53 protein-coding genes (2 of these 53 only partly in view) are annotated in these 56,907 nt (G+C 73.8%); 24 read left to right on the top strand and 29 right to left on the bottom strand.

Annotated features, from left to right (window positions below; translation table 11 throughout):
* On the bottom strand, positions 1 to 564 hold the 5' portion of the coding sequence (locus WCD41_RS01390; protein WP_373695059.1) for a cytochrome P450. 6 nt of this gene lie to the left of the window's left edge; 564 of the gene's 570 nt are visible here — the first part of the coding sequence; its start codon is at positions 562 to 564; the stop codon falls past the left edge of the window.
* A 38-nt stretch (positions 565 to 602) separates the two neighbouring features.
* On the opposite strand from WCD41_RS01390, the gene WCD41_RS01385 reads away from it, so the two are divergent.
* The 3 genes from WCD41_RS01385 to WCD41_RS01375 all read left to right on the top strand — a co-directional run bounded on the left by WCD41_RS01385 (position 603) and on the right by WCD41_RS01375 (position 3,183).
* Positions 603 to 998: a hypothetical protein gene (locus WCD41_RS01385; protein ID WP_337711581.1), complete on the top strand. Its 396-nt coding sequence runs from the start codon at positions 603 to 605 to the stop codon at positions 996 to 998.
* Between the two features lie 134 nt (positions 999 to 1,132).
* Positions 1,133 to 1,744, top strand: coding sequence for a DUF3159 domain-containing protein (locus WCD41_RS01380; protein ID WP_337711580.1), 612 nt, complete (start codon positions 1,133 to 1,135; stop codon positions 1,742 to 1,744).
* An 11-nt stretch (positions 1,745 to 1,755) separates the two neighbouring features.
* A complete protein-coding gene (locus WCD41_RS01375; protein ID WP_337711579.1) occupies positions 1,756 to 3,183 on the top strand; it encodes a carotenoid oxygenase family protein in 1,428 nt (475 codons plus the stop codon).
* Between the two features lie 61 nt (positions 3,184 to 3,244).
* On the opposite strand, the gene katG is transcribed toward WCD41_RS01375, so the two are convergent.
* Positions 3,245 to 5,437 carry a catalase/peroxidase HPI gene (gene katG, locus WCD41_RS01370; protein WP_337712315.1) on the bottom strand — a complete coding sequence of 731 codons (2,193 nt, stop codon included), beginning with the start codon at positions 5,435 to 5,437 and terminating at the stop codon, positions 3,245 to 3,247.
* 325 nt (positions 5,438 to 5,762) lie between these two features.
* Between katG and WCD41_RS01365 the strand changes: the two genes are divergently transcribed.
* From WCD41_RS01365 to WCD41_RS01355, 3 genes are all read left to right on the top strand, one after another.
* The gene (locus tag WCD41_RS01365) at positions 5,763 to 7,331 is read left to right on the top strand and encodes an adenylate/guanylate cyclase domain-containing protein (protein ID WP_337711578.1); all 1,569 of its coding nucleotides are present in this window, start codon (positions 5,763 to 5,765) and stop codon (positions 7,329 to 7,331) included.
* 141 nt (positions 7,332 to 7,472) lie between these two features.
* Positions 7,473 to 8,741: a cytochrome P450 gene (locus WCD41_RS01360; RefSeq protein WP_337711577.1), complete on the top strand. Its 1,269-nt coding sequence runs from the start codon at positions 7,473 to 7,475 to the stop codon at positions 8,739 to 8,741.
* An 8-nt stretch (positions 8,742 to 8,749) separates the two neighbouring features.
* Positions 8,750 to 9,373, top strand: coding sequence for an acyl-CoA-like ligand-binding transcription factor (locus tag WCD41_RS01355; RefSeq protein WP_337711576.1), 624 nt, complete (start codon positions 8,750 to 8,752; stop codon positions 9,371 to 9,373).
* Positions 9,374 to 9,435: 62 nt separating this feature from the next.
* Here WCD41_RS01355 and WCD41_RS01350 read toward each other — a convergent pair whose 3' ends face one another.
* On the bottom strand, positions 9,436 to 9,825 hold the full coding sequence (locus WCD41_RS01350) for a tautomerase family protein (RefSeq protein WP_337711575.1): 390 nt from the start codon (positions 9,823 to 9,825) through the stop codon (positions 9,436 to 9,438).
* 54 nt (positions 9,826 to 9,879) lie between these two features.
* Between WCD41_RS01350 and WCD41_RS01345 the strand changes: the two genes are divergently transcribed.
* Positions 9,880 to 10,326 carry a winged helix-turn-helix transcriptional regulator gene (locus tag WCD41_RS01345; RefSeq protein WP_337711574.1) on the top strand — a complete coding sequence of 149 codons (447 nt, stop codon included), beginning with the start codon at positions 9,880 to 9,882 and terminating at the stop codon, positions 10,324 to 10,326.
* Between the two features lie 10 nt (positions 10,327 to 10,336).
* Here the strand turns inward: WCD41_RS01345 and WCD41_RS01340 are convergent, their stop codons facing one another.
* The gene (locus WCD41_RS01340; protein ID WP_337711573.1) at positions 10,337 to 12,097 is read right to left on the bottom strand and encodes a pyruvate dehydrogenase; all 1,761 of its coding nucleotides are present in this window, start codon (positions 12,095 to 12,097) and stop codon (positions 10,337 to 10,339) included.
* A 101-nt stretch (positions 12,098 to 12,198) separates the two neighbouring features.
* Here WCD41_RS01340 and WCD41_RS01335 point away from each other — a divergent pair, with 101 nt between their 5' ends.
* Positions 12,199 to 13,410: an alpha/beta hydrolase gene (locus WCD41_RS01335; protein ID WP_337711572.1), complete on the top strand. Its 1,212-nt coding sequence runs from the start codon at positions 12,199 to 12,201 to the stop codon at positions 13,408 to 13,410.
* On the opposite strand, the gene WCD41_RS01330 is transcribed toward WCD41_RS01335, so the two are convergent.
* Entirely contained in the window at positions 13,403 to 14,056 is a 654-nt protein-coding gene (locus WCD41_RS01330; protein WP_337711571.1) for a TetR/AcrR family transcriptional regulator, read from the bottom strand. The genes WCD41_RS01335 and WCD41_RS01330 overlap by 8 nt on opposite strands.
* 75 nt (positions 14,057 to 14,131) lie before the next feature.
* Here WCD41_RS01330 and WCD41_RS01325 point away from each other — a divergent pair, with 75 nt between their 5' ends.
* The 5 genes from WCD41_RS01325 to WCD41_RS01305 all read left to right on the top strand — a co-directional run bounded on the left by WCD41_RS01325 (position 14,132) and on the right by WCD41_RS01305 (position 19,259).
* On the top strand, positions 14,132 to 15,349 hold the full coding sequence (locus WCD41_RS01325; RefSeq protein WP_337711570.1) for a cytochrome P450: 1,218 nt from the start codon (positions 14,132 to 14,134) through the stop codon (positions 15,347 to 15,349).
* Between the two features lie 18 nt (positions 15,350 to 15,367).
* On the top strand, positions 15,368 to 15,994 hold the full coding sequence (locus WCD41_RS01320; RefSeq protein WP_337711569.1) for a hypothetical protein: 627 nt from the start codon (positions 15,368 to 15,370) through the stop codon (positions 15,992 to 15,994).
* Positions 15,991 to 17,457 carry a protein adenylyltransferase SelO gene (locus WCD41_RS01315; RefSeq protein ID WP_337711568.1) on the top strand — a complete coding sequence of 489 codons (1,467 nt, stop codon included), beginning with the start codon at positions 15,991 to 15,993 and terminating at the stop codon, positions 17,455 to 17,457. The genes WCD41_RS01320 and WCD41_RS01315 overlap by 4 nt, the downstream gene beginning before the upstream one ends.
* Positions 17,458 to 17,553: 96 nt before the next feature.
* A complete protein-coding gene (locus WCD41_RS01310) occupies positions 17,554 to 18,648 on the top strand; it encodes an LLM class flavin-dependent oxidoreductase (protein WP_337711567.1) in 1,095 nt (364 codons plus the stop codon).
* Entirely contained in the window at positions 18,648 to 19,259 is a 612-nt protein-coding gene (locus WCD41_RS01305) for an FMN reductase (RefSeq protein ID WP_337711566.1), read from the top strand. The genes WCD41_RS01310 and WCD41_RS01305 overlap by 1 nt, the downstream gene beginning before the upstream one ends.
* Here WCD41_RS01305 and WCD41_RS01300 read toward each other — a convergent pair.
* Positions 19,256 to 20,983: an MFS transporter gene (locus WCD41_RS01300; protein ID WP_373695058.1), complete on the bottom strand. Its 1,728-nt coding sequence runs from the start codon at positions 20,981 to 20,983 to the stop codon at positions 19,256 to 19,258. The two genes, WCD41_RS01305 and WCD41_RS01300, sit on opposite strands and share 4 nt — an antisense overlap.
* Positions 20,984 to 21,041: 58 nt before the next feature.
* Between WCD41_RS01300 and WCD41_RS01295 the strand changes: the two genes are divergently transcribed.
* Together WCD41_RS01295 and WCD41_RS01290 are read left to right on the top strand one after the other, a co-directional pair.
* A complete protein-coding gene (locus WCD41_RS01295; RefSeq protein WP_337711565.1) occupies positions 21,042 to 21,719 on the top strand; it encodes a TetR/AcrR family transcriptional regulator in 678 nt (225 codons plus the stop codon).
* Entirely contained in the window at positions 21,716 to 22,915 is a 1,200-nt protein-coding gene (locus WCD41_RS01290; protein WP_337711564.1) for a cytochrome P450, read from the top strand. Before WCD41_RS01295 ends, WCD41_RS01290 begins: the two co-directional genes overlap by 4 nt.
* Position 22,916: 1 nt before the next feature.
* Here WCD41_RS01290 and WCD41_RS01285 read toward each other — a convergent pair whose 3' ends face one another.
* Positions 22,917 to 23,684 carry an alpha/beta fold hydrolase gene (locus tag WCD41_RS01285; protein WP_337711563.1) on the bottom strand — a complete coding sequence of 256 codons (768 nt, stop codon included), beginning with the start codon at positions 23,682 to 23,684 and terminating at the stop codon, positions 22,917 to 22,919.
* A complete protein-coding gene (locus WCD41_RS01280; protein WP_337711562.1) occupies positions 23,681 to 24,058 on the bottom strand; it encodes a DUF1330 domain-containing protein in 378 nt (125 codons plus the stop codon). Before WCD41_RS01280 ends, WCD41_RS01285 begins: the two co-directional genes overlap by 4 nt.
* A 78-nt stretch (positions 24,059 to 24,136) precedes the next feature.
* Between WCD41_RS01280 and WCD41_RS01275 the strand changes: the two genes are divergently transcribed.
* The 4 genes from WCD41_RS01275 (at position 24,137) to WCD41_RS01260 (ending at position 27,954) form a co-directional block, all read left to right on the top strand.
* Positions 24,137 to 24,742, top strand: a complete 606-nt coding sequence (locus WCD41_RS01275) for a TetR/AcrR family transcriptional regulator (RefSeq protein WP_337711561.1) — start codon at positions 24,137 to 24,139, stop codon at positions 24,740 to 24,742.
* 54 nt (positions 24,743 to 24,796) lie between these two features.
* The gene (locus WCD41_RS01270) at positions 24,797 to 27,280 is read left to right on the top strand and encodes an HAD-IC family P-type ATPase (RefSeq protein WP_337711560.1); all 2,484 of its coding nucleotides are present in this window, start codon (positions 24,797 to 24,799) and stop codon (positions 27,278 to 27,280) included.
* 217 nt (positions 27,281 to 27,497) lie between these two features.
* Positions 27,498 to 27,686, top strand: a complete 189-nt coding sequence (locus WCD41_RS01265) for a hypothetical protein (protein ID WP_337711559.1) — start codon at positions 27,498 to 27,500, stop codon at positions 27,684 to 27,686.
* Entirely contained in the window at positions 27,670 to 27,954 is a 285-nt protein-coding gene (locus WCD41_RS01260) for a hypothetical protein (protein ID WP_337711558.1), read from the top strand. The genes WCD41_RS01265 and WCD41_RS01260 overlap by 17 nt, the downstream gene beginning before the upstream one ends.
* Before the next feature lie 27 nt (positions 27,955 to 27,981).
* Here WCD41_RS01260 and WCD41_RS01255 read toward each other — a convergent pair whose 3' ends face one another.
* Positions 27,982 to 30,147, bottom strand: coding sequence for a molybdopterin-containing oxidoreductase family protein (locus WCD41_RS01255; RefSeq protein WP_337711557.1), 2,166 nt, complete (start codon positions 30,145 to 30,147; stop codon positions 27,982 to 27,984).
* Positions 30,148 to 30,370: 223 nt separating this feature from the next.
* Here WCD41_RS01255 and WCD41_RS01250 point away from each other — a divergent pair, with 223 nt between their 5' ends.
* Together WCD41_RS01250 and WCD41_RS01245 are read left to right on the top strand one after the other, a co-directional pair.
* The gene (locus tag WCD41_RS01250) at positions 30,371 to 31,384 is read left to right on the top strand and encodes an AraC-like ligand-binding domain-containing protein (RefSeq protein ID WP_337711556.1); all 1,014 of its coding nucleotides are present in this window, start codon (positions 30,371 to 30,373) and stop codon (positions 31,382 to 31,384) included.
* Positions 31,385 to 31,505: 121 nt separating this feature from the next.
* Positions 31,506 to 31,847, top strand: a complete 342-nt coding sequence (locus WCD41_RS01245) for a hypothetical protein (protein ID WP_337711555.1) — start codon at positions 31,506 to 31,508, stop codon at positions 31,845 to 31,847.
* Between the two features lie 64 nt (positions 31,848 to 31,911).
* On the opposite strand, the gene WCD41_RS01240 is transcribed toward WCD41_RS01245, so the two are convergent.
* From WCD41_RS01240 to WCD41_RS01200, 9 genes are all read right to left on the bottom strand, one after another.
* Positions 31,912 to 33,516: a flavin-containing monooxygenase gene (locus tag WCD41_RS01240; RefSeq protein WP_337711554.1), complete on the bottom strand. Its 1,605-nt coding sequence runs from the start codon at positions 33,514 to 33,516 to the stop codon at positions 31,912 to 31,914.
* 23 nt (positions 33,517 to 33,539) lie between these two features.
* Positions 33,540 to 34,460: an alpha/beta hydrolase gene (locus WCD41_RS01235; RefSeq protein ID WP_337711553.1), complete on the bottom strand. Its 921-nt coding sequence runs from the start codon at positions 34,458 to 34,460 to the stop codon at positions 33,540 to 33,542.
* Positions 34,461 to 34,551: 91 nt separating this feature from the next.
* A complete protein-coding gene (locus WCD41_RS01230) occupies positions 34,552 to 35,367 on the bottom strand; it encodes a MaoC family dehydratase (RefSeq protein ID WP_337711552.1) in 816 nt (271 codons plus the stop codon).
* Positions 35,364 to 36,932, bottom strand: a complete 1,569-nt coding sequence (locus tag WCD41_RS01225) for a class I adenylate-forming enzyme family protein (protein WP_337711551.1) — start codon at positions 36,930 to 36,932, stop codon at positions 35,364 to 35,366. The genes WCD41_RS01230 and WCD41_RS01225 overlap by 4 nt, the downstream gene beginning before the upstream one ends.
* An 8-nt stretch (positions 36,933 to 36,940) precedes the next feature.
* The gene (locus WCD41_RS01220) at positions 36,941 to 38,170 is read right to left on the bottom strand and encodes a cytochrome P450 (RefSeq protein WP_337711550.1); all 1,230 of its coding nucleotides are present in this window, start codon (positions 38,168 to 38,170) and stop codon (positions 36,941 to 36,943) included.
* Complete coding sequence (locus WCD41_RS01215) at positions 38,167 to 39,111, bottom strand: LLM class flavin-dependent oxidoreductase (RefSeq protein ID WP_337711549.1); 945 nt, start codon at positions 39,109 to 39,111, stop codon at positions 38,167 to 38,169. Before WCD41_RS01215 ends, WCD41_RS01220 begins: the two co-directional genes overlap by 4 nt.
* A complete protein-coding gene (locus WCD41_RS01210) occupies positions 39,108 to 39,878 on the bottom strand; it encodes an ester cyclase (RefSeq protein ID WP_337711548.1) in 771 nt (256 codons plus the stop codon). The genes WCD41_RS01215 and WCD41_RS01210 overlap by 4 nt, the downstream gene beginning before the upstream one ends.
* Positions 39,878 to 40,657 (bottom strand): enoyl-CoA hydratase/isomerase family protein, encoded by a 780-nt coding sequence (locus WCD41_RS01205; protein ID WP_337711547.1) that lies wholly within the window; start codon positions 40,655 to 40,657, stop codon positions 39,878 to 39,880. Before WCD41_RS01205 ends, WCD41_RS01210 begins: the two co-directional genes overlap by 1 nt.
* Complete coding sequence (locus WCD41_RS01200) at positions 40,654 to 42,252, bottom strand: acyl-CoA carboxylase subunit beta (RefSeq protein ID WP_337711546.1); 1,599 nt, start codon at positions 42,250 to 42,252, stop codon at positions 40,654 to 40,656. The genes WCD41_RS01205 and WCD41_RS01200 overlap by 4 nt, the downstream gene beginning before the upstream one ends.
* Positions 42,253 to 42,339: 87 nt before the next feature.
* Here WCD41_RS01200 and WCD41_RS01195 point away from each other — a divergent pair, with 87 nt between their 5' ends.
* Positions 42,340 to 44,049, top strand: coding sequence for an acetyl/propionyl/methylcrotonyl-CoA carboxylase subunit alpha (locus WCD41_RS01195; RefSeq protein WP_337711545.1), 1,710 nt, complete (start codon positions 42,340 to 42,342; stop codon positions 44,047 to 44,049).
* A gap of 52 nt (positions 44,050 to 44,101) precedes the next feature.
* On the opposite strand, the gene WCD41_RS01190 is transcribed toward WCD41_RS01195, so the two are convergent.
* The 11 genes from WCD41_RS01190 to WCD41_RS01140 all read right to left on the bottom strand — a co-directional run bounded on the left by WCD41_RS01190 (position 44,102) and on the right by WCD41_RS01140 (position 54,521).
* A complete protein-coding gene (locus WCD41_RS01190) occupies positions 44,102 to 44,773 on the bottom strand; it encodes a TetR/AcrR family transcriptional regulator (RefSeq protein ID WP_337711544.1) in 672 nt (223 codons plus the stop codon).
* A gap of 65 nt (positions 44,774 to 44,838) precedes the next feature.
* Positions 44,839 to 46,380 (bottom strand): class I adenylate-forming enzyme family protein, encoded by a 1,542-nt coding sequence (locus WCD41_RS01185; RefSeq protein WP_337711543.1) that lies wholly within the window; start codon positions 46,378 to 46,380, stop codon positions 44,839 to 44,841.
* The gene (locus WCD41_RS01180) at positions 46,377 to 46,811 is read right to left on the bottom strand and encodes a nuclear transport factor 2 family protein (protein ID WP_337711542.1); all 435 of its coding nucleotides are present in this window, start codon (positions 46,809 to 46,811) and stop codon (positions 46,377 to 46,379) included. The genes WCD41_RS01185 and WCD41_RS01180 overlap by 4 nt, the downstream gene beginning before the upstream one ends.
* Positions 46,808 to 47,233, bottom strand: a complete 426-nt coding sequence (locus WCD41_RS01175; RefSeq protein ID WP_337711541.1) for a nuclear transport factor 2 family protein — start codon at positions 47,231 to 47,233, stop codon at positions 46,808 to 46,810. The genes WCD41_RS01180 and WCD41_RS01175 overlap by 4 nt, the downstream gene beginning before the upstream one ends.
* 13 nt (positions 47,234 to 47,246) lie before the next feature.
* Entirely contained in the window at positions 47,247 to 48,365 is a 1,119-nt protein-coding gene (locus WCD41_RS01170) for an NDMA-dependent alcohol dehydrogenase (RefSeq protein ID WP_337711540.1), read from the bottom strand.
* Between the two features lie 16 nt (positions 48,366 to 48,381).
* Entirely contained in the window at positions 48,382 to 49,215 is an 834-nt protein-coding gene (locus WCD41_RS01165) for a mycofactocin-coupled SDR family oxidoreductase (RefSeq protein WP_337711539.1), read from the bottom strand.
* Between the two features lies 1 nt (position 49,216).
* On the bottom strand, positions 49,217 to 50,797 hold the full coding sequence (locus WCD41_RS01160; RefSeq protein WP_337711538.1) for an AMP-binding protein: 1,581 nt from the start codon (positions 50,795 to 50,797) through the stop codon (positions 49,217 to 49,219).
* A gap of 7 nt (positions 50,798 to 50,804) precedes the next feature.
* Positions 50,805 to 51,215, bottom strand: coding sequence for a nuclear transport factor 2 family protein (locus WCD41_RS01155; protein ID WP_337711537.1), 411 nt, complete (start codon positions 51,213 to 51,215; stop codon positions 50,805 to 50,807).
* Positions 51,216 to 51,225: 10 nt separating this feature from the next.
* Complete coding sequence (locus WCD41_RS01150; RefSeq protein WP_337711536.1) at positions 51,226 to 52,440, bottom strand: cytochrome P450; 1,215 nt, start codon at positions 52,438 to 52,440, stop codon at positions 51,226 to 51,228.
* A gap of 179 nt (positions 52,441 to 52,619) precedes the next feature.
* Positions 52,620 to 53,513: a type IV toxin-antitoxin system AbiEi family antitoxin gene (locus tag WCD41_RS01145; RefSeq protein WP_337711535.1), complete on the bottom strand. Its 894-nt coding sequence runs from the start codon at positions 53,511 to 53,513 to the stop codon at positions 52,620 to 52,622.
* Between the two features lie 129 nt (positions 53,514 to 53,642).
* Positions 53,643 to 54,521, bottom strand: coding sequence for an LLM class flavin-dependent oxidoreductase (locus WCD41_RS01140; RefSeq protein WP_337711534.1), 879 nt, complete (start codon positions 54,519 to 54,521; stop codon positions 53,643 to 53,645).
* Positions 54,522 to 54,606: 85 nt separating this feature from the next.
* Between WCD41_RS01140 and WCD41_RS01135 the strand changes: the two genes are divergently transcribed.
* Positions 54,607 to 55,998 carry a phytoene desaturase family protein gene (locus tag WCD41_RS01135; RefSeq protein WP_337711533.1) on the top strand — a complete coding sequence of 464 codons (1,392 nt, stop codon included), beginning with the start codon at positions 54,607 to 54,609 and terminating at the stop codon, positions 55,996 to 55,998.
* Positions 55,998 to 56,907, top strand: the 5' portion of a protein-coding gene (locus WCD41_RS01130; RefSeq protein ID WP_337711532.1) for an LLM class flavin-dependent oxidoreductase. The gene runs 194 nt beyond the window's last position; the window shows 910 of its 1,104 coding nt (coding positions 1-910); the start codon lies at positions 55,998 to 56,000; its stop codon lies beyond the right edge, outside the window. The genes WCD41_RS01135 and WCD41_RS01130 overlap by 1 nt, the downstream gene beginning before the upstream one ends.

Below are 56,907 nucleotides of genomic sequence, written 5' to 3'. Positions count from 1 at the left end.
CCAGGCGACCGGCAGCGCGTGCACGCCGTAGACGATCATGTCGGTGCGCAGCGGGACCTCGGCCGCCGGCACCCTGAGGCGCAGGCCCGGCAGGCGGCGCAGCAGCTCGGTGAACCCGACGCGCATCTCGACGCGCGCGAGCTGCTGGCCGAGGCACTGGTGCACGCCGTGCCCGAACGCCAGGTGCGGGCTGCGCTCCCGCGCGACGTCGAGCCGTTCCGGCGCCGCCCAGTGCGCCGGATCGCGGTTGGGCTCGGGGAGCGCGAGCAGCACGGTCTCGCCGGCCGCGATGCGGGTGTCGCCGACGACCACGTCCTCGGTGGCCACGCGCGAGAGCCCGAGGTGCAGGATCGACAGGTAGCGCAGCAGCTCCTCGACCGCGGTGTCGATCAGCGCCGGGTCGTCGCGCAGCGCCGCGAGCTGGTCGGGGTGCTCGAGCAGCGCGAACGTCCCGAGGGCGAGCATGGTGGCCGTCGTCTCGTGGCCCGCGGTGATTGAGAAAGTCAGCCGACGCGGCGACGCGCCGAACTGGGTCTCGCCCCGAGGCGCCGTACCAGCAATCATGGGACGGCGACACGCCGTACCTGCGGGAGGGAGGGATCGTGCACGCCGACCTGCTGGCCCAACGCGTGGTGGAGCTGATCGAGAGCGCCGCGTTCCCCCACCTCGACCCCGCGTCGGTGATCGGCATGATCGCGCTGCTGCTCGCCGGCGCGGGCCTCGTGACGGTCCGGGACTACGCGCTGGGTGGGGGCGACCGGCTCCCGCTGCTCGTCGCCGAGCCGTTCCCGCGGGTCGAGGCGTCGATCGGGATCGTGCTCGCGACGCCCGCCGACACCCTGACGTCCCGGCTCGCCCGCTACGCCCAGCACCCCGCGGTCGACGGCCTCGTCGTCGTCGGCGCGGCCGCGAGCACCGTGCCCCTGCAGCGGGCGGTCGGCGGCGTGCCGCTGCGCATGGCGGTCGCGGCACCCCGCACCGTCGGCCCCACCTCCTGAGGTCGTCACTCGTTCGGTCCAACGCACCGGCGAGATCGTTACCCGAGGCGATGTCTTCCGGGCGACAAGAGCCTTGTCTCGCGCGTCTGCCGCTCCGATGATGACGGAGAGTCACACTTCCGGCAGGAGGCATCGTGCAGAAGGCCGCCATCTTCCTCGGGTTCGTGCCCTGGATCGTCTTCTCGGTCGTCGCGGGACCGAGCACGTGGATGTGGGCGGCGCTGGCCGCCTTCCTGTGCTCACTGGTGCTGGCGCTGCCGGACTGGCGCCGTAGCCGGTCGATCAGCATCCTCGACGCCGCGGCGCTGCTGTTCTTCGCCGTGCTCGTGGTGCTCGCGCTCGTGCTCGACCGCGCGACGCTGCAGCCGATCGAGGACCGCGCGCAGCTGATCTCGAGCATCGTCATCGCGATCGTCGCCCTCGGCTCGCTGGCCGCCGGCCGCCCGTTCACCGAGTTCTACGCGAAGAAGCAGGCGCCGCCGGAGGTCTGGAACACCCCGACCTTCACGAAGGTCAACCGCGTGCTCACCGGCCTGTGGGGCGGCGTGTTCGTCCTCAACGCGCTGTGCGACGTGGCGGTCGCCTACCTCGGCGCGAACACCGACGTCTTCAACTGGGTCGTGCCGATCGTGGCGATCGTCGTCGCCGTCAAGATCACCGGCTGGTACCCGGAGCACGCGGCGCAGCAGGCCCGTGCCGGGCGCGGTGCTCACGAAGCGCACGCCAACCCCGCCCAGCCGGCCTGAGGGAGCGTCCCGTGACCGCCACCCTGCCCGGCGCACCCCCGCCCGTCGACGCCGCGGGCAACCCGCACCTCTCCGGGGTGTTCGAGCCGGTGATCGACGAGATCGACGCCGGTGACCTCGAGGTCACCGGCGAGCTGCCGCCCGAGATGGACGGCATGTACGTCCGCAACGGCCCGAACCCGCGCTTCACCCCGCTCGGTTCCTACATCTACCCCCTCGAGGGCGACGGGATGGTGCACGGGCTCCGGGTCGCCGACGGCGGGGCCCGCTACGCGAACCGCTTCGTGCACACCCCGATGCTCGACGCGGAGATCGCCGCTGGCCAGGCGCTGTGGGGCGGGATGATGACCGGCTACACGCCGGACGCCGATGCGGTCGGCCCGAGCCTCGCGCACGTCGCCAAGGACCTCCCCGACATCAACGTCGTCCGCCACGGCGGGAGGCTCCTCGCCCTCGCGGAGGCGGCGCTGCCGTACGCGCTGACCCCGGAGCTCGCGACCATCGGCAAGGAGACGTTCGGCGGCACGATGCCCGCCGGGATGTGCGCCCACCCGAAGGTCGATCCGCGCACCGGCGAGATGATCATGTTCTGTTACGGGCTCGAGGCGCCGTACCTGACGTGGGCGGTGCTCGGCCCCGACGGCAGCACGCGCCGGCTCCCGACGCCGCTCCCGGACGTCGACCAGCCGGTGATGATCCACGACATGGCGATCACCGAGCGCTTCGTCGTGCTCGTGCTCGGGCCGCTGTACTTCGACATGGCCGCGGCGATGCGCGGCGGGTCGCTGCTCGCGTGGCGTCCCGAGGACGGCACCCGGATCGCGCTGATCCCGCGCGACGGCAGCCCGGTGCGGTGGGCGCACACCGAGGCGTTCTGGAGCTGGCACAGCGCGAACGCCTACGACGGTGACGACGGACGGGTCGTCCTGGACCTCGTCGCGTGGGCGTACCCGGGCGGTCTCACGCGGACCTCCGACCCCAACGTCGGCGGTATCTCGCGGGCGGAGATCGACCCGACGACGGGGACGATCTCGCGCCGGTTCCTCACCGACCCGCACGGCATGGAGTTCCCGCGCGTCGACGACCGCCGGATCGGCCGGCCGCACGGCGTCGTCGCGCTCGGGGCGAAGACGGGGCGCGTCGCGCTGCCGGCGGGCAACTTCGACGCGGTGCTCTGGCTCGACCCCGCGACGGAGCAGAGCGTCACCTGGGACGCCGGCGACCTCTCGGTGGGCGAGCCGTGCTTCGTGCCGAAGCCCGGGGTCGAGGACACCGCCGCGGGCTGGTGGGTCACCTTCGCGACCGACCGCACCGACCGCTCGAGCTGGTTCGTCGTGGTCGCCGCGGCCGATCCCGGCGCCGGGCCGATCGCCAGGGTGCGCATCCCGGTCCGCGTCCCGCTGGGGCTGCACGGCGCCTGGCTGCCGACCGAGGAGTAGCGCGCGCGGACAGCAGAACGCCCCGGCCGCGGTGTGCGGCCGGGGCGTTCTGCTCAGGTGATCAGTTCAGGTCGTAGCGGTCCAGCTGCATGACCTTGTCGAACGCCTTGGCGAAGTCGCGGACGAACTTCTCGGCGCCGTCCGAGGAGGCGTACACCTCGGCGATGGCGCGCAGCTCGGAGTTCGAGCCGAACACGAGGTCGTTGCGCGTCCCCGTCCAGCGGACCTCGCCGTCGGTGCCGCGGGCCTCGTAGATGCCGTCCTCCTCGGCCACCTTGGCCCACTGGGTGTTCCCGTCGAGCAGGTTGACGAAGAAGTCGTTCGTCAGCTGCCCGGGACGCTCGGTGAGCACGCCGTGCGTCGACCCGGCGGTGTTGGCGCCGAGCACGCGCAGGCCGCCCACGAGCACGGTCAGCTCCGGCGCCGAGAGGTTGAGCAGGTTCGCGCGGTCGACCAGCAGGTACTCGGCGGGGAGCTGGTGGCCCTTGCCGAGGTAGTTGCGGAAGCCGTCGGCCTTCGGCTCGAGGTGGGTGAACGAGTCGACGTCGGTCCACTCGAGCGAGGCGTCGGTGCGGCCCGGCGTGAACGGCACGGTCACGTCGTGGCCGGCGTCCTTCGCCGCCTTCTCCACCGCGGCGACCCCGCCGAGGACGATGAGGTCGGCCAGCGAGACCTTCGTGCCCGAGGCGTTGAACGCCTTCTGGACGTCCTCGAGGGTGGACAGCGTCCGGCGCAGCTCCTGCGGGTCGTTGACCTCCCAGTCGATCTGCGGGTCGAGGCGCACGCGGGCGCCGTTGGCGCCGCCGCGCTTGTCGCCGATGCGGAACGTCGACGCCGACGCCCACGCGGCCTTGACCAGCGCCGAGACGCTCGCGCCCGAGTCGAGGATCTGCTTCTTCAGGTCGGCGATCTCGGCGGAGCCGACGACCGGGCCCTCGTGCGCGGGCACCGGGTCCTGCCAGATCAGCGTCTCCTGCGGCACCCAGGGGCCGAGGTAGCGCTGGATCGGGCCCATGTCGCGGTGGGTCAGCTTGTACCAGGCGCGGGCGAACGCGTCGGCGAACTCGTCGGGGTTCTGGTGGAACCGCTGCGAGATCTCCTTGTAGACCGGGTCGACCTTCAGGGAGACGTCGGTGACGAGCATCGTCGGCTGGCGGGTGAGCTCACCGGTCTCCGGGTCCGGCACGGTGTTCGCGCCGCCGTTGTCGACCGGGCGGTACTGCCACGCACCGGCCGGCGACTTGTGGAGCTCCCACTCGTAGCCGAAGAGGTTGTCGAAGTAGCCGTTGCTCCACTGCACGGGCGTCGAGGTCCAGGTGACCTCGAGGCCGGAGGTGATGGTGTCGCGGCCCTTGCCCTTGCCGAACTTCTGGTGCCAGCCGAGGCCCTGCTCCTCGATGGAGGCGCCCTCCGGCTCCGGACCGACGTACTGGTCGGGGTCGGCGGCACCGTGGGTCTTGCCGAAGGTGTGGCCACCGGCGATGAGGGCGACGGTCTCCTCGTCGTTCATCGCCATCCGGCCGAAGGTCTCGCGGATGTCGCGGGCGGCGGCCAGCGGGTCGGGGTTGCCGTCCGGGCCCTCCGGGTTGACGTAGATCAGACCCATCTGCGAGGCACCGAGCGGCTGCTCGAGCTGGCGGTCGCCGGTGTAGCGCTGGTCGCCGCCGAGCCAGTAGTTCTCCGGGCCCCAGTAGGTCTCGTTGTCGGGCTCCCACACGTCGGGACGCCCGCCGGCGAAGCCGTAGGTGGCGAAGCCCATCGTCTCGAGGGACCGGTTGCCCGCCAGGATCAGCAGGTCGGCCCAGGAGATCTTGTTGCCCCACTTCTGCTTGACGGGCCAGAGCAGGCGGCGGGCCTTGTCCAGGTTGCCGTTGTCCGGCCAGCTGTTCAGCGGGGCGAAGCGCTGCAGGCCCATGCCCGCGCCGCCGCGGCCGTCGGCCAGGCGGTAGGTGCCGGCCGAGTGCCACGCGAGACGGATCATGAAGCCGCCGTAGTGGCCGAAGTCGGCGGGCCACCAGTCCTGCGAGGTGGTGAGGACGTGGTCGACGTCGGCGGCGAGCGCGTCCAGGTCGACGGTCTTGAACGCCGCGGCGTAGTCGAAGTCGTCGTCCATGGGGTTGGAGACGGCGGTGTGCGTGCGCAGGACGCGCAGGTTGAGCTGGTTCGGCCACCAGTCGACGTTGCCGCCACCCTCGGTCGGGTGCGCGAGACGACCCGCGTGGACCGGGCAGCCACCGGCGTCCTCGGTGTTCATCTCGGTCTCGCGGGTCACGTGTTCTGACACGAGGAAGTCCTCCGGGTCACTGAGCTGTCAATGCGGTGGAGCCGGGCGCGCGACCCGGCGGTGACACGGGTCGCAGTGTCGCCCCTTTTCTGGAACAGATCAAGAATCGGGGGTGGGTGAGCAACATCTGCGCGTCGTCCGTCACGCGACGTGCACCCGTCGCCGGGGCGTCGACCACGGCGCATCACCCTCCGTGCCACGAGGCCGCGTGCTCACCACACGATCGGGCGAACGGTGCCGCGTGATCTGTGCACGCTGGGCGGTACCGCCGGTACCGCGTGGATAGGGTCGTGGCATGACGACCGACGCGGGGTCGCCGGTGGGGTCGGCCGGGTCGCTCCGGGGCCGCGGGACCGTGCACCGCGACTTCCGGCCGGCGACGAAGGCGATGGTCGGCGCGCAGGTCGTCGTCTCCAACGTCGTCGGCGCGGCCATCGTGCTCGGGCTCGCCGGCTACGTCCTGCCGACCCAGTCGCTGGTGGCCGCTCCGGAGGGCGCCCTCGTCCGCAACCTCTGGACGTTCGGGCTCTACCTCGCCGCGGCGGTGCTCGTCGGCCTCGTCTGGGGCTACCGCTGGGTCCGCGTGCCGCCGCGGCCCGCCGACCCGGACGACGAGGAGGCCTGGTCGCGGCACCGCACCCTCGCCCGGCGTGCGGTGCTCGGTGCGCCGATGCGCATCACCGTCGTGCAGGCGGTGCCGTGGCTGCTCGCCGTCCTGCTCTTCGTCGCGATCAACGCCCGCTTCTCGCTGACCGTCGCCCTCACCGTCGGCTGCGTCGTCGCCCTCGGCGGCATCGCGACCGTCGCCGTCGGCTACCGCCTCTCCGAGCTGACGCTGCGCGGCGAGGTCGCCCGGGTGCTCGCCGAGGACCCGCCGACCCGGCTCGGCACGCTGCCCGCCGTCGCGGCCCGGTCGCTCGGCGCGTGGCTGCTCGGCACCGGGGTGCCGGTGCTCGGCATCGCCCTCGCGGCCGCCGCGTCCCTGCTGTTCCGCGACTACTACACCGTCACCCGCCTCGGGGTGGTCGTGCTGGTGCTCGCGGTCGTCGCGCTCGCGGTCGGCTTCCTGCTCACGGCCCTGACCTCCACGGCGATCACGACCCCGTTGATGGCGGTGCGCGACGCGCTGCGGCGCGTGCAGGAGGGCGACCTCGACGCGCGCGTGGAGGTCTCCGACCCCACCGAGCTCGGCATGCTCCAGGCCGGGTTCAACGAGATGGCCACGGGGCTGCAGGAGCGGGACCGGGTGCGCGAGGTGTTCGGGCGCCACGTCGGCCGGGAGGTCGCCCGCGCGGCCCTCGCCGACGAGATCGAGCTGGGCGGCGAGGTGCGCGAGGTCGCCGTCGTGTTCGTCGACATCATCGGATCGACGGAGATGGCCTTCGAGCGCCCGCCGCAGGAGGTCGTCGCGGTGCTCAACGCGTTCTTCGCCGAGGTCGTCGACGTGGTCGAGGCCCACCGCGGCTGGATCGACAAGTTCGAGGGCGACGCGGCGCTCGCCGTGTTCGGGGCCCCGGACGCGATCGGCGACCCGGCCTCCGCCGCGCTGGGCGCCGCCCGCGACCTCGCCGGACGCCTGGCGGGGCGCGACCCGGGCGCCGGGATCGGCGTCTCCGCCGGCCCCGCCGTCGCGGGCAACATCGGCGACGCCCGCCGCTACGAGTACACGGTGATCGGCGACCCGGTGAACGAGGCCGCGCGCCTCTGCGACGTCGCCAAGGGCCTGCCCGGCCGCCTCGCCGCCTCCGACGCCGCGGTCACCCGCGCCGGACAGGAGGAGGCCGGGCAGTGGACCGAGGTGGACGTGGTGCGCCTGCGCGGCCGCCAACGCGTCACCCACGTCCACGCCCCCACCCCCGCCTGAGGTACGGGGTGTCTCAGCCTGGCGTCCACGCTGACGTCAGACGTCAGCAACTCCCCCACGATCACCGGCGCCCGCTGACGCCGATTTGATGCACGGTGTGCATCCGTGCACGGCGTGCACGATGTCCGTACGGTCGGCCCCGTGGACCCGAGCAGCGACACGGCAACCAGCTTTCCGACCGCCATGCGCGGCGTCATGCCCGCCGACCTCCTCGAGCGCGACGCGCGCTGCCCGTTCGACCCGGCGCCGGGGCTGCTGAGCCGCCGCGACGGCGACCCCGTCCAGCCGCTGCCGCTGGCGAACGGCGCGCGGGCGTGGCTCGTCACCGGGTTCGAGGAGGCCCGCGCCGTGCTGGCCGACGGCCGCTTCTCGAACGACCGCATCCGCCACCCCGACGCGACGCAGATGAGCGCGGAGCAGGCCGCCAACGGCTACTGCCCCGTCGACGTCCCGGAACGCCGGGACGGCATGTTCATCTTCATGGACCCGCCCGAGCACACGCGCCTGCGCAGCCTGCTCACCGGCCAGTTCACGGTGCGCCGGATGCGGGCGCTGGAGTCGCGGCTGCGCGAGATCGCCGTCGAGCACATCGAGGCGATGCGGGCCGCGGGCACCTCCGCCGACCTCGTGCCCTCGTACGCCCTGCCGCTGCCCTCGCTGATGATCTGCGAGCTGCTCGGCGTCGACTACGCGGACCGCGAGACGTTCCAGCGCAACACCGCCGTCGCGCTGAGCTCGACGTCCAGCGACGAGGACCGGGCCCGCGCCGGCGGCGAGCTGTACGCGTTCATCGCGGGCCTCGTCGCCGCCAAGCGCGCCGCGCCGTCCGACGACCTGCTGTCGGGCCTCGTGCACGACGCGGACCCGCCGCTGACCGACGCCCAGCTGATCGACATGACGCTGGTGCTGCTCGGCGCCGGCCACGAGACCACGGCCAACAACCTCGCGCTCGGGATGTTCGCGCTGCTCGAGCGTCCCGAGCAGCTCGCCGCGCTGCGCGCCGACCCGTCGCTCATCGACGGCACCGTCGAGGAGCTGCTGCGCTACTGCTCGATCATTCAGCTCGGCGTCAGCCGCGTCGCCACCGAGGACGTGGCGATCGGCGGGGTGACGATCGCGGCCGGCGAGACCGTCGTCATCGGGACCCCGGAGACCAACCGCGACCCGCGGCACTGGGCCGACCCGGACCACCTCGACGTCCGGCGCGAGCGGGCCCCGCACCTGGCGTTCGGGCACGGCATCCACCAGTGCCTCGGCCAGCAGCTCGCCCGCGCCGAGATGCGCGTCGGGGTCGAGGAGCTCGTGACGCGCATGCCCGACCTGCGTCTCGCCGTCCCCGCCGACGAGGTCCCGCTGCGCAACGACATGCTGATCTTCGGGGTGCACGCGCTGCCGGTGACGTGGGGATGATGTCCGTCGTGGCGGCTCCCGCTGGGCGACGTGAGCGCAAGAAGCTCGCGACGCGCGCCGCGCTGCGCCGGGCCGCCCTGCGCCTGGCGCTGCGCGACGGCGTCGAGAACGTCACCGCCGAGCGGATCGCCGACGAGGCCGACGTCGCGCGCCGCACGTTCTTCAACTACTTCTCCGGCAAGGAGGAGGCGCTGCTCGCGACGGCCGCCCTGGGCGCCGAGGCCGTCGTCGCGCGGTTCCGGGCCCGCCCACCGCGCGAGTCGGTGCTGACCGCGCTGCGCGCGGCGGTGCTGGAGGTGATGGACGGCGGCAGCGACGGGGATGACGACCTCGCCGGACGCGAGCACGTCGCCGTGCTGCGCCTGATCCGCCGCGCGCCGTCGTTGCTACCCCAGCAGCTCTCCGTGCTCGCGGCGCAGGAGCGCGCGCTGGCGGCGGCGATCGCCGAGCGGCTCGAGCTCCCCGACGACGCCTACGCCCGCCTCTGCGCGACCACGGCGTTCGGCGCGCTGCGCGTCGTCCTCGACCGCTGGCTCGAACGCGCGGGCGACGACGTCACCCCGCCACTCGACGTCCTGCGCGCCGAGGTCGCCGACGCCTTCGCGATGCTCGCCGGCGGTCTCGACCGCTAGTCGGCGTGTGTCAGCCTGGCGGCCACGCTGACGGTGGACGACAGGAAAGCCCCCACGATCACTCAGGCGATCGCGCCCGGGTCCTCGCTCGCCTCGGGCAGGATCACGCCGCCCTCCATGACGTTCGCGCCCGGCATCTCGACGAGGAAGAGGGCGATCTCCTCCTTGGCGTCGCCGGTGATCGAGCACCAGGCGTCGGCGAGCCCCTGGAGGAGCTTTGCGCGCGTCTCCTTCGTCCGGCCCTCGCGGATGAGGCCGACCATGCGCGGCGCCGCGGTCGCCTCGCCGGCGGTGAAGATGCTGTCCGGGGCGACCTCGGTGAACGAGCACTGCACGTACGCGCTGGGCGCGCCGGTGACCTCGCCGTGGACCTTCGTGAACGCCGCGGCGATCTCCGTCCGGTGTGCGAGCACGGCACTGCCGGTGGGAGCGGTGAACTGGTAGTAGGGCATGGGAGGACCGTACACAGCCTGCTGAGACTCGAAAAGTGTCCTACGATCTGGCCCGTGCGGCACGACGAGCTCCAGGACGTCTACTGCTCGGTGGCGCGCACGTGGTCGGTGATCGGCGAGCGCTGGACGATGATGATCCTGCGCGAGTGCTTCCGCGGGGAGCGCCGCTACGACCACTTCCGGACGAAGCTCGGCCTCGGCAGCAACGTGCTCAACGACCGGCTCCGCGTGCTCGTCGACGAGGGCGTCCTCGACCGCGTGCCGTACCAGGACGGCCCGGTGCGATACGAGTACCGGCTGACGGCGAAGGGCGCGGACCTCTATCCCGTGCTGGTCGCCCTCATGGCCTGGGGCGACCGGTACGCCACCGACGTGCCGCCGGTGCGGCTGGTGCACCGCGACTGCGGGCACGCCGCCGAGCCGCGGATGACGTGCGCGCACTGCGCCGAGCCCGTGGGCTGGCGCGACATGACCGCGGAGTTCGAGCCCGGAGCCTGGTAGTGCCAGGTGACTAGCGCAGCGGGTGGCGCGGGATCGAGCGCAGGTTCGAGCGCGCCAGGTCGACCATCTTCCCGACGCCGCCGGCGAGCACCGTGCGCATGCCCGCCAGCGCGAAGCCGCGGACCTGCTCGGCGGTGATGTGCGGCGGGATCGACAGGGCGTTGGGGTCGGTGCGCACGTCGACCAGCGACGGGCCGCGGTGGTCCAGGGCTCCGCGCAACGCCCCCCGCAGCTCGCGCGGGTCCTCGACGGTCACCGCGTGCAGACCGGACGCGCGGGCGATCGCGCCGAGGTCCGCGGGGCCGTGGTCGGTCTGGAAGGACGGGAATCCCGCCACCATCATCTCCAGGCGGATCATGCCCAGCGAGCCGTTGTTGAACGCGACGACGGTGAGGTCGAGGTCCTGCTCGACGGCGGTGAGCAGCTCGCCGAGCAGCATCGTCAGGCCGCCGTCGCCGGACATCGACACGACCTGTCGCCCGGGCTGCGAGGTCGCCGCCCCGAGAGCGTGCGGGAGCGCGTTCGCCATCGTCCCGTGCCGGAACGAGCCGATGATGCGGCGGCGCCCGGTCGGCGTGATGTAGCGGGCGGCCCAGACGTTGCACATCCCGGTGTCGACGGTGACGACGGCGTCGTCGGCGAGCTCGTCGTCGAGCACCGCCGCGACGTACTCGGGGTGCACGGGACGGTGCTCCTCGACGCGCCGGGTGTAGGCGTCGACGACGTGCTCGAGCGCGTCCGCGTGGTGGCGCAGCATCTGCTCGAGGAACGCGCCGTCGGTCTTCTCCGCGACGAGCGGGAGCAGCGCGCGCAGGGTCGCGCCGACGTCGCCCTCGACGCCGAGGTCGAGCACGGTGCGCCGCCCGAGGTGGCGGGCGTCGCGGTCGACCTGCACGGTGCGCGCCTGCGGCAGGAAGCCGTCGTAGGGGAAGTCGGTGCCGAGCAGCACGAGCAGCTCGGCCTCGTGGGTCGCCTCGAAGCAGGCGCCGTAGCCGAGCAGCCCACTCATCCCGACGTCGTACGGGTTGTCGTACTGGATCCACTCCTTGCCGCCGAGCGAGTGCCCGACGGGCGCCTTGACGCGCCCGGCCAGCGCCAGCACCTCGTCCCGCGCCTCCCGCACCCCGGCGCCGACGAACAGCGTCACCGTCCGCGCGGCGTTGATCCGCTCGGCGAGCGCCTCGACGCGGTCGGGCGCGGGCTGCACCACCGACGAGGGGGCGACGAGGTCCCCGCGGCCGGTGGGGTGCGCGGCGGGCAGCGCGGTGATGTCGCCGGGCAGCACGAGCACCGACACCCCGCGGTCGGCGAGCGCGGTCTGCATCGCGATCCGCTGCAGCCGCGGCATCTGCTCCGGCCGCGAGATGAGCTCGACCCACGAGGAGCACTCGGCGAAGAGCCGCTCGGGGTGGGTCTCCTGGAAGTAGTTCGTGCCGATCTGCGTCGACGGGATGTGCGACGCGATCGCGAGCACCGGCGCGCCGGAACGGTGCGCGTCGTAGAGGCCCTGGACGAGGTGGGTGTTGCCGGGCCCGCAGCTGCCGGCGCACACCGCGAGCGTCCCGGTGAGCTGGGCCTCGGCGGCCGCGGCGAGCGCCCCGGCCTCCTCGTTGTGCACGTGGACCCAGTCGATGCCGCCCTGCGCGGCGCCGCCCGAGCGGCGGACGGCGTCGACGATCGGGTTGAGGCTGTCCCCGACGAGGCCGTAGATCCGGCGGACGCCGGCCTGGACCAGGACCTCGATGAGCTGATCGGCGACGGTGCGAGCCATGCGGCTGATCATGTGCGCTCCGCGCACGTGAGCACAAATCAGTGCTGGAGCACACGAAAGTGCTCACATGCGCGAAGCGCACCTGGGGAAGGGTGAGGGGCGTGACGCCGACCGGGACGACGACGGACGCGGGGCGACGCGCGCCGGCGGTCGCTGCCCTCGTGCTGCTCGCCCTCGGCGCGCTCGTCCTGCTCGCCGCCGCGGTCACCGCCCTCCTGCCGGGCACCGCGCTGTTCGGCACCGAGGTCTCGAAGCGCCTGGTCGTGGTCGACGGTCCTCGGCTGGTGCTGCTCGGGATCGTCGTGACGGCCGCCGCGTGGTGGCTGCGGCGGTCGCGCCTGCTCGCCCGCGCGCTGACCACCACCGTCGCCGTCGTCGCGACGGTGGCGACGCTCGTGCTCACCGGCGCCGTCGGCGCCGTGGTCACCGCGACACTGGCCGCCGGCGGCAGCGTCGACCCGTGGCGTGCGCTGACGCTCGCCGGCCCGCCCGACGGCTCGGCGCCGGACGCGCGCGCCGTCTACTCGACCACCCCGCAGGGGCAGGACCTCCACCTCGCGATCACGCGCCCCCGCGACACCGCGCGTCCCGCGCCGGTGTTCGTCTGGGTGCACGGCGGCGGGTGGGCCACCGGGTCGGAGCTCGACCGCGCCGCCGACCTGCGCCGCCTCGCCGACGCCGGCTTCCTCGCCGTCTCGGTCGAGTACACGCTCGCCGCTCCCGGTCGCCCCACCTGGGACGTCGCCGGCCCGCAGGTGGCGTGCGCCCTCGCGCGCGTCGCCGAGCACGCGGCCGAGCAGGGCGGCGACCCGCGCCGGATCGTGCTCGGCGGCGACTCCGCCGGCGGACAGCTCGCGACCTCGGTCGGCTACCGCGCGGCGAGCGGCAGCCAGCCGAGCGCGTGCCCGTCGCCGGTGCCCGTGCCCGTCCCCCGCGCGATCGCGACGCTCTACCCCGCCGTGGATCTCGACGACACCTACCGCGCCGGCCAGGGCGCCCAGGAGTTCGCCGTCGGCTACACCGGCGGCACGCCCGACCAGGTGCCCGAGCGCTACCGCGCGGTGGAGGGGATCGACGCCCTCACCCGCGCCGCGCCGCCGACCCTCGCCGTCGTCCCGGCCCGCGACCACCTCGTCCCGCCCGGGGGCGCGACCCGCTTCGTCGAGGCCGCTCGTGCCGCCGGGGTGGACGCCGAGCAGGTCGACATCCCGTTCGCCGACCACGCCTTCGACACCGGCCCGGACGGCTCGCTCGGGCACCAGGCCGCGTCCACCGTGCTCGCGCAGTGGGTGCGCGAGCAGGCGGTCAGGTGAGCGCCTCCCCGATCACCCCGTGGGTCGCCGCGCGGACGGCCTCGGAGAGCCGCGCCACCATGTCCTCGCCCGTGATCGCGACCCCGTCGGCGAGCGCCACCGCGTAGTCCTCGGTGGTGATGCGCAGGGCGGCCGCCAGCGTGGCCGCCTGGACCCGCACGGCGAGCTCGCCGGGTTCGCGCCCGAGACGGTCGGCGATCACCTCGGCGAGCACCGGCTCGGAGCGCTCGTGCACCACGAGCCAGATCGCGCGGAACGCGGGCTCGGTGCGCGACATCGCGATCACCGCGAGCGCGGCCTCGTCGTCACCCGGCGACGTCGGCGACGACGGGCGGGCGTCGGCGATCAGGTGCTCCTCGAGCGACCGGTCGCGCGGCCAGCGGCGCAGCATCGCGACGAAGGCGGCGGACGACTGCGAGAGCAGGGGCTCGACGCAGCTCTCCTTGCTGCGGAAGTAGCGCCACAGCGTGCGCACCGACAGCCCGACGCCCTCGGCGATCTGCTCCCCGCTGGTGGCCGCGAGGCCCTGGGCGCGGAAGAGCCGCACGGCCTCGCGGGAGATCTCCAGCCGCTGCAGGTCGCGCCGTCGCTCGCTCATCGGCCGGCGCCCGCGCGGGGCAGGGGGCGTCTCGGCGACCGTCGTCATGACCGACCACGGTAGCGCCCGTGGGGACAACCTGTCCCGTCGCGCCTTTCTGTCATTGAGTGCCATAATAGCGACATGAGCACCGACGCCGGCACCTGCCCCTACGCCCACGACTATCCGTTCGGCGAGGCCGAGGCCCTCGAGTTCGACCCGGCCTACGCCCGGCTGCGCGCCGAGGAGCCGCTGGCCCGCATCCGCATGCCCTACGGCGAGGAGGGCTGGCTCGCCACGCGGTACACCGACGTCAAGACCGTGCTCTCGGACCCGCGGTTCAGCCGCGCCGCGGTCGTCGGGGCCGACGTACCGCGCGCGATCCCCGAGAAGATCGACCGCCCGGACACGATCACCAACATCGACCCGCCGGAGCACGGCCGCGTCCGCCGCCTCGTCGCGTCGGCCTTCACCGCCCGACGCGCGGAGGCGCTGCGCCCGCGGGTGCGCGAGGTCGCCGACGGGCTCGTCGACGACATGCTCGCCGCCGGCTCGCCCGCGAACCTCGTCGAGGCCGTCGCGATGCCGCTGCCGGTGATCGTGATCTGCGAGCTGCTCGGCGTCCCGCTCGCCGACCGCGACGTCTTCCGCGCCGGCGCGGACGCGATGCTCTCCACGTCGAAGGTGCCGACCGAGAAGCGCCAGGCCGCGATGGCCGACCTGCAGCGCTACATCGGCACGCTGGTGGCCGACCGGCGGTCGCGGCCGGAGGGTCCCGGTGACGACGTCCTCGGCGCGCTCGTCTCGGCGCGCGAGGAGGACGGCGACCGGCTCTCGGAGGCCGAGCTGGTGAGCCTCGGCGTCGCCATCCTCGTCGCCGGCCACGAGACGACCATGAACATGACCAGCGACATGGTGCTGACGCTGCTCTCGGAGCGCGCGCGCTGGGAGGCGCTGGTCGCGGACCCCGAGCAGGTGCCGGCGGCGGTCGAGGAGATGCTGCGCATCACGCCGCTGGGCCGCCACGCCGGGCTGCCGCGCATCGCGACCGAGGACGTCGAGCTCTCCGGCGGCACGGTGCACGCGGGCGAGGCCGTCCTCGTCTCGACCATCGCCGCCAACCGCGACCCGGAGGTGTTCGACGACCCCGAGGAGCTGCACCTCGACCGCGGCTCCAGCAGCCACGTCGCGTTCGGTTTCGGGCCCCACCACTGCCTCGGCGCCTCGCTGGCCCGCATGGAGCTGCAGACGGCGCTGACGACGCTGGTCACGCGCGTCCCGACGCTCGACCTCGCCGGCGAGGTGACCTGGCGTGAGACCGCTCTCGTGCGGGGGCCCGCGGAGATGCCCGTCCGGTGGTGACCGGGTAGCCGTCGGACCATGGATCGCTTCGAAGGCTGGATCGCCGGAGTCGGCACCGCGAGCGGCCTGCGCGCCGTGGTCGGGCACTGGCCGTCCTCGCCGCTCGGGGCGTTCACCGACGTCATGGTCGAACGCCCCGACGGCAGGCGCATCCTGCTCGCCCCCGACGAGCGCGTCGCGGAGTTCGTCGGCGCCACCTACACGTTCGACGAGACGCGGCTGGGTCCGGTGGTGCACGAGCAGCAGGACGGAGAGCACTACGTGACCTCGGCCGACCTGCAGCTGGCCCTGCGGGTCGGCGGGCGCCCGCCGCTGGGGTGGCTGCTGCACGCGGTGCCCGGCCGCCTCGCCACCGCGCCGGCGTGGATCCGCGCGATCGACGCCGTCGCGCGGCGCGTGCTCCCCGGGGTGCGCACCGTCGGCAGCGCCGGGGGCGGGCGCCGCGAGTACTACGGCGCGCGGGACCTGCACCGGGTCACCGACGCCCGCGTGCGCTGGGGGGGCGTCGACCAGGGCGCGCTCACGCCGGTGTCGCCGCCGGTCCGGTTCGGGTTCGGGTCGACGCCGCGGACGCCGTCGCTCGTGCGCATCACGACGTTGATCAGGTATGACACCGTGGCCTGGCGGTTAGCCTCGAACACATGACCGTCGCCGCGTCGCCCGTGCACCTCGACGACTGGTTCGTCCGGGACCTCGGGGGGCTCTACCAGCCGTGGCAGGCCGCGCCCGCCCCGTCGCCGGAGCTGGTCGCCCTCAACGGCGAGCTCGCCGAGGAGCTCGGCCTCGACGCCGACGCCCTGCGCGCCCCCGAGGGCGTCGCGATCCTGGCCGGCACGGCCGTGCCCGCAGGCGCCACCCCGGTCGCCATGGCCTACGCCGGGCACCAGTTCGGCAACTACTCCCCCCGCCTCGGCGACGGCCGCGCGCTGCTGCTCGGCGAGATCACCGACACCGCGGGACGTCGCCGCGACCTGCACCTCAAGGGGTCGGGCCGCACCCCGTTCGCCCGCGGCGGCGACGGGCTCGCCACGCTCGGCCCGATGCTGCGCGAGTACGTCGTCGCCGAGGCGATGCACGCCCTCGGCATCCCGACCACGCGCGCCCTGGCCGTCACCACCACGGGCGAGCGCGTGATGCGCGAGCGCCCGCTGCCCGGCGCCGTGCTCGCGCGCGTCGCGTCGAGCCACCTGCGCGTCGGCACCTTCCAGTACGCCGCGGCCACCGGTGACGCCGACCTGCTGCGGCGGCTCACCGAGCACGCCATCGCCCGCCACCACCCCGACGCCGCGCACGCCGAGCGCCCGGCGCTGGCCCTGCTCGAGGCGGTCGTCGAGGCCCAGGCGGCCCTGGTCGCGCGGTGGATGGACGTCGGCTTCGTGCACGGCGTCATGAACACCGACAACATGACGATCTCCGGCGAGACGATCGACTACGGGCCCTGCGCGTTCCTGGACGCCTACGACCCGGCGACGGTCTACAGCTCGATCGACCACGGCGGGCGCTACGCGTTCGGCCGGCAGCCGCAGGCCGCGCAGTGGAACCTGGCCCGGTTCGCCGAGTCGCTGCTGACCCAGATCGAGGACGATCCCGAGGCCGCGATCCCCGCCGCCACCGACGTGGTGTCATCGTTCGCGGAGCGCTTCACCCGCCACCGCTCGGCCGGGCTGCACGCCAAGCTCGGGCTCGTCGACGAGCAGCGCGAGCTGGCCGAGGAGCTCGTGACGCTCATGGCCGAGCAGAAGCCGGACCACACGCGCTTCTTCCGCGGCCTCTCGTCCGCCGCCCGGGGTGACGCCTCCCCCGTGCTCGACCTCGTCGTCGACCGCGACGCCCTCGACGCGTGGCTGACGCGCTGGCGGGCGGCGCTGGAGGCCCAGGAGCGGCCGGTGGGCGAGTCCGCCGACACGATGGACCGCGTCAACCCGGTCTACATCCCCCGCAACCACCACGTCGAGGCGGCGCTGGACGCGGCGGTGGCCGGCGACCACGCCCCGTTCCACCGGCTCGTCGACGTGGTGTCGCGCCCGTTCGAGGAGCGCCCGGGCCTCGAGGACTACGCGAAGGGCGACCCGTCGGCCACGGGCTACGTGACCTACTGCGGCACCTGAGGATGCGGCCGGGCCCACCCGGCCCCGGAATAGTTGACGAGTCAACCAGCGTTCGGCAGAGTGCAGGTTGAAACGTCAACGAACGGAGCGCAGGCCATGCAGTTCGGTGTCTTCTCGGTCAGCGACGTCACCCCCGACCCGACGACCGGCCGCGCCCCCACCGAGGCCGAGCGGCTGCAGGCCGTCCTGCGGATCGCGGAGAAGACGGAGGAGGTCGGCCTCGACGTCTTCGCCCTCGGCGAGCACCACAACCCGCCGTTCTTCTCGTCCTCGCCGACCACCACGCTCGGCTACCTCGCGGGCCGCACGCAGCGCCTGCAGCTGTCCACCGCGACCACGCTCATCACCACGAACGACCCGGTGAAGATCGCCGAGGACTACGCGATGCTGCAGCACCTCGCGGGCGGCCGCGTCGACCTCACCCTGGGCCGCGGCAACACCGGCCCGGTCTACCCCTGGTTCGGCCAGGACATCCGCCAGGGCATCCCGCTCGCGATCGAGAACTACGCGCTGCTGCGGCGGCTGTGGGACGAGGACGTGGTCGACTGGGAGGGGAAGTTCCGCACGCCGCTGCAGGGCTTCACCTCGACCCCGCGCCCGCTCGACGGCGTCGCGCCGTTCGTGTGGCACGGGTCGATCCGCAGCCCCGAGATCGCCGAGCAGGCCGCGTACTACGGCGACGGCTTCTTCCACAACCACATCTTCTGGCCGGCCGACCACACCCGGCGGATGGTCGACTTCTACCGCCGCCGTTTCGAGCACTACGGGCACGGTGACGCCGACCAGGCGATCGTCGGCCTCGGCGGGCAGGTGTTCATGCGGAAGAACTCGCAGGACGCCGTGCGGGAGTTCCGGCCGTACTTCGACGAGGCCCCGGTGTACGGGCACGGCCCGTCGCTCGAGGACTTCGCCCGCGAGACGCCGCTGACGGTGGGCAGCCCGCAGGAGGTCATCGACCGGACGCTCGGCTTCCGCGAGTACGTCGGCGACTACCAGCGCCAGCTGTTCCTCATCGACCACGCCGGCCTGCCGCTCAAGACCGTGCTCGAGCAGCTCGACCTGCTCGGCGAGGAGGTCGTGCCGGTGCTGCGCCGGGAGTTCGCCGCCCGCAAGCCCACCCACGTGCCCGAGGCGCCGACCCACGAGTCGCTCGTGGCGGCGCAGATCGCACAGCAGGAGGTGACCGTCTGATGCGGACCCTCGCCGTCGTCAGCGCGGGCCTGTCGACGCCGTCGTCGACGCGCCTGCTCGCCGACCGTCTCACCGACGCCACCGTGACCGCCCTGGGCGAGCGCGGCGTCGAGGTGCGGCCCGAGGTGATCGAGCTGCGCGACCGCGCCCGCGACCTCGCCGACCACCTCGTCACGGGCTTCCCGAACGCCGCGCTGCGCCCGGTCCTCGAGGCCGTCGCCGGCGCGGACGGACTGATCGCGGTGACGCCGATCTTCTCGGCGTCCTACAGCGGCCTGTTCAAGACGTTCGTCGACGTGCTCGACCGGGACGCGCTGTCCGGCACCCCGGTGCTGCTCGGCGCGACCGCGGGCACCGCGCGCCACCAGCTCGCGCTGGACCACGCCCTGCGCCCGCTGTTCGCGTACCTGCACGCCACGGTCGTGCCGGCGGGGGTGTTCGCGGCAGCCGAGGACTGGGGCGGCTCGGACTGGGGATCGGGCCCGGAGCTCGCCGACCGCATCACCCGCGCCGGGAGGGAGCTCGCCGACCTCGTGGCGGCGCGGCCGGCGAGCACGGTCACCGACCCGTTCGCCGACCCCGTGCCGTTCGAGCAGCTCCTGACGGGCTAGACGCGCGCCGGGGCGGGCGCTGCATCATCGGGGCGCTCGCCCCGGGTCCGCGCCACCAGATCCACATCCCGTTCGACGCCGTCGGTCCCGCTGAGCGGCTCGGCCTGGGCGATCCCGGACCACTGCACGACCAGCAGGTGCGCGCGGCCCGTGCCGGTGCGCGCGACCGCGAACGCGCCGTCCTCGCCCGCCCGGACCGTCCCGAGCTGGTGGCCGTCGGTGCTGACGACGGTGAGCACCGCGCCCCCCGCCGGGCCGTCGCCGTGACGCACGACGCCGCTGACCAACGACGACACGGGAGCCGCCTCCGGTTCCGCGGCGACGGTCTCCGTCACCCGGGGCACCGGCCGCTGCGGCGGGATCGCCGCCACGATCGCCACCGCGACCACCGCCGCGCCGGCCCCGAGCAGCATCACGATGACGAAGGCCGCCTCGGTCGGCACGCCGGACGCCGTGACGAGCGAGGCCAGCAGGACACCGGCGACCGCGCTGGCGAACGACGTGCCCAGCGCGCGCATGAGGTTGTTGAGGCTGTTCGCCGCGGCCGTCTGCTCGACCGGCACGGCCGCCATGATCAGCGAGGGCATCGCGCCGTAGCCGAGCCCGATGCCGCAGGCGATGACGATCGAGCTGATCACCAGCTCCCAGACCGACCCGTGGAACACCGCGCCGATCCCGTAGCCGACGGCCACGACGAACGCGCCGAGCATGAGCGTCGTGCGCGGGCCGGACGCGGCGCTGATCCGCGCCGACACCGGGGACATCGCCATCATGCAGAGCCCGCCGGGGGCGAGGACGAGGCCCGCCACGAGGATCGACTGGCCGAGCCCGTAGCCGGTCTCGACCGGCAGCTGCAGCAGCTGCGGGTAGACCAGCGACATCGCGAACATCGAGAAGCCCATGACCACGGACGCGGTGTTGGTCAACAGCACCTGACGCCGGCGGCTGACCCGCAGGTCGACCAGCGGCTGGCGCGTCCGCAGCTCCCACCAGGCCCAGGCCAGCAGGACGACGACCGCGACGACGAACAGCGTCACGGTCGTCGCGCTGCCCCAGCCCCACGTGCTCCCCTTCGACACCGCGAGCAGCAGCGCCACCAGGGCGACGGCGAGCCCGACGGCGCCGACCAGGTCGAACCGCCCGCCCGCCCGCTGCGCCGACTCGGGCACCAGCGCCAGCACCCCGACGAGCACGACGACGCCGAGCCCGCCGGCGGCCCAGAACAGCACGTGCCAGTCGGCGGTCTGCGCGATGAGCGCCGCCAGCGGCAGCCCCAGCGCGCCGCCGACGCCCAGCGAGGCGCTCATCAGCGCGGTCGCCGAGCCGAGACGCTCGGGCGGCAGCTCGTCGCGCATGAGGCTGATGCCGAGCGGGATGACGCCGGTCGCGAGGCCCTGCAGCGCGCGCCCGACCACCAGCGGGACCAGTGAGGTCGACAGCGCCGCCACCACCGAGCCGGCGATGAGCATCGCGAGGCAGACGAGCAGCATCCGCCGCTTGCCCACCATGTCGGCCAGGCGCCCGACGATCGGCACCGCGACCGCGGCGGTGAGCAGCGTCGCGGTGACCACCCAGGCGGTGTCCGCGGGCGGTGCACCGAGCAGGCGCGGGAACTGCGGCACGAGCGGCACCACCAGCGTCTGCTGCAGCGAGACGGTGATGCCGGCCAGCGCGAGCACCGGGACGAACGCCGGTGTGCGCCGCGGGGTGGCAGCGGAGGTCACGACCACAATCTAAATCAGTCGATTGACATCGGCGAGATGAGGTCGTTCACTCGGCGCCGTGCCCGCCAAGGCCCGGACCGACCGCAACACCGCCACCCGTGAGCGCATCCTCGACGCCGCGGAGCGGCTCTTCGCCGAGCACGGCGTCCACGAGGTGTCCAACCGCCAGGTCGCCGAGGCCGCCGGCCAGGGCAACACGGCCGTCGTCGGCTACCACTTCGGCACCAAGGCCGACCTCGTCCGGGCGATCGTGCGCCGGCACACCGGAGCCATCGAGGCGGCCCGCGAGGAGATGGTCGGGCGCGTCGCGGGGAGCGACGATCTCCGCGACTGGCTCGACTGCCTCGTGCGCCCGACCTTCGACCACATGGGCACCCTCGGCACGCCCAGCTGGTACGCCCGCTTCGGCGCGCAGGTCATGACCGACCCCGCGCTGCGCGAGATCCTCGTCGACGAGCACCTCGGCTCGCCGTTCCTCGTGCGCATCCTCGACGGCCTGCACGCCTGCCTGCCGAGCCTGCCGCCCGCGGTGTTCCGCGAGCGCGGTGACGTCGCGCGCCACCTGCTCGTCCACGTCCCCGTCGAGCGCGAGCGCGCCCTCGCCGAGGGCGCCCCCACGACCCGCGCCACCTGGGCCGACACCGCTACCGGCCTCGTCGACGTCCTCGTCGGCGTCTGGCTCGCGCCCGTCACCACCACCCCAGATCACGAGACGACAGATCAGGAGCGTCCTTGACCTCTCGCACCGAGACCCCTCTCGACCTGCGCCGCACCGGCTTCGGGCCCGCGCCCGACGCGGAGGCGGTGCGCGACGGGGCGGGAATCGCCCGGGTGCCGACGCCGTTCGGGCCGCCGGCGTGGCTGCTCACCCGGCAGGCCGACGTGCGCCGGATGCTCGGCGACGCCGACGCGTTCGCCAACGGCTGGACCCCGGAGGACCTCGCCGGCGACGTCCGCCGCGACCCGCGCCAGCTCTCCGGCGACCGCAGCGGCAACCTGCTCTCGCTCGACCCGCCGGAGCACACCCGGCTGCGCCGCCTGCTCGCCGGCGAGTTCACCGTGCGCCGGATGCGCCGCCTCGAGCCCCGCATCGTCGAGATCGTCGACGACCACCTCGACGCCCTCGAGCGCTCCGGCGCGCCCGCCGACCTCGTGTCGCAGTACGCGCTGCCCATCCCGTCGCTCGTGATCTGCGAGCTGCTGGGGGTCCCGCCCGGCGACCAGGACGAGTTCCAGGCACGCACCAGCGCCCAGCTCGACACCGGCCTGCCCGAGGAGCGCCGCGTCGCGCTGGCCGCCGAGGCCCTGGCCTACATGCGGGGCCTCGTCGCCCGCGCGCGGCAGCAGCCCGGCGAGGACCTCATCGGCATGCTCATCCGCGAGCACGACGAGGACCTCACCACCGACGAGCTCGTCGGGATCGCGAACCTGCTGCTCGTCGCCGGCCACGAGACCACGGCGAACATGCTCGGGCTGGGCACCCTCGCGCTGCTGCGCCACCCCGAGCAGCTCGCGCGGGTGCGCGACGACGAGGAGGCCGTGGCGCCCGCGGTCGAGGAGCTGATGCGCTGGCTCTCGATCGTCAGCAGCGGCTCCCCGCGCCTCGCGCTGCGCGACGTCGAGATCGAGGACGTGACGATCCGGCGCGGCGACCTCGTGGTGTTCAACCTGCCCACCGCGAACCGCGACCCCGCGGCTGTCGACGACCCGGACCGGTTCGACATCACGCGCGAGGCCGCGCCCCACGTCGCCTTCGGCCACGGCGTGCACCACTGCCTGGGCGCCCCGCTCGCCCGGATGGAGATGCGGATCGCGTTCCCGGCCCTGCTGCGCCGGTTCCCGACGCTGCACCTCGCGATCGGTGACGGGGAGGTCGACTTCGCGACCCAGCACGCCATCCACGGGCTCGAGCGCCTGCCCGTGGCGTGGTGACCTACACGTTCTCCCAGAAGTCCACGAGCACCGCGGCACCCTGCTCGGGGTCCTGGGCCATCCACCAGTGGCCCAGGCCCTCGAGCTCCGCGACGCGGGCACCCGCCCGTGCCGCGGCCCGGCGGCGCTGGGCGTCGTCGCCCACGACGTGGTCGGCGGTGGCGAGGACCGCGAGGCCGGGGCGCCGGGCGGCGTCCGGGAGGTGCGCCCCGGCCTCGGCCATCGCCGGCTGCACCGCCGCGCGGTAGTGGGCGAGGATCGCGCGCCCCATCGCCTCGTCCTGACCGGCGACCACCCGCCGGGCCACCGGCTCGGGCATGCCGCGCCCGACGAGCAGGGCCACCACCGCGTCGACGTCGCGGCCGGGACCGAAGCGCTCGGCCACGTCCGCCTCGCCCACGCCGGGCGTCTGCCAGCGCTGCGCGAGCTCGTGCCAGACGTAGTCGGGCTCGAAGGCGCCGAGGGTGTCGCTGACCCAGCTGCGCAGCAGGTCCGGCCGAGCCATCGCGACGCGCAGCGTGTGGCTCCCGCCGAGGTCGTGGCCGACGAGGTCGACCGGGCCGTCGGCGGCCACGGTCGGCTCCAGCGCCCCGACCAGCCAGTCGCGATAGGCCTCCGGCGTGGCGGCGAAGTCGTCGGGCAGGGGCGCCCCGAAGCCGGGCGGTGCGAGCCGCACGACGTCGTGGACGCCGTGGTGGGCGAGCGCGTCGACCAGCAGGTCCCAGACGGCCGGCGTCTCCGGGTTGCCGTGCACCAGCACCACCGTCACGCAATCGCCCGGTCGACGATCGGCGTCGTCGGCTGCAGCACGGCCTCGAGCAGGCCGCCCACCCGCAGGTGCTCGATCGCCCGGTAGTCCGGGTCGCGGACCATCGCCGCAAAGTGCTCGCGGCTGGGGTAGCGCACGAGCAGGACCGTGTCCCACGCCTGCCCGTCCTCGGCCGCGAGCGCACGACCGCCCTCGCCGAGGTAGACGACCTCCACGCCGTACCGCGCGCTCACCGCGCCCACGGCGTCCACGTACTGCTGGTAGATCTCCCGCCCGCCGTCGGGGCGGAAGCGCAGCAGGTTGAGCATCACCACGGGACCCCCGGGGTCCTCGGCGAGCATCGCCTCCACCGCGCCGTCCGGCAGCTCGATCATCGACAGCTCCTCTCGGTTCTCCTCCAGCCTCACATACTTGTCAGCTAGCACGCAAGTAGATCTGCTAGGGTCCGTCCCGTGACCGCCGAGCCCCGACGCCGCACCCAGGCCGAGCGCCGCGAGCACACCGAGACCGCGCTCGTCGCCGCGGCGGCCGAGGTCGTCGTGGAGTCCGGGGTCCGGGCGCTCACGCTCGCCCGTGTCGGGGAGCGTGCGGGCTACAGCCGCGGGATCGTCACCCACCACTTCGGCTCCAAGCAGGGCCTCGTCGACGCCCTGGCGCGCTCCATCCAGGGCGGGTTCGTCCCGGGCCTCGACGCCATGGCGCCGGGGCTCGAGCGACTGCTCGCGCTGGTCGACGGCTACGTGCACGCGGTCGCCGCGCTCGGGACCGCGAACCGCGCGTTCCTGCTGCTCTGGGCCGAGGCGGCCTCGGCCTCCGAGCTCGCCGAGACCTTCCGCGCCCGCGACCGCGGTTTCCGCGCCGACCTGCGCGTCGACATCGACGCGGGTCTCGCGGCGGGCGAGATCCGCGCGGACGCCGACCCGGAGGCCGTCGCCGTCGCGATCGTCGGCCAGCTGCGCGGCATCGGCATGCAGCGTCTCGTCGACCCCGACGGCGTCGACACCGAGTCCCTGCGCCGCGACATCACCGAGCAGTGGCGGCGGGCGCTGCGCGCCTGACACGACCGGAGAGCCCTTCAGCCCCACTCCAGGTCGGCCAGGGATCATGCCTCCGTGACCGCGACCATCGACGGGCTCACCGAGGCGCAGGCGCGGGACGCGGCGCGGGCGGGGCGGGCGAACACCCCGGTGTCGGGGTCGGGCCGGACCACCGCGCGCATCCTGCGCACCACCGTCTTCTCGTTCTACAACAACACGCTGTTCGCCATCGGGATCGCGCTGCTGGCCCTCGGGCGCTACAGCGACGCGCTGGTCAGCGTCGGCCTCGGGATCATCAACGCGGCGCTCGCCGCGGTCCAGGAGCTGCGGGCGAAGCGGCAGCTCGACCGGCTCCAGCTGCTCGCGCGCGAGCCCGTGACGGTGGTGCGCGACGGTGCGGACCGCACCGTGCCGCCCGCCGAGGTGGTGGTCGGTGACCTGGTGCGGGTGCGGCCCGGCGCGCAGGTCGTCGTCGACGGGCCGGTCGTCGCGGGCCGGCTGGAGGCCGACGAGTCGCTGCTGACCGGCGAGTCCGACCCGGTCGGAAAGGACGTCGGGGACCCGCTGCTCTCGGGCAGCTCGGTGGCCGGCGGTGAGGGCCTGCAGCGCGCCGAGGCCGTCGGCGCCGACAGCCACGCGGGCCGGCTGACGATCGCCGCGCGCGCCGACACGACCGCGCTCACCCCGCTGCAGTGGCGCATCGAGCTGGTGGTGCGCCTGCTGATCCTGCTCGTGGTGCTGATGAGCGGCGCGATCCTCGCCCAGGCCGCGCTCGACGGGTCGACGGTGCTGCGCTTCGTGCAGACGTCCGCGGTCCTGTCGGGCCTCGTGCCCTACGGGTTGTTCTTCCTCATCGCCGTCGCCTACACCGTCGGCGCCGCGCGGATCGCCGGGCGCGGCGCGCTGGTGCAGCAGACCAACGCCGTCGAGGCGGTCAGCCGCGTGGACGTCGTGTGCACCGACAAGACCGGGACGCTGACGAGCGGGCGGCTCACGCTCGTCGAGGTGGTCCCCGACGGCGGCGACGAGGCCGGCGCGCGGGCGCTGCTCGGGACGTTCGCCCGCTCGGTGTCGGCCACCAACGCGACGAGCGCCGCGCTGGCCGAGCTGCCCGGCGAGGAGGTCGAGATCGTCGACGAGGTGGAGTTCCGCTCGTCGCTGCGCTGGAGCGGGATCACGCTCGCCGACGGGACCTCGCTCGTCCTCGGCGCGCCGTCGACGCTGCGCCCGGCCCTGACCGACCCCGCGCTCGCCGCCGAGGACGCCGTGCGACGCCGCACCGATCAGGGCCTGCGGGTGCTGGTGCTGGCCCGGGGTACGGGCCCGCTGCGCGACGCCGAGGACCACCCGGCGCTGCCCCGCCTGCGTGGCGTGGCCCTGATCGCGCTCGCCGACGAGCTGCGCGACGGCGTCACCGAGGTCCTGGCCGACCTCGCCGCCGAGGACGTCGCCGTCAAGGTCATCTCCGGCGACGACCCGGACACCGTCGCCGCCCTCGCCCGCCGCGCGGGTCTCGACACGCCCGCGATCGCCGGGCCCCGGCTCGCCGCGCTCGAGGGCGAGCTGTTCGACGACGCCGTCGACACCCACGGCGTGTTCGGCCGGATCGCCCCGGAGCAGAAGGAGCAGATCGTCACCTCGCTGCGCCGGCGTGGCCACCAGGTCGCGATGGTCGGCGACGGCGTCAACGACGCCCGCGCGCTCAAGGCGGCCCAGGTGGGCGTGGCCATGCGGTCCGGGAGCGCCGTGACCCGCGACGTGGCCGACATCGTGCTGCTCGACGACTCGTTCACGACGCTGCCGCCCGCCCGCACCGAGGGCCGCCGGATCATCGCGGGCGTCGGCTCGTCGATGTACCTGTTCCTGTCGCGGGTGGCGACGCAGATGCTCGTCATCCTCACCGTGACGCTGCTCGGGCTCGGCTTCCCGTACACGCCGACGCAGGTCGGGCTGACGCTGTTCACCGTCGGGCTCCCGACGTTCTTCCTCACGATGTGGGCGCGCCCGGCGCCGCCCGCGGAGGACCTGCTGGTGTCGCTCGCGCGGTTCGTCATCCCCGTCGGGGTGCTCACCGCGGGGTTCGCGACCGCGATCTACGCCTACCTCTACCGACAGATCACCGACGGCTTCACCGGCACGCCCTTCCCGGACGCGATCCGCCTCTTCGAGCAGTACACCGGACTGACCTACGGGGTCGACGCCGACTTCGTCGAGGCCTCGGCCACCCTGGGCGCGCAGTCGGCGATGTCGGTGTTCGTCTCGACCACCGCCATCGTGCTGATCCTGCTGCTGGAGCCCCCGCACCGGATCTTCACGGCGTGGGCGCCGGTGAGCAGCGACCGCCGGCCGACCTGGCTCGCGCTCGGCCTGTTCGTGGCGTTCGCGGTGGTGCTGATCGTGCCGGCCACGCGCGAGTACTTCGGTCTCACCGCCCCCGATCCGCCCGTCGTGCAGATCCCCGCCGTCGCCCTGGTGCTGTGGTTCGTGACCCTGAGCCTCGTGCTCCGGTACCGGGTGCTGGAGCGGATCCTCGGGCTGCGCCCGCGTCCGACATCCTGATCTCCCCGGTGACGAGCAGCTGAACAGTGGCTGCGCCGATGGCGTGCTGTTTCGGTTCAGTGTTCGCCGGCGTGGCGAGCAGTGCGTGACGTGGACCACCATCGCAGGTGCCGTGTTCAGTCCGCGAGCCACGGTCGACCCTCCGTGAACGCCGGCGCCGTCTCGGGGAAGGGCGCGCGAGCACGGGTCCCGGTGGCGGACGAGGAGGACCCCGCCCATGTGGCACCTGCACTGGCGCGCCGACATCGCGCGCGTCGAGACCGGCCGGACCGACATCCGGCCCGAGCCGAGGACCGGGAAGAGCAGCACCGCGAAGGCGGGCTCGTTCCAGCGCGTCCGGCCCGACACCCGTGCGGCGAACCTGGCCGCCGACGTCCCGGAGTCGGTCCGTGTCCGGGGCCGCTGAGGCTCCCGGTGGCGCCAGCATCCGCGCCGCCGCCGCGCTCGCCCCGCGGGCCGTGCCCGACGGGGGCGTGACGCTCTCGCCGGCCGCGGTGGCCGCCGTCGCGGAGCTGTTCCGCGCCATCGGGCGCGGACGGGACGCCGCCGAGGTCACCGAGATCGTCGACCGGGCCGACCGCGCCGCTCGGCGGATGCTCGCCGCGCTCGAGGCGCCCGCCGCCACCCCGGCCCCCCGCAGCCCGGGCGACCAGGAGGTCCTGGCCGCCCGGTAGCCGGGGGACGGATCAGCCGGGGACGGATCAGACCGGCGCGATCTCCACCCGCGTGTCGGAGAACGTCGGCGCGTTGCCGAGGTCGGCGAAGACGAACGGGTTCACGGCGTTGACCGTGCTCTGGTCCTTCGCGTTCTTCGGCCACGCCCCCATGGGTGCGACGGCGACGCCCGGTGCGACCTCGTCGCTGACGCGTGCCAGCGCGACGAAGCGTCCGCGATCGTTGAACACCGACACGTACTGACCGTCGGCGATGTCGCGCGCTTCGGCGTCGGCGGGGTGCAGGGTGACCATCTGCTCGCCCTGGACGCGCTTCTGCATCGCCTGGTCGCCCGCGCTCGAGTTGAGGAAGGCGTGCGACTTCGGCGAGAGCAGGTTGAGCGGGTGGCTGTCGCCGGTCTCGCGCGGCGCGACGTAGTGCGGCAGCGGGTCGACGACCCCGCCGGGCTGGAACTCCTCGTAGAGCTGCCGGAACAGCGGCACGACGAAGTTGCCCGCCGCCTCCAGGGCGGCCGATCGGAACTCGGTCTTCCCCGACGGCGTCGGGAACCCGCCCTCGGCGTGCGGGCGGTACTCGTCCGGGCTCGGGAGGTTGAGCCGCGCCCAGCCGGTCTCGCGCAGGGACTCGAGGGTGATGCCCTCCATCGCCGGCGCCGACCAGTCGTAGGACTGCTCGAGCAGCTGCTCGTCGGTGAGCGTGAAGTACTCGTCCTCGAAGCCCATCGCGGCGGCGAGCCGGCGGAACAGCTCGGTGTTGGGGATCGCGTCGCCCAGCGGCGCGATGGCCGGGGTGTTGAGCGTGACGTAGAAGTGGCCCCAGCTGAACATGATGTCGTGCTGCTCGAGCTGGGTGGTCGCCGGCAGCACGATGTCGGCGTAGCGCGCGGTGTCGGTGAGGACGTGGTCGCTGACGACGGTGAACAGGTCCTCGCGGGCCAGCCCGCGGGCGATCTTCTCCTGCTCCGGGCACACGACCATCGGGTTCGAGTTGTAGACGACGAGCGCGCTGATCGGCGGGTCCAGCGCCGGCCCATCCCCCGTCGCTCCGCTCGCCCCGCCCTCACCGGTCAACGCCCGGCCCAGCAGGTACTGGTTCACGACGCGGGTGCCCGGCGTCGCCATCTCCGGGTGGATGAAGGCCGGCCAGTTGACCGGGTGCGCCCACAGCGGCAGCTGCAGCAGCCCGCCGCCGACGTGGCGCCACGCCCCGACGAGCGCGGGCAGGCACGCGATCGAGCGGACCGTCTGCCCGCCGCCCGCGTGCCGCTCGATCGCGACGCCGATGCGGATGAGCGAGGGGTCGCTGGTGGCGTACTCGCGGGCCAGCGTGCGGATGTCCTCGGCCGGGATGCCCGTCTCCTGCGACGCCCACTCCGGGGTGTACTCCTGGGCTCGCTCGACCATCTCCTCGTAGCCCGCGGTGTGCTCGCGGACGTAGTCCTCGTCGGTCAGCCCCTCGTTGATGATCACGTTCATCATCGCGAGCGCGAGGGCGCCGTCGGTGCCGGGCCGGATCGGGATGTACCAGTCGGCGCGCCGCGCGGTCTTGTGCCGGACGGGGTCGATGACGACGACCTTCGCGCCCCGCTTCTGCGCCTCGGCGACGATCGGCCAGAGGTGCAGGTTGGTCGAGACCATGTTGCAGGCCCAGATGATGATGTAGCGGGAGTGCACGATGCTCTCGGGGTCGACGCCCGCCGTCGCGCCGATCGTGGCGGCGTAGGCGGTGCAGGAGCCCGAGTCGCAGTAGGTCCGCTCGGTGATCGTCGCGCCGAGGCGGTGGAAGAAGGCGTCGCCGACCGACAGGCCGTTGAGGATGCCCTGCGTGCCGAGGTAGCTCACCGGCATGACCGTCTCGGCGCCGTGCTCGGCGATCTTGGCCTTGAAGGTCGAGGCGATCGTCTCCAGCGCCTCGTCCCAGGTGATCTCCTCGAACCGCCCGCTGCCCTTGGGACCGGTGCGGCGCAGCGGGTGCAGGAGGCGGTCCGGGTTGTAGACCTTGTCCTGGTAGTTGTTGACCTTGACGCAGAGCCCGCCGCGGGTGATGGGGTGCTCGGGGTCGCCGCGCACGCCGGTCGCGACGCCGTTCTCGACGGTCACCGTCATGGCGCACGTGTCGGGGCAGTCGTGCGGGCACGCCGCCCGCACCGTGGTGGTCGTCGGGGTGAGCGGCAGGTCCTCGAGCGCGGTCACGTCGTCTCCCGGGGTGGTGGTCACGGGGGCAGGCGGTCGCCCCGAGGGGCGGGGCGACCGCCGGTGACAGCCTGACCACCCGGCGCGGTCGGGCGCTTGTCGCTCCGCGACGGGTTGCGCACCGTTGACCGGCAGGACTCCGGTTCCCTAACGTCGGGCAACCGCCCCTGCACGACGGCACGGTCGCCGCCTGTCCCGTCCATCCGCCCCCAGGGAGCCGCCCGTGGCGACCACCACGCGACCCGTGGGTCCCTTCCCCCGGCCCCGCGCGACGGTGCCGCGTGCGCAGAAGTCGCAGAGGTCCCCCGAGGTGCGTGGCCGGGCCGACCGTCTCGACGGCTGGCGCGACCTCCTGCGCGAGCACTTCGTGGCCCTCGACGTGAACGCCGAGCCCGACGCCCCATTCGACGGGGCGGTGCGCAGCAGCCTCGTCGGGCACCTCGCGGTGGCGACGGTCGACTCGACGGGGCAGGAGTGCGTGCGCACGCCGGGGCTGGCGCGCCACGACCCGGACGACTACCTGCAGGTCGGCCTCGTCGCGCGAGGCGAGGCCGTGATGCGCCAGGACGGGCGGGAGGCCGTCCTCGGCCCGGGGGCCTACACCGTCTACGAGACGGGCCGGCCGTTCGGCTGGCGCTTCACGGGCCCCTGGCGGCTGCTCGTGTTCACCTGGCCCCGCGATCTCGTCGGCCTCGACCGGGACACCTCCCGCGCCGCGACGGCCCGCGCGCTCGGTGGCGACCGCCTGGGCGCCGTCGTCGGCCGGACGCTCGCCGACGTGGTGGCCGCGCCGCCGGAGCTCTTCCCCCTCGCCGGCGCGCGCCTCGCGACCGAGCTCGCCGACCTGGTCGGCACCGTGGCCGGCTCGGCCCTGGGCGCCGAACCGCTGCGGGGGACGCGCGGGGTCGCCGAGCTGCGCGCCCGCGTCGAGGCCTACGTCGCTGAGCACCTCGACGACCCCGACCTCGGCCCGGAGTCCATCGCGCGGGCGCACTTCGTCTCGACCCGCCAGCTCCACCGCGCCTTCGCCGAGGTGTCGACGACGGTCGGGCGGCTCGTGCGCCGGCGGCGCCTGGAGCAGGGTCAGCGGGAGCTCGTCGACCCGCGGCTCGCGGACCTCTCGGTCACCGACATCGCGCTGCGCTGCGGCTTCGGTGACCTCGCGGCGTTCAGTCGCGCCTTCGCGGCGACGTTCCACGAGCCCCCGAGCACCTTCCGCCGGCGTCACCGTCTGTGATCGGACCCTCGCGGAGAAAAGTGCCCTCCGAGCAGGGAACATCCGTGCCCGCTCGCGCCGTCAGAGTGCCGAACGCCCACCACGGGGCACCGGGACACTCCACAGAGAGCGAGCAACGATCATGAGCGCCGACACCACCGCCAGCGACCGCCACTTCGCCGCCGACGGCAACATCTACGAGGCCGACGGCAGCGTGGTCGGCACCTACCAGCTCGACGAGCACGGCCACCTCGAATCCACCGCCACCGACGAGGACGGCGACGGCCGCGTCGACACCGTGGTCGCCGACACCGACCACAACGGCACCTTCGAGACCGGCGTGGTCGACACCAACGGCAACGGCTACGGCGAGACGATCGTCATGGACACCGACGACGACGGCGACTTCGACACCGCCGCGGTCGACACCGACGGCGACGGCACCTACGAGACCGTGCGCACCGACCCCGACGGCTTCGCCTGACCCGTCCACCCCATGTGAGCGAACTTGGGGCCTATAGGCCCCAAGTTCGCTCACATAGGCATGTCTAGGAGAAGGCGAAGCCCGGGTAGCCGTCGGCGGCGAGCTGGTCGCAATGGCCCCGGTAGTTCCCGACGCCGCCGATGTAGGCCATGAACACCCGCGGCTTGCCGGGCACGTTCGAGCCCATGTACCAGGAGTCCGCCCGCGGGTAGAGCGTGGCGTCGCCGACCTCGCGGACGTGGTCGGTCCAGCCGCGCTCGGCCTCCTCGGTCGACTCGACGACCGTGGCACCCCGGGCGTGGGCGTGCGCGACGGCGTCGGCGACGAAGTCCACGTGCTGCTCGATCGACACCATCATGTTCGACAGGACCGAGGGGCTGCCCGGTCCCGTGATCGTGTACAGGTTCGGGAAGCCCGCGACCTGCAGCCCGAGGTGGCTCACCGGCCCGTCGCGCCACTTGTCGGCGAGCGCGAGCCCCTCCCGGCCCCGGATGTCGATGGCGGCCAGGCTGCCCGTCATCGCGTCGAAGCCGGTGGCGAAGACGATGTCGTCCACCGCGTACTCCGCGTCCGACGTCCGCACCCCGCGCTCGGTGATCTCGGCCAGCGGCGTCTTCCTGAGGTCGACGAGGTGCACCGTCTCGCGGTTGAACGTCGCGTAGTAGCCGCTGTCGAGGCACGGCCGCTTGGTGCCGAACGGGTGGTCGCGCGGGCTGAGGGTCTCCGCGGTCCCCGGGTCGTCGACGATCGCGCGGATCTTCTCGCGCACGAATTCCGCGGCGGTCTCGTTGGCGTCGGCGTCGACGATGCTGTCGGTGTAGGCCGCGAGGAGCCCGACGAGGTTGCGGCCCCACACCGACTCGTACGTCGCGTGCCGTTCCTCGGGGTCGACCTCGAGCGCCGACCGCGTCGCCTCGGGCACGGGGACGCCGAACCCCGACGTGCGGGCGGCCTCCCGGTGCTCGCGGTAGCCCCGCTTGCGTTCCGCCTGCGCCTCGTCGGAGAGGGGGGCGTTGTTCGCCGGCATGCTGAAGTTGGCGGTCCGCTGGAACACGGTGAGGTCCGCGGCCTGCTCGGCGATCAGCGGGATCGCCTGGATGCCCGAGGACCCGGTGCCGATCACCGCGACCCGCCGGCCGGTGAAGTCGACCTCCTCGTCCGGCCAGTGCGCGGTGTGCAGGGTGCGGCCGCCGAAGCGGTCGACGCCGGGGATCTCGGGCAGCTTCGAGGTGGACAGGCACCCGGTGGCCATCACCAGCTGCTCGGTGTCGTACCGGTCGCCGGACCCGGTCGTCACCGTCCACCGGCCGTCGGTGTCGCGGAAGTGCGCGGAGGCGACGCGGGTGTCCAGGCGGACGCCGTCGTGCAGGCCGAACCGGTCGGCGACGTGGTGGACGTAGCGCAGGATCTCCGGCTGGGTCGGGTACTTCTCGGTCCAGTCCCACTCCTGCTCGAGCTCCGGGGAGAACGAGTACGAGTACTCCATGCTCTCCACGTCGCAGCGGGCGCCGGGGTAGCGGTTCCAGAACCAGGTGCCGCCGATGTCGCCGCCGGCCTCCAGCACCACGGTGTCCAGCCCGAGCCCACGGAAGCGGTGGAGCATGTAGAGCCCGGACAGGCCCGCGCCGACGACGAGGGCGTCGACGCGGCGGACGGGGTCAACGGCCATGGGGTCACCTCCGGTGACGGACGTCAGGGGCTCGGCGCCAGGTGCTTCGCGATCTCCTCGACGACGAAGTCCATGCCCACGGCGGCGCCGGGCAGGGTGAGCAGGGTGAAGAAGCCGTGCATCTGGCCGGGCACGAGCAGCGTCGAGACGGCGGTGCCCGCCGCCGAGAGCCGGTCGGCGTACGCCTGACCCTCGTCGCGCAGGGGGTCGTGCTCGGCGAGCAGGACCGCCGCCGGCGGCAGGCCGCCCAGGTCCTCGGCGCGCAGCGGCGACGCGTCGGGCTCACCCCGGGCCGCCGGGTCCGGGACGTAGTGGCCCCAGAACCAGATCATCGCGCCGCGGCTGACGATGAGCTGGTTGGCCGGGTCGGTGTACGACGGGCGGTCGACGTTCGCGTCGGTGACGGGGTAGACGAGCACCTGCGCGGCGAGCGCCGGGCCGCCGGCGTCGCGGGCGCGGCGGGCGACGATGGCGGCGAGGTTGCCCCCCGCCGAGTCGCCGGCGACGACCACCGGGACGCGGGATCCCGCCAGGGTCTCGACCTGCGAGTCGACCCAGCGCAGCGCCGTCCACGCGTCCTCGACCGCGGTCGGGTACCGGTGCTCGGGCGCGAGCCGGTAGTCGACGAGCACCACGACGCACCCCGTGCGCACGGCGAGGGTCCGCCCGAGCGTCTCGAACTCGTCGAGCGCCCCGATCACCCACCCGCCGCCGTGGTAGTAGACGACGACGCCGCGCGGCGTGCCCGCGGGCACGATCACCCGCATCGGCACCGGGGCGTCCGCGGGTTCGACGACGTGCTCGACGTCCGGCCCCGGCCCGTACATCTCGGCCAGCGCCGGTCCCAGGTTCCGGGCCTGCTCCGGCGTCATGTCACTGATCGGCGGGAGACCGCTCTCCCCGAGCTGGACCAGCAGTGCGGTGCTCGCCTCGTCGAGGGCCATGCGCCTCCGCTCCTCGCTACCAAACGACCGGTAGTTTACGGCGCGGGTGGCCCCGATCACAACGCTGCGCGACCGTCCGGTGGCGGAACGCTCAGAACTCCGCGGTGCCCGTCACCGCGTCGCGGCCGTCGGCGTGGCGCAGCGCGAACCGTCCGTCGTCGCGCGCCACGGGCGTGACCACGTCGCCGGCCACGACCGTCGCGCGGAAGCGGGCGTCGAACGCGGTGAGCGTCGCGCCCGGGCTCCGCGCGGTGACGTGGCTCAGCGCGTAGGCGAGGTTCGCGGGGCCCTGGTTGACGCACGCGCGACCCAGGCCCACCGCGGCCGCGGCGTTCGGGTCGAGGTGGATCGGGTTGGGGTCGCGCAGCAGCAGCGCCATCAGCTTCATCTCGTCGGCCCGCACGGTGATCGACGGCCCGGGGTGTTCCGGGCCGTCCGCGCGCACCTCCGTCGACGGGACGGGCACCGGCGCGTCGGCCACCCCCGGACGCGGCAGCAGGAAGCCGTAGGTCGCGGTGAGCACCGGGGCGCCGTCGCGCCACAGGTCGAGCACCATCTCGACCTCGTCGACCACCCCCAGCACGCGCCCCTGCCGGCGCCGGACCGTGGTGACGCCGCCCCGGACCTCGTGCTCGGCGTCGAGCACCAGCGGCGCGGCGAACCGCGCGCCGAAGCGTCCGAGCAGCGGCCCCTCGGCGAGCCGGCAACCGAAGCTCTCGAACAGCTCCCCGAGCGTCAGCCCCATCCCCCGCTGCGGCGCGAGGAACGCCCAGATCGGGTGCGGGTCGGGCGTCCGCGGCGCCCGCACGGCGTCGTGCATCAGCAGGCTCTCGTAGCCCTCGACGCGGCAGGTGCCGCCCGGCAGGCGCCGGCCCGCCAGCTCCTCGGGCGCCGGAGCGGTCGTCACGCGCGCACCCGCGGGGCCTCGGTGACGCCCGCCGCGGCGAGCTCCTCGGCGATCCGGCCGCGCAGCTCGACCTTGCGGATCTTCGTGCCCGACATCGGCCACGCGTCCACGAACCGCACGTAGCGCGGCACCCGGAAGCTCGCGATCCGCCCGACGCAGTGCGCGATCAGCTCCTCGGCGGTGACGGTGGCGCCGGGCGCGAGCTGCACGAACGCGGCGGGCACCTCGACGTAGCGGGCGTCCGGGGCCGCCACGACCGCGACGACGCCGACGGCGGGGTGGGTCAGCAGGTGGTTCTCGATCTCGGCCGCGGACACGTTCTCGCCGCCCACCTTGAGCATGTCCTTCAGCCGCGTGCGGAACGTGACCCGGCCGTCGGCGTCGACCGTGACGACGTCGCCGGTGTGCACCCAGCCGCCCGCGTCGATCGTCGCCGCGGTGGCCTCCGGGTCGCGGAAGTAGCCGTCGAACGCCGTGGGCCCGCGGAAGAGCAGCTCGCCGGGGGTGTCGGGCGGCAGGTCGAACCCGGTCTCCGGGTCGACGACGCGTACGCCCATGCCCGGCATCGGGTGCCCGCCCGTGGTCAGGCGCGCCTCGAGCGGGTCGTCGAGGCGGCCCAGGGCGAGGAACGCCGACGACTCCGTCATCGCGACGCACGAGACGTGGACCGCCTGCGGGACGCGCTCGGCCATCGTGCGCAACCGCTCGGGCACCCCGACGGCCATGACGAGCCGGATCCGGTGCAGGTCGCGGCCGGGGAAGTCGGGGCGGTCGAGCACCGGCATCCAGATGGTCTCGAACGCCGCCAGCGCCACCGTGACCCGCTCGGACTCGAGCAGCGCGGGCGTCGTCGCCGGGTCGAAGAAGCCGGGATGGACGAACGCGGCGCGTGCCGTCAGCGCCGCGAGCGCGAACGTGATCCCGCCGCCGTGGAAGAGCGGGATCGCCGTCCAGATGCGGTCGTCCGGGGTCAGCGCCATCCGCTCGGCGATCCCGGCGGCGAGGCGCACCAGGGCCTCGTGCGAGAGCAGCGCACCCTTGGGTGCCGCGGTGGTGCCGGAGGTGTAGACGAGCACGGCGGCGTCGCGGACGCGGGTGCCGGCCTGGGCCGGCTCGACGGCGACGGTGTCGCCCCCGGACAGCTCGCCGAGCGTCACCAGCGCCCGCAGCTCCGACGTCGGTCCGGCGTCCACGGCCCGGCGGGCGAGGTCGGCGAGGTCGGGTGCGCCGGGGGTGGCGGGCGGCGCCGTGACGACGAGCGCCGCGCCCGAGTGCACGACGACGTGGCGCACCTCGTCGGGCCGGTAGCGGGCGTTGACGGGCACCGCGACCGCGCCGACGCGGGTCACGGCGAGCAGCAGCGCGACCAGGTCGGCCGAGGCGGGCAGGAGCAGCGCGACCCGGTCGCCGGCGGTGACGCCGAGGGCGAGCAGGGCCGCGGCGTGGCGCACGGACCGGTCGGCGAGCGCCCCGACCGTCACCCGCTCGCCGTCGGCGAAGACGAGGGCCTCGGCGTCCGGGTCGGCGGCGGCGGACTCGTCGACGAGCTCGTGCAGGGTCGTCACGCGGGGTCTCATCGCGTCGTCCCCGCGGGCACGCCGTCGTGCGTCACGGGCAGCGACGCCTGGGCCCGCGACGCGATCGTCGGCAGGTACTCCGGCTCGCCCTCCACCCGCAGCCCCGGGAGGCGGCGCAGCAGGGTGCCGACGGCGATGCGGGTCTCGATGCGCGCGAGCTGGGCGCCGATGCAGGCGTGGATGCCGCGACCGAACGCGACGTGGGTGGCGCGCTCGCGGGCGAGGTCGACGGTGTCCGGGTCATAGAAGCGCTCGGGGTCGCGGTTGGCGCCGCAGAGCAGCAGGTAGACGCGCTCGCCGCGGCGGATCGTGCGGCCGCGCAGCTCGTGGTCCTCGACGACCCAGCGCACCAGCACCTTGATCGGCCCGACGAGCCGCAGCGCCTCCTCGACGGCGGGGTTGACCAGCGCCGGGTCGTCGCGGACGCGGTCACGCAGCGCGGGGTCGGCGGTGAGCAGGCGGATCGCGTTGGCGATGGCGTTGGTGGTGGTCTCGTGCCCGGCGAAGAGCAGCAGCGCGCACATGCCGACGAGCTCGTCGTCGTCGAGGGCCTCGGAATCGCTCCCGTCGCCGATCATCGCCGAGAGCATGTCGCCGCCCGGCTCGCGGCGCCGGAGCGCGACGAGCTCGCGGAAGTACCCCGCCATCTCCTCGAGGCCGCGCAGGGCCCGCTCGTGCCGGTCCGGGCGTGCGTCGCCGCCGGCCCCGAACGCGACGAGGGCGAGCTCGTCGGACCACGCCCGGAAGCGGTCGCGGTCCTGCGCCGGCGCGCCGAGCATCTCGGCGATGACGATCGCGGGCAGCGGGTAGGCGACGCCGGCGACGAGGTCGGCACCGCCGTCCGCGAGGAACGCGTCGACCAGCTCGTCGACCAGGGCCTGGATCCGCTCCTCCATGGCGGCGATCTGCTGCTGCTTGAAGGCCATGCCGGACAGCCGCCGCAGCCGGGTGTGCGCGGGCGGGTCGGTGACCACCATCCACTCGCTGATGAGGCCGAGGATCCGTTGCGAGGCGTCGCCCGACGCCTTGGACATCACCGGCCGCACCCGGTCCGACGAGAGCGCCGGGTTGCGGAAGGCGGCGACGACGTCGTCGTGGCGCGTCACCAGCCAGGCGCGGTGGGTCGGGCTCCAGTGCACCGGGTCGTGCTCGCGCAGGACGGCGGCCGCCCCGTCGGGGTCGCGGACGGCCTCGGGACTCAGCAGGTCGTCGGGGAGCTCGGTCACGACGGACCTCCGAGGGCGGGGACGGGGTCGGCGAGGCCGGGGCGCAGGACGTCGGTGACGAGCTCCAGGTGGCGGTCGACGAGGTCGGAGGGGAGCCCGCCGAGGTCGGCGAAGCAGAAGACGTCGGTGACGGGGAACGAGCCGACCAGCGGCGCGAGCTGCTCGCGGATCGTCGCCACGGCGTCGTCGGCGGTGAGGATCCTGAGCTTCGGGAAGGTCGCGTCGGTCTTCGCCGGCGCCGCGTCGTCGTTGCCGGAGTACGACGCGCGGTTGCGCGCCGCGGCGGCGCGGACCTCGGCCTTCGCGGCGTCGGGGTCGTCGGCCAGGAGCACGTTCACCAGGCCCCCGAGACGGCCCTCCCGGCCGTCCAGCCCCTCGGCGTAGGGCGCGAGCAGTGCGGGGTCGAGCCAGAGCAGCCCGGCGCCGACGCGCCCGGCCAGCCGCGCGCCCCGGGGGCCGCGCGCCCCGACCCACGTGGGCAGCGGGTCCTGCACCGGCGCGGGCGTCACCGTGCCGTCGGCCCACAGCCCGGGCAGGCGCCGCAGCTGGTCCTCGAGGGTCGCGTAGCGAGCACGGTGGTCCGCACCGACCCGGGCGAGCTCCGCGGCACTCCACCCGGCGCCGACGCCGAGCTCGAGCCGCCCACCGGAGATCAGGTCGACGACGGCGGCCTGCTCGGCCAGCGTCGTCACCGGGACCATCGGCCCGATGACGACGGCCGTGCCGACGCGCAGGGTGCGGGTGCGCGCGGCGATCGCCGCCGTCGCCGTGAGGGGCGCGGGCAGGTAGCCGTCGGCGAACCCGTGGTGCTCGGTGACCCACACGGCCTCGAGCCCGCGACGCTCGGCGTCGGCGACGCGGTCGAGGGTGCGCGCGTAGACGTCGCCGCCCCGCGTGCCGGGCGGAATGCGGAGGTCGAGATACAGCCCGACGCGCGTCACGTCAGCGCCTTGAGGAGGCCCAGTCGGTCGCGGACCACCTGGCCGGCGACGACGTGCCCGTCGGCGACGGTGACGAGCGCGGCCGCGTGCAGGGTCGCGGGAGCGCCGATCTGCTGGTCGCAGCCGTCCAGTCCGCCCCGGAACCGGCCGTGCACGGTCACGTGCACGGCGGCCCGGTCGCCGGCGGTGAACAGGTCGTCGACGACGACGTCCTCGGCGTCGACCAGCACGGACGGGTCGCGGCCGTCGTCGAGCACGACCTCCCCCACGGCCGGTGCCCCCTGCTCGGCCCACGCGGCGGCGACCTTCTCGACGGCGGCGTCGGGCTCGCGCGCCGGGGTGTCCCACGGCGCGAGGGCGGGCGGCGGCACCGCGTCCGGCACCCCGTCGGCGAGCTGGCGGCGCCGCGCGAGGTAGTCCTGCTCGACGCGGTTGGCGGTCAGGCGGGTGCCGTTCCACGCGTAGAGCCCGAGGCCGCGCCAGGCCGCGAGCGCCCCGCCGTGGCGCACCGAGGCGCCGTGCTCGGTGAACAGCAGGGCCAGGCGGTCGCCGTCGGTGACGACGTCGTGGACGGTCAGCCCGAGGCCGGGGAACTGCTCGAGCTGGCGCCGGGTCGCCGGCTTGTAGGCCTCGTCGCGGCCGGCCACCTCGTGCGGACCCATGCGCAGCACGTAGTCCGGCTCCATGATCTCCTCGCAGACGGTGAGGTCGTGGGAGTTGGTGTAGTCGACGACGTAGCGGCGCATCAGCGCGACGAAGGCATCCACTAGCGCCCCTCGAACCGTGGCGGCCGCTTCTCGGTGAAGGCCGCGATCCCCTCGGCGGTGTCGGCGGTCTCCTGCAGCATCGTCACCGCCTCGAGCGAGTAGCCCGTCTCGCCGCGGTCGACGCCGCGGTTGATCATCGCCTTGCCCACCCGCACGGCCAGCGGCGCGGCGCGGGCGATGCGCTCCCCCACGGCGACGGCCTCGTCGAGCAGGGCGTCGTGCGGCGTCACCTTCTGCACCAGCCCGACGCGCTCGGCCGTCGCGGCGTCGAGCCGCTCGCCCGCGAGCACCATCCACTTCGTCCAGTGCCGGCCCATCACCGCCGGGCCGCGCAGCACCCCGAAGCCCGGCACGAGGCCGATGCCGCTCTCGGGCATGGCGAACGCCGCGCGCTCGGAGGCGAGCACGAGGTCGCACGCCAGCGCCAGCTCGCAGCCGCCGCCGAAGGCGTAGCCGTTGACCGCGGCGATGACCGGCAGCGGCGACTCCTCGATCGCCGCGAACGTCCGCAGGCAGGCGGCCTGGAAGGCGCGCTTGGCCGCCGTGCCGTCGAGCTCGCCGAACCCGGCGATGTCCCCGCCCGCGGAGAACGCCTTGTCGCCGGCGCCGGTGAGCACCACCGCGCGCGTCGTGCCGGACGCCTCAAGGCGGGCGAGCGCGTCGCGCATCTGTGGCCAGAACGCCTCGGTGAGCGCGTTGAGCTTCTCGGGCCGGTCGAGGTGGATCACGGCGACGGGGCCGTCGTCCTTGACGGTGATCTCGGTGTACTCGGTCGTCACTGTCGGGCCCCCGTCCGGTGCGGCCGCTCGCCCCACGCGATCTCGATGCTGGTCGCGACGACGTGGCGGGTGGCCGCGGGCGCGATGACGTCGTCGAGGGAGACGTGCGCGGCGGCCTCCCACGGCTCGGACTCCGCGACCCACTCGGCGGTCAGCTCGGCGGCGCGCGCGTCGCGGGCCTCCGGCCCCTCGGTCTCGAGGAGGCGGTCGAGCGCGCGGCGGTGCACGGTGCGGATACCGGTCTCCGGGGCCATGAACCCCATCTCCGCGGTCGGCCACGCGTAGAGGAAGTCCGGCCGCGTGGGGCGCCCGCCCATCGCGAAGTGCCCGCCGCCGTAGGCCTTGCGCAGCACGACGCCGACGCGCGGGACCGTGGCCCGGGCGATCCGCGACACGGTGCGCTCGTAGGCGTGCAGGATCCCGGCGCGCTCGGCCTGGCTGCCGATCATGAGACCGGGGACGTCGTGCAGGAACACCAGCGGCAGGCCGAACGTGTCGCAGAGGTCGACGAAGTCGTGCTCCTTGGCCAGCGACTCGGGGTCGAGGGCGCCCGCCCGGACCAGCGGCTGGTTGGCGACGATCCCGACGGGCCGGCCCTCGATGCGCGCGAGGGCGCAGAGCAGGCTCGGGCCCCACCCGTCGGCCCACGGCAGCACCGACTCCGCGTCGGCGACGCCGGCGATCACCTCGCGCATGTCGTAGCCCGCCCGGGCGCCGGTGGGGACCACGTCGGCGAGGTCGGCGCGGGCCGGGGCCACGGCGTCGGTCACCGGCGCGGGCAGCGCCGCGTTCGACGGCAGGTAGGACAGGAACGCGCCGAGCGCGGCGAGCGCGTCGTGCTCGGTGTCGACCACGAGGTGCGCGTTGCCCGCGGCCGTCGCGGCCTCGGGCCCGCCGAGCTCGTCGTCGGACAGGCGCTCCCCGATCGCGGGCTCCACCACCGACGGACCCGACAGCGCCACCGACGACCCGCGGGTCATGACGACGTAGTGCGCCGTCGCGGCGTGCAGCGCCGAGTCGCCGTAGCTCGGACCGAGGACCGCCGCCGCGCGCGGGACGGCCGGTGAACCGTCGGTCGCGCCGAGGAAGCTGGTGAAGTCCAGCGGCAGCCCGGAGAACCGCCAGCCCATGACGTCGGGCATCCGGCCGCCGTCGGCGTCGCAGAGCAGGACGAGCGGGAAGCCGCCGCGCTGCGCGTGCTCGATGAGACGGCCCTGCTTGCGCATGCTGATCGGCGCGGTCGTGCCGGCCACCGCGGTCGCGTCGATGCCGATCACCCCGACGCGGCGCCCGTCGAGCGTGCCGAAGCCGGTGACCACGGCGTCGCCGGGCACCGGCTTCTCGCGCCGGATCTCCGGCTCGGCGAGCGCCCCGATCTCGAACCACGTCCCGGCGTCGACCAGCGCCGCGACCCGCTCGCGCACCGGCATCCGCCCCGAGGCCCGGTGCCGCGCGATCGCGTCCTCGCCGCCCATCGCCTCGGCGGCGGCGCGGCGGCGGTCGAGCTCCGCCTGCGCGGCGTCCATCCCCGAGCGGGTCGCGGCCGGGTCGGGTCCGTGACCGTTGGCGCGCCCTCCGGCGTGCTCGACTGGCACGGTGCCTCCCGCGTGACGTGACGTGGCTCTCGTCGCGACGGTAATCTACCATCCGGCCGTTTGGTAGATGAGTCCTTGGAGGTCGCCATGCCCGGGCCCGTGCTCGTCGCCAACCGGGGTGAGGTGGCCGTCCGGATCGTGCGTGCCTGCCGCGAGCTGGGCCTGCGCTCCATCGTGGTCCACAGCGACGTCGACGCCGGATCGCTGCCGGTGCGGCTGGCCGACGAGGCGGTCCGGGTGGGCTCGTACCTGGACGTCGACGCCGTCATCGCGGCCGCCCGGGGCGCCTGGGCGGTGCACCCCGGCTACGGCCTGCTCGCCGAGGACGCCGGGTTCGCGCGGGCGGTCGTCGACGCCGGGCTGGTGTTCGTGGGCCCGCCCGCCGACGTCGTGGCGGCGATGGGCGACAAAGTGCGCGCGCGGGCGCTGGCCGGGGAGTCCGGGGTGCCGGTGCTGGACGGGACGGACGGACCCGTCGACGCCGATCTCGCCCGCGCCGCCGCCGCCGAGCTCGGCTTCCCGCTGCTGGTCAAGGCCGCGCACGGCGGGGGCGGGCGGGGCATGCGGATCGTCGCCGGCCCCGACGACCTCGACGACGCGGTCGCCGCCGCCGCGCGTGAGGCGGCCGCGGCGTTCGGGCGCGGCGAGGTGTTCCTCGAGCGCCACGTCGCCCGCGCACGCCACGTCGAGGTGCAGGTGCTCGCCGACCACCACGGCGCCATCGCCGTCCTCGGCGACCGCGACTGCACCGTGCAGCGCCGCCACCAGAAGCTGCTCGAGGAGGCCCCGGCACCCGACCTGCCCGATGCCGTGCGCGCCGAGCTGCACGAGGCGTCGCGGCGACTCGCCACGGCCGTCGGCTACCGGGGCGCGGGCACCGTCGAGTTCCTGGTCGACCGCGACACGGGCGCGCCCGCCCTGTTGGAGATGAACACGCGCCTGCAGGTCGAGCACGGCGTCACCGAGCTGGTCACCGGCGTCGACCTCGTCGTCGCGCAGCTGCGGCTGGCGGCCGGGGAGCCGCTGCACGACGTCATCGGCACCGCCGAGGTGCGCGGCCACGCGATCCAGGCCCGCGTCGCCGCCGAGGACCCGGCCGCGGGGTTCGTGCCGTCCCCGGGCCGGGTGAGCGACCTCCGGGCCCCGGCCGGCCCCTGGGTGCGCGCCGACCTGGGCGTCGAGGCCGGCGACGCGGTGCCCGGCGCCTACGACTCACTGATCGGCAAGGTCCTGGCCTGGGGCCCCGACCGCGCGACGGCGGTGACCCGCCTCGCCGGCGCGCTCGACGACCTCGTCGTCACCGGCGTGCCCACCACGGCGCCCTACCTGCGCACGGTCCTCGACCGCCCCGAGTACGCCGCGGTCGCGCACGACACCGGCAGCGTCGAGCGGGACTGGGCGCCGACGCCGTCCCCGTCGCCCGCCGCACCGGCGGCCACAGCGTCCACGACGCGCTCGATCCGTCTCGCCACCGACCGCGGTCCGCTGGCCCTGCGCGTCCCGCGTCACCGGGGCGACGCAGCGGTCCCGCCGGACGCCGTCGTCGCTCCCTCGACGGGCACGCCGGGCGCCGCCGCGGCGACCGGCGACCCCGTCGCGCCGATGGACGCGACCGTCGTCGACGTCGCGGTGACGGCCGGCGACGACGTGGCCGCCGGCGCGGTCCTCGTCGTGCTCGAGGCGATGAAGATGGAGCTGCCCGTGCGGGCGCCGCACGCGGCACGCGTCGACGCCGTCCACGTCGCTCCGGGTGACCGCGTGACGGCCGGGACCGCGCTGCTGGTGATCGCCGAGTGATCAACGCGGACTTCCGCCGCCTAGAAGCAGCGAGATACCCGTTCGCTGCGACTCAGGCGCCGACCGCGGCACCCCGGGCGGCGAGGGCGTCGGCGGTCGCGACACCGTGCAGCGCCATGGCGGCGAGCTGGACGCCGATCTCCTCGGGCGTCGAGGGGCCGTCGGCGCGGAACCAGCGGTAGACCCAGTTCGTCGAGCCCAGGACCGACAGCCCCGCGACGCGGGGGTCGACGTCCGGGCGGGCGAGGCCCTGGCGCTGGGCCTCGGCGACGAGGTCGCGGAACACGCCCTGGTAGGCGTGCCCGGACCCGAGGATCTCCTCCCGGCGCGCGGTGGGCAGCGACTCGAGCTCGTGCAGGAACACCGCGGTCGGCACGAGGTTGCGGCACGCGTGCTCGACGTGGGCGCGGATGGTGCGCTCGAGGCGGTCCAACGCGTCTCCGGGGCCCTGCGAGGCGGAGGACACCACGGCGAAGCCCTCGCGGTGGACCTCGCTGATCACCTCGAAGAGCAGGTCCTCCTTGGACTGGATGTAGTAGTACAGGCTGCCCTTGAGCATGCCGAGGCGGTCGGCGATGTCCTGCAGCGAGGCGCCGTCGTAGCCCTTCTCGTAGAACATCTGGGTGGCCACCTCGAGCAGCTGCGCCCAGCGTTCCTCCCGGGGCTTGCGCTCCCCGACGGTCCGGCGCTCGCTGCGCCCGGCCGGCCGGCGGTCTTGTGCCATGTGCTCCGCTCCCGGTGCTCGCTCTCCGTGACCACCATACGGTCGGTAGGCGGACGACGCGCCGCTCACCCCGCCGTCAGGTGACGCCGCGACAGCCGCGGCGCCTCGGTCACCCCGCGCGCGGCGAGGTCGGCGGCGACCCGCTCGCGCAGCACCCCTTTCTGCACCTTCGTCCCGGACATCGGCCAGCTCTCGACGAACTCGACGTAGCGCGGCGCCTTGTAGGTCGCGAGCGTCGCCAGGCAGTGGTCGACGAGCTCGCCGGCCAGCTCCCCGGTGTCGGCGTCCCGGAACGCCGGCGCGAGCTCGACGTAGGCCGCCGCCACCTCGCCGAGGCGCGCGTCCGGCGCCCCGACCACGGCCACGACGCCGACCGCCGGGTGCTCGGCGAGCCGCCCCTCGACCTCGGCCGCGGCGACGTTCTCCCCGCCGACCTTGAGCATGTCCTTGAGCCGGCTGACGAACGTGAACCGCCCGGCCGCGTCGCGACGCACCAGGTCCCCGGTGTGGAACCAGCCCTCGGCGTCGATCCGCTCGGCGGTGGTGTCCGGGTCGCCGTGGTAGTACGCCATCCGCGAGATCCCGCGGTGGAGGAACTCCCCGATCTCTCCCGGGCCGCACTCCCGCCCCGTCTCCGGGTCGCGGACGGTCGCCTCCATGTCCCGCAGCGGGACCCCGCTCGTCCCCGCGCGGGCCTCGGGCGGGTCGTCGACCGACCCGACGCAGCAGAACCCCGCCGACTCGGTGCCCCCGAGGCACGAGATCTGGATCGAGCCCGGCATCCGCGCCTGCATCGCGGCCATCCGCTCGGCGGGCCCGACGTTGATCACGGTGCGGAGGTCGGGCACCAGCGCCGGGTCGTACCGCGGGTGGTCGAGCACCGGCAGCCAGATCGTGTCGAACGCCGGGAAGGCGACGCTCGCGCGCTCGTCGACGAGCTGGCGCCACGCCGTGTCCGGGGTGAACGTCCCGACGTGCACGAGCGTGCAGCCCGCCGCGAGCGAGCCCGTGAGCAGGTCGATCCCGCCGCAGTGGTGCAGCGGCAGCGGGGTCCAGAACCGGTCGTCGGGCGTGAGCCGGAGCCGCTCGACGAGGTTCTCGCCGAGCGCGGCGTACGCGCCGTGGGTGTGCACGCAGCCGCGCGGGCGCGACGTGGTGCCCGAGGTGTAGAGCAGGATCATCGGGTCGTCGGGGGCGAGGTCCACCACCGGCGGGTCACCGCCGGGCTCGGCCACCTCGGCCGGCGTCACGGATCCCGCCCCGGCCAGGTCGAGCAGCTCCGGCGACGCCACGACGACGGACGGGTCGGCGTCACCGCGCAGCCAGGCCGTCTCGTCGGGCGTGCCGCGCGGGTTCACCGGCGTCGGGATCGCGCCGAGCAGCGTCGTCCCGAGGATCCCGGCGACGGCGTCGAGCCCGCTCGGCAGGACGAGCAGCACCCGGTCGCCGCGACGCACCCCGCGCGCGTGCAGCCCGGCCGCCCAGGCCCGCGCGGTGTCCCGCACGGCCGGCCACGTGGCGCGCTCGGACGGGAAGGCGACCTCCCGCGTCGGCGAGCGCGCCACCGCGTCGGCGAGGAGCTGCGGCAGGGTGCGCAGCACCCTCACGCGGACACCTCCTGCCCCGGCATCGTGACCGTGCCGCCGAGCGCCTCGACCAGCGTGATCGGGTCGAAGTACTCGGCGAACCAGGTGATCGCGCCACCGCTCACCCGGAAGCGCGCGATGTAGGTGTTCCGGTAGGGCCGGTCGGTGGCGAGGATCCGGGCGTCGCTCGCGTAGTGCGCGACGATCGAGCCCGGGTCGTCGGCGACGGCGTCGAGCCGGTGGTCGTGGAATCGCAGCGGCGTGATCATCGCCGGCATGCCGGCGAAGAACGCCTGCACGTCGGCCTTGCCCTCCACCCGCCGCGGGAAGCCGGGCGGGGCGTAGGGCAGATCCATGACGACGTCGTCGGCGAACGTCTCCGCGAGCGCGTCGAGGTCGAGCGCGCCCACCGCGTCGAGGTACCGGCGCACCACCTCGTGAGGATCCGTCACGCCTCGAACCCCTCCATCTGCGGAGCGGTCAGCGGGGAGATCACGCGGCTCGCGATCTTCCAGCCGTCCGCGGTGCGCCGGTAGGTGTCGACGTTGAGCGCGGCGGCCTTGATCGACGCCCCGGTCGTGGTCTTCCCCTCCGCGAGGACGTAGTTCGTCCCGTGCGCGTGGTCGTCGTCGTCGAACTCGACGACGTGGTTGGTCATGATGTGGAACTGCTCGGACATCGAGCCGGCGTCGCGCTCGAAGAACGCGAGGACCTGCTCGCGGCCCTCGTAGCGCTCGAGGCCGACGCCCGTCGCGTCCCAGACGGCGTCGTCGGTGTAGGCGGAGAGCGCTTCCTTCGGGTCGAAGCGGTCGAGGCCCCGGGCGTAGAGGTACGTGGCCTGGATGATCTCGGCGCGGTCGTTCGCATCGGGCATCGGAGGAATCCCCTCAGTCGTAGATGATCACGCCGCGCACGTTCTTGCCGTCGTGCATGTCGCGGAAGGCCTGGTTGATGTCGTCGAGCGAGTAGGTGCGCGTGATCAGCTCGTCGAGCTTGAGCTCGCCGCGCAGGTAGAGGTCGGCGAGCAGCGGCACGTCGGTGCGGCTCGTCGTCGTCCCGTAGAGGGAGCCCTGGAGGCGCTTGCCGGACATGGCGAACGTGAACAGGTCGAACGGCACGTCGCGCTGCAGGACGGGCGCGGCCCCGGTGAGCACCATCGTGCCGCCGCGCCGCGTCATCTCCTGGGCCGGGTTCATGAGGTCGCCGGTGACGACGCCGACGGTGATGATCACGCGGTCGGCGCCCTGCCCGTTGGTGAGGCCCTCGACGATCTGCCCGGCCTCCTCGTAGTCCTTCGCCACGTGGGTGGCGCCGAACTCGACGGCCTTCTCGCGCTTGAACGGCGCCGGGTCGACGGCGACGACGTTGCGGGCGCCCTTGTGCCGCGCGCCCTGCAGCGCGTTCATGCCGACCCCGCCGGTGCCGACGACCACGACGGTGTCGCCGAGCTCGATCTCCGCGGCGTACACCGACGAGCCCCAGCCCGTCGGGACCCCGCAGCCGATGAGCGCGGCCTTGTCCAGCGGCATGTCCTCGGGGATCGGGATCACGGCGTCGAGCGGCGCGACGACGTACGGCGCGAACGTGCCGAGGTAGGACATGCAGCCGACGCCCTGGCCGCGCGCGTGCACGCGGTGGGTGCCGTCGGGGGCGACGCCGGCCAGCACGCCGGCGCCGAGCTCGCACATGTTCGACTTGCCCTGCACGCACATCTTGCAGCGCCCGCACGACGGCAGGAACGACAGGACGACGTGATCGCCGGGCTTCACCGCCGTGACGCCGGGCCCGACCTCCTCGACCACGCCGGCGCCCTCGTGCCCGCCGAGCACCGGCGACCACGGCAGCGGGATGTCGCCGGTGTCGAGGTGGTCGTCGGAGTGGCAGACGCCCGACGCGGCGAGCTTGATCAGCGCCTCGTGCGCCTTCGGCGGGTCGAGCTCGATCTCCTCCACGGTCCAGCCCGAGCGCGTGCCGGGCTCCCAGAGCAGGGCTCCTCGTGTCTTCATGGTCGTCTCCCAGGGGTCACTTGACGGCGGCACCGGCGTCGACGGGCAGCGTCGCGCCCGTGATGTAGCGGGCCTCGTCGGAGAGCAGGAAGAGCACGGCGTTCGCGACGTCGACCGACTCGATCCACGGGATCTCGAGCGCGTTGAGCGAGGTGAACCCGGGGATCGCCTTCTCCTGCGTGGGCTCCGGGTCGCCGGGGGCGAACATGCCCCAGGTCCCCGGGTTCTGGATCATGTGCGTGTCGACGTTCGTCGGGTGCACGGTGTTGACGCGCACGCGGTAGGGCGCGAGCTCGTTGGCGAGGTTGCGCATCAGCCCGACGACGCCGTGCTTGGCCGAGACGTAGTGCCCGACCTGCTGGATGCCCTTGAAGCCGCCGATGGAGCTGGTGAACACCATCGCCCCGCCGGTCTCCATGAGCTGCGGGATCGCCGCCTTCGCGGTGTGCCAGACGCCGGTGAGGTTGACGTCGATCATGTCCTGCCACGTGGTCTCGTCGAGCTCCCACGCGCGCCCGTAGCTCGCGATCCCGGCGTTGGCGACGACGCCGTCGAGCCGGCCCAGCTCGGCGACGCCGTCGGCCACCGCGCCGTCCAGGGCGGCCTGGTCGCGCACGTCGGCGACGCGCGCGACGATCCGCCGGTCGTGCTTCTCGACCAGGGCGACGGTCTCGTCGAGGTCCTCGCGCGTCGCCGGCGGGTACTTGCCGACGACGGTGTCGATGCCCGCGCACAGGTCGACGGCGACGACGTCGGCACCCTCCTGCGCGAGGCGCACCGCGTGGGCGCGCCCCTGGCCGCGGGCGGCCCCGGTGACGAGGACGACCTTGCCCTCCATGCGTCCGGCCATCTCAGACCCTCCTCTCGGCGTCAGCCCAGAACGGGGCCCGCAGGTCGCGCTTGAGGATCTTGCCGGTGGGTGCCTTGGGCAGGGCGTCGACGAACTCCACCGAGCGCGGCTTCTGGTACGACGCGAGGTGCGCCCGGGCGGTCTCGACGATGTCGGCCTCGGTCGCCGTGGTGTCCGGCTTGAGCACGACGAACGCCTTGACGCTCTCGCCCCACTCCTCGTCCGGCACGCCGATCACCGCGCACTCGAGCACGGCGGGGTGGTGGTTCACGGCCTCCTCGACCTGCACCGAGTAGATGTTCTCGCCGCCCGAGATGATCATGTCCTTGGCGCGGTCGACGATGAACACGTAGCGGTCGGCGTCCCACGTCGCGAGGTCGCCGGTCCACATCCAGCCGTCGCGCAGGGTGTCGGCCGTCAGGTCGGGCCGGTTCCAGTAGCCCGCCATGTTCGCCTCGGAGCGCACGACGATCTGCCCGACGGTGCTGCCGTCGGTGGGCACCGGGTTGCCGTCGACGTCGACGATCCGCACCGACGTCACGAACCCCTCGCGCCCGCAGGACTGCAGCCGCTCGGGGTGGACCCCGTTGACCGCGGCGTGGTGGTCCTCCTGGGACAGGAAGCACATCGTCGTGCCCTCGGTCTGCCCGTAGCCCTGGATCAGCGTGCACGGGAACGCCTGCAGCGCGTTCTTCACGACGGCCGAGGGCATCGGGCCGCCGCCGTACTGGATGTTGCGCAGGCTCGCGATGTCGTACCGGTCGAAGCCGGGCACGGCCATCATCCAGTTGAGCATCGTGGTGATGCCGAGGAACGCCGAGACGCGCTCGGCCTCGATGATCTCCAGCGAGCGCTTGGCCTCGAAGTTCATCAGCACCAGCGGGCAGCCGTGGCGCATGTAGTTCATCGAGAGCACGACCGGGATGTGGTACATCTGCCCGGTCAGCATGTAGACGTCGGTCGGCACGATGCGCTCGGCGACGGTCTGGTTGAGCATCCCGAACGACGCGCTGCGGTGGGTGTGCAGCGCGCCCTTCGACGCCCCGGTCGTGCCACCGGTGTAGAGGATGAAGAACGGGTCGTCGTCGCCGACGTCCGCGCTGTCGGTGGGCTCGTCGGCCGACGCGGCCGCGAGCAGGTCCTCGTAGCTGCCGTCGCCACCCGGCCCGTACGAGAGCCAGTGCTCGACGTCGACCAGCCCTCCGAGCTCGCGCCCGACCTCGGCCCACTCCCCCGCGACGACGATCGCCCGCGGCCCGCCGTCGGCGACGATGCGCGCGAGCTCCCCGGCGCCCAGGCGCCAGTTCAGGGGCTGCACGACGAGCCCGGCGCGCCCGGCGGCGTAGTAGATCTCCTGGAACTCCGTGGAGTTCTTCGCGAGCACCGCGACCCGGTCGCCGCGCTGCAGGGCGAGGCCGTCGGGGCCCAACCTGTTCCGACCGCGCAGCCCGTTGGCCAGGCGCCGTACCCGCTCGTCCAGCTCGGCCCAGCTCGTGCGGCGCTCGGTGGTGGTGTCGACGACGGCGTCCCCGCGCGGGGTCAGGGCCGCCCACTTCTCGGGGATGCGACCGATGTTGACCATGACGTCCTCAGTAGGGCAGGTCGAGGTAGACGTACCGGTCGGCGATCAGCCACGTGCCGTTCTGCACGACGAGCTGGTCGCGGTACCAGCCGCTGGAGAGCACCTTCACGGTCCCGTTCTCGATCGAGAGCAGCGTGAGGTTCGTGGTCGCGATCGCCTCGTCGTCGCTCTCCTTCTCGAACCACAGGTTGGAGAGGTTGTGGCGACGCTGGTCGGTCTGGGCGGCCATCGAGTCGGCGTGCAGCTTGCGGATGGCGTCGCGGCCCTCGAACGGGCCGATCAGCTGCCCGTCGCGGCCGATGCGCAGGCTCATGCGGGCGTCGGCGGTGAAGCAGGACGCGATGAGGTCCGGGTCGGCCTCGTCGTAGCCCCAGGAGGCCTTGCCGAGGAGGTTCTCGATGTGGGGGCGGACGGGCACGGCGGTCCTCCTAGCTGGGGGTGAACTCGAGGAGCAGGCGGCCGGGGGCTCGCGTGAACACCCCGGTCTCGGTCGGCGGCTCGCCGCCGGCGAAGCGGATGTCGGTCATGGCGTCGAGGAGGTCGTTCATGCCGACCTCGATCTCGAAGAGCGAGAGCAGCGCGCCGACACAGAAGTGCCGGCCGAGGCAGAACGCGAGGTGGTCGGCGGCGGCGGAGAAGGCGCGCGATCCGTCGAGGTCGGCGCGCAGCACGTCGAAGGTGTCGGGACGGTCGAACCGGCGCTCGTCACGGTTGGCGGCGCCGATGAGGCAGGTGACCGTGCGCCCGGCCTGCACGATCCCGCCCGAGAGCTCCACGTCCTCGGCGGGCTGGCGCATGATCATGTGCACCGGGGGCGACCACCGCAGCGTCTCGGCGAAGGCGGCGGGGATGAGGCTGCGGTCCTGCCGGACGGCCTCGAGCTGCTCGGGGTGGGCGACGAGGTCGGCCATCAGGCTCGTGATCGCCTTGTCCGTGGTCTCGCCGCCCGCGGTGAGGAGCAGGCTGCAGAACGCCTTGACCTCCTCGTCGGTCATCGACTCGCCGTCGATCTCGGCGGCGCAGAGCGTGGAGAGGAGGTCGTCGCCCGGGTTCTCCCGCCGCTCCCGGATGCGCGGGATCATGTAGTCCTCGAACTCGGCCTTGGTGCGCAGGCCCTCCGCGGCCACGGCCTCGTCACCGGCGAGGTTCCCGAGGAACCCCATGATCGACGTGTACCAGCCGTGGAAGCGGTCGTGGTCGGTGCGCGGCAGCCCGAGCATGTCGACGATGACGTTGATCGGGAACCGCGTCGCGTAGGCGTCGACGAGGTCGACGTGGCCGTCGGCGCGGAAGGCGTCGACGAGGTCGCGCGAGTTGCGCCGGATAGTCGGCCCGAAGTGCTCCTGCAGCGCCTTCCCGCGGAACGCGGGCGCCACCAGCGCGCGGTGCGTGGAGTGCTCCCGCCCCTCCATCTGCAGGATCGTGCGCCCGTGCACGGGCTCGAGCTGCCACGCGTAGTTCTCGCTCGTGAAGACCGGGTCCTTGAACGCCCGCTGCACGTCGTCGTAGCGGCTGATCACGTACGTCTGCATGGCCTCGTGCCACACGAGCGGGAACTCGTCGCGCAGCAGCCGGTAGGCCGAGTACGGGTCGCGGGCGAACTCCGGCGAGAGGATGTCCGGCGGTTCGAGCGTGGCCGTCATGGGTCCCCCGACCTGCGAAGACGTCGTTGCTAGCGCACCTACCGATCGTTTGGTACGCACCGGGGAGACTAGCATCACACCCGGGCGGGTCAAGGGCGCCCACCAGTCCCGCCCCTGGGTGATCAGCAGGTCGAGAAGCACCTCCCGATGCCCCTCGGGGGTGCTTTTCGGCCTGCTGATCACGGGAAGGGGACGCCCAGCTCGCGCGCCCGCCGCGCCAGGGCGACCCGGACCCGGCGCACGAATCCGCGCGGGTCGACGAACAGGTCGTGGGCGGTGATGGGCAGGATCAGCCAGCCGGCGCCCGCCAGTCGGGTCGTGCGCACGGCGTCCCGCCGCCACTGCCGCTTGTCGACGAGGTGGTGCTCGCCCTGGTACTCGAGTGCTGTCCGCAGCTGGCGCCACCCGAAGTCGACGCGCCCGATGAACCCGCCGCCGTCGTCGAGCACGACGAGCTGAGGCGTCGCCTCCGGGATGCCGGGCGCGGCGCGGAGGATCAGGCGTGTGCGCGTCTCCGGCGGCGACTCCGCCCGGGCGTCGGCGTCCGCGACCACCGCGACGAGGCGCCGCCGCCCCCGCGGGTTGTCGCGGAGCACCGGATGGTCGAGCAGCTCCTCGGGTCGGAACCGGAAGTGGTGTGCCAGCGCGTCGACGGCGATGACGCCCTCGACGTGATCGGCGCGCGACGCGAGGTCCACCGCGGTGCGGATCGGCGTCGTCACCGGGGTGCCGTCGACGAGCTCCACCTCGTCGTCGCCGAGCACGTCCTGGCGTAGCGCCTTCCCCGGGTGGGTGCGCCGGAGGTGGCGCGGGCCGACGACGAGCTCGATCGGCCTGTCGCCCTCGGGGGCGGCGTCCACCCCGTGCAGGAGGACCGCCGACCAGCCGCCGACGACCGCTCCGGGCACCTCGAGCACGGCGGCGCGGATGCGGAGCAGGTCACCGACGGCCACGCCGGCGGCCACGTAGGTGTCGCGTCCGAGCTCGCGGAAGCCCGGCCCACGCAGACGTCGCCGCGTGGCCAGGCCCGCCCCGATCGCTTCGGATCCACGGAAGGGCTGGGTGAGGTCCACACCGTGTTGGAGGGACGCCGGGCCCGTTCGGTTCCCTCCGCGGTGATCAGCAGGTCGAAAAGCACCTCCCGGGGGGCCTCGGAGGTGACTTTCGACCTGCTGATCTCGGGCGAGACCGGCGCGCCGCGACTAGGACCGCAGCGGCGCGATGACCTGTTCCGCGAAGCGCAGCACCGGTTCCGTGGACGCCGGGTTGCCGAAGTCCATGACGAAGTGGTCGACGCCGACGTCGCGCTTCGCCGCGAGCTCCTCCACCAACCGCGCGGAGTCGTCGTCGCTCTCGGGCAGCGCGCGTTCCAGCGTCACGGACACCTCGATCCGGTCCGCATCCCGGCCGGCCTCCTCGGCGGCACGGCGCACGATGTCGCGGCGCCGGACGAAGTCCTCCGGCTCGCCCTTGAACGGGCCGTTCCACATGTCCGCCAGCCGCCCGACGAGAGGCAGCCCGATCTGCTCGCCGGCCGCGCCGATGCACACGCGGGGCGGCGGGTCGGTCAGCGGCGGGGCGGCGGCGCCGTCGATGCGCCAGTACCGGCCCTCGAACGACGGGTCCTCCTCGGTCCACATCCGCCGGCAGATCGTGATCGCCTCCTCGAGCTGGGCGAAGCGGACCGCGGGCCGGGGGAAGTCGTAGCCGTAGGCCTCGTACTCGGGCTCGCGCCAGCCGGCGCCGATGCCGAGCACGAAGCGCCCGCCGGACAGGTACTGCAGCGTCGCGGCCATCTTCGCCAGCAGCGGCGGGTGGCGGTAGCCGACGCCGAGCACGTGGTGGCAGAGCTCGACCGAGGGATGGCGCGCCGCGAGCCACGTCAGCGTCGTCCACGCCTCGAGGAACGGGTCGGTCTTCTGGTCGAAGCCGTAGAAGTGGTCGGCGATCCACAGCGAGTCGAAGTGCGGGAGCGCCGTCGGCAGGATCGCGGTGTCCTGGTCGGCGGCGATGGGGCGGTGGTCGCTCCACCGGTTCCCGATCACCGGGGAGAGCCAGCCGAACTTGGGAGTGGTCGCCACCGCGGCATCATGCCAAGCGGCTTGACCGGGAGCACGGCGACTTGCCACGCTGTCGAACGGTCGTTTGGTAGACGGGGAGGCCCGGGTGGCGGAGTACGACGTCGTGGTCATCGGAGCCGGCGCGGCGGGGCTGACCGCGGCGTCGCTGCTCGCCGTCGAGGGCAAGCGCGTGTGCCTGCTCGAACGCTCCCCCTACCTCGGCGGACGCGGCATGGCCGTGCCCGACGAGGGGTTCACGGTCAACGTCGGCGGCCACCTCATCGAGGACCCCGGCTCCGGGCTGACCAAGGTCTTCGAGCACGTCGGCAAGACGCTGCAGCACGGCGAGGTCTCCGCCGAGATGCCCGTGTGGGACCACGAGAAGAACCGCTGGGGCTCGATCCGCGACCGCTACTCGGGCAGCAAGGGCGAGCTCAAGAAGGTCATCAAGGCCCTGCTGGACACCGAGTGGGACGAGCTCGACCGGTGGGACGACCGCCCGCTGCGCCAGTGGCTGCACCAGTACACCGACGACCAGGGCGTGATCGACCTCTTCGAGTTCATCACCGTGCTCGAGTGCATGACCGACAACTGGTGGGACCACTCCGCCAGCGACAACCTCTTCCCCCGCAAGATGCACTTCAGTGAACGCAACACCGCGGCCTACTCGTGCTGGCCCGGCCAGGGCTGGGACGGCATGTGGGCCGACCTCGCCGACGCGTTCACGAAGGCCGGCGGCGACCTCCGGCTCTCCACCCCCGTCGAGCGCGTCGTCATCGAGGACGGCGTGACCAAGGGCGTCGCCATCGCCCGGCAGCCCCGCGTGCTGCCCAACGAGTTCTTCGAGGAGGAGATCCTCGAGGCCGACCACGTCATCTGCACGCTGCCCGTCTGGCACGTGCTGAACGTCGTCGACGAGAGCGACCTGCCCGACTGGTACGCCGAGCAGATCAAGTTCCTCGCGCAGGACAAGTTCCGCATCGCCTGGCTCGGGCTGTACCTGGCGACCGAGGAGCCGGTGCACCAGTACGACCCGCGCGAGCTCTCGACCTGGCTGAGGACGCCGAACACCGAGCTCGGCGGCTTCATGTTCAACCAGACCGCGATGGACCCGACGTGCTCGCCCGACGGCACCCAGCTGCACGTGATGGGCGGGGTCTTCCCCGGCGAGAAGGGCCGGGACCGCGCCTGGCTGCGCCGCGAGATGGAGCGCTTCGAGGCGGACGTCGTGACGATGTGGCCCGGGTTCGGCAAGACGGTCTGGCGCCGTCGCCACCTCGTCTTCGAGCCCAGCTTCGGCGTGATCCAGAAGCCCGGCCTGGTCGGCGCGTACCGCCCGCACTGGCGCCCCCCGCGCCCCGAGGGGCTGTGGTTCGCCGGCGAGACGTTCCGCAGCCGGGGGGTCGGCACCGACCGTGCCGCGCGCGCCGCGCTGACCGTCGTCGAGGAGTACCTCGGCCGGCGCCTGGCGACGTTCGGGGACGGGTGGCGCTACTGATGGAACTCGGTGTCCCCGGCCAGATCATGCCGCCGGCCGCGGCGGCGGTGAAGTTCGCCCAGCGCAGCGAGGACGAGGGCTTCGACGCCGTGTGGTGGCCCGACCACCTCATGGGGTGGCACCCCGACACGATGTGGACGCCGGACCTCACCCCCCTCGCCGAGCACCAGGCCAACCCGCACGTCTACTTCGACCCCGCCGTGATGATGGGCGTCGTCGGCGCGGCCACCGAGCGGATCAAGGTGGGCGTCTGCGTCACCGACCTCATCCGCCGCCACCCCGCGATGGCGGCGCAGACCGCGCTCACGCTCGACCACGTGACGCAGGGCCGCGCGATCATCGGGCTCGGCAGCGGCGAGCAGCTCAACGCGACGCCCTACGGGATGCCGTTCGACCGGCCGGTCGCGCGGCTCGAGGAGGGCATCGACGTGATGCGCCTGCTCATGACCGCCGACGGACCCGTCGACCACGAGGGCCGCTTCCACCGGCTCGACAAGGCCGTCCTCGGCCTGCAGCCCTACGGAGCGACGCCACCCGAGATCTGGACCGCCGCCCACGGCCCGCGGATGCTGCGCCTGACCGGGCGCAAGGCCGACGGCTGGCTGCCCACCAAGCTCGGGCCCGCGGAGTACGGCCAGGCCCTCACCACGATCCGGACCGAGGCCGAGAAGGAGTCCCGAGACCCCGACGCCATCACCCCGGGCATGCTCGGCTACGTCCTCATGGGTCCCGACGCCGAGACCGTGCAGCGCCTCACCGAGGCGCCGCTGGTGCGCGCGCTGTGCGTGCTCCTGCCCGCCCAGGTGTTCCGCGACCTCGGCGTCGACGGTCCCTACCCGGACGGCTCCGGCTTCCACGACTTCATCCCGACGGCCATCGACCGCGCCGAGTCCCTGCGGATCATCGACG

Source organism: Actinomycetospora aeridis (assembly GCF_037400275.1).
Taxonomy (GTDB): domain Bacteria; phylum Actinomycetota; class Actinomycetes; order Mycobacteriales; family Pseudonocardiaceae; genus Actinomycetospora; species Actinomycetospora aeridis.
Note: the sequence above shows the minus strand (reverse complement) of the source record. Positions and strands in the feature narration are given on the sequence as shown.

What these genes read in the sequence shown, in the direction of transcription:
- WCD41_RS01310 (WP_337711567.1), top strand. Translation starts at nt 17,554, where the DNA reads ATGCAGTTCGGTGTCTTCTCGGTCAGCGACGTCACCCCCGACCCGACG.
- WCD41_RS01190 (WP_337711544.1), bottom strand. Translation starts at nt 44,773, where the DNA reads ATGGCACAAGACCGCCGGCCGGCCGGGCGCAGCGAGCGCCGGACCGTC.
- WCD41_RS01170 (WP_337711540.1), bottom strand. Translation starts at nt 48,365, where the DNA reads ATGAAGACACGAGGAGCCCTGCTCTGGGAGCCCGGCACGCGCTCGGGC.
- WCD41_RS01315 (WP_337711568.1), top strand. Translation starts at nt 15,991, where the DNA reads ATGACCGTCGCCGCGTCGCCCGTGCACCTCGACGACTGGTTCGTCCGG.
- WCD41_RS01165 (WP_337711539.1), bottom strand. Translation starts at nt 49,215, where the DNA reads ATGGCCGGACGCATGGAGGGCAAGGTCGTCCTCGTCACCGGGGCCGCC.
- WCD41_RS01350 (WP_337711575.1), bottom strand. Translation starts at nt 9,825, where the DNA reads ATGCCCTACTACCAGTTCACCGCTCCCACCGGCAGTGCCGTGCTCGCA.
- WCD41_RS01325 (WP_337711570.1), top strand. Translation starts at nt 14,132, where the DNA reads ATGAGCACCGACGCCGGCACCTGCCCCTACGCCCACGACTATCCGTTC.
- WCD41_RS01160 (WP_337711538.1), bottom strand. Translation starts at nt 50,797, where the DNA reads ATGGTCAACATCGGTCGCATCCCCGAGAAGTGGGCGGCCCTGACCCCG.
- WCD41_RS01175 (WP_337711541.1), bottom strand. Translation starts at nt 47,233, where the DNA reads ATGCCCGATGCGAACGACCGCGCCGAGATCATCCAGGCCACGTACCTC.
- WCD41_RS01195 (WP_337711545.1), top strand. Translation starts at nt 42,340, where the DNA reads ATGCCCGGGCCCGTGCTCGTCGCCAACCGGGGTGAGGTGGCCGTCCGG.
- WCD41_RS01320 (WP_337711569.1), top strand. Translation starts at nt 15,368, where the DNA reads ATGGATCGCTTCGAAGGCTGGATCGCCGGAGTCGGCACCGCGAGCGGC.
- WCD41_RS01235 (WP_337711553.1), bottom strand. Translation starts at nt 34,460, where the DNA reads ATGGCCCTCGACGAGGCGAGCACCGCACTGCTGGTCCAGCTCGGGGAG.
- WCD41_RS01305 (WP_337711566.1), top strand. Translation starts at nt 18,648, where the DNA reads ATGCGGACCCTCGCCGTCGTCAGCGCGGGCCTGTCGACGCCGTCGTCG.
- WCD41_RS01245 (WP_337711555.1), top strand. Translation starts at nt 31,506, where the DNA reads ATGAGCGCCGACACCACCGCCAGCGACCGCCACTTCGCCGCCGACGGC.
- WCD41_RS01330 (WP_337711571.1), bottom strand. Translation starts at nt 14,056, where the DNA reads ATGACGACGGTCGCCGAGACGCCCCCTGCCCCGCGCGGGCGCCGGCCG.
- WCD41_RS01280 (WP_337711562.1), bottom strand. Translation starts at nt 24,058, where the DNA reads ATGATCGAGCTGCCGGACGGCGCGGTGGAGGCGATGCTCGCCGAGGAC.
- katG (WP_337712315.1), bottom strand. Translation starts at nt 5,437, where the DNA reads ATGAACACCGAGGACGCCGGTGGCTGCCCGGTCCACGCGGGTCGTCTC.
- WCD41_RS01150 (WP_337711536.1), bottom strand. Translation starts at nt 52,440, where the DNA reads ATGACGGCCACGCTCGAACCGCCGGACATCCTCTCGCCGGAGTTCGCC.
- WCD41_RS01265 (WP_337711559.1), top strand. Translation starts at nt 27,498, where the DNA reads ATGTGGCACCTGCACTGGCGCGCCGACATCGCGCGCGTCGAGACCGGC.
- WCD41_RS01240 (WP_337711554.1), bottom strand. Translation starts at nt 33,516, where the DNA reads ATGGCCGTTGACCCCGTCCGCCGCGTCGACGCCCTCGTCGTCGGCGCG.
- WCD41_RS01340 (WP_337711573.1), bottom strand. Translation starts at nt 12,097, where the DNA reads ATGGCTCGCACCGTCGCCGATCAGCTCATCGAGGTCCTGGTCCAGGCC.
- WCD41_RS01365 (WP_337711578.1), top strand. Translation starts at nt 5,763, where the DNA reads ATGACGACCGACGCGGGGTCGCCGGTGGGGTCGGCCGGGTCGCTCCGG.